The organism is Rosenbergiella gaditana (assembly GCF_018494065.1).
Classification (GTDB): domain Bacteria; phylum Pseudomonadota; class Gammaproteobacteria; order Enterobacterales; family Enterobacteriaceae; genus Rosenbergiella; species Rosenbergiella gaditana.
This window is the reverse complement of the sequence record NZ_JABBFR010000005.1, coordinates 1-57671: the sequence shown is the minus strand read 5'-3', so window position 1 is coordinate 57671 and position 57671 is coordinate 1. Positions and strand designations below refer to the sequence as shown.

Sequence of the window (57671 nt, the reverse complement as noted above, 5' to 3'; positions counted from 1 at the left end):
GTTTACCACCGGTACGCAAGACGACCGTGTCAGTCCTGCACATGCGCGGAAAATGGCGGCTCTTATGCAGCAGCAGGGCCATAATAACGTCTGGTTGTATGAAGAAACCGAAGCAGGTCATGGTAGCGCTCCAGAAAATAGCCAGGCCGCATTTTATGAGGCAATGATTAATGAGTTTCTATGGCAAATGTTAAATGAACGCTAACAATACAATTAGACTGAATCGCTACGGGTGTAACAGGCACCTTTGAGTCATTAAGATGACTTAGTAGAAAACTGCCGATAAAGGGTAAACGTTATCCCGAAGAGTTCAAAATTAAATCAGGTTACTGACCAGAGAGACATACTAAAAAAGTCGCGGCGTACTTCGCAAAACTGTCCAACTGAGGTACGCCTTTATCCGCGACTGCAGCCATTGCTGACGGAGCAGTTCAAACCGTTCTGCCTTAAGTCTGGCTGCGTCTAGGGTTAGGGCCTTGCGTTGATGAATAAAAATCGAAACAGGTTATCTCCGTGTCTTAATTTTATGATCCACTACAACATACCGTCAAAAATTACGTCATTTATTTGATAGTGGATTGATGAGGGAGGATGAGGACAGAAGAAGAAAGCCCCGACGAATCGAGGCTTGTAGGCAGATTGTGATGAGAACTGATGAGGCTAGATTAGCCCGAATATCATTCCCACTCGATGGTTGCAGGCGGTTTACCACTAATATCGTAAACGACACGGGAAATACCGTTAACTTCGTTGATGATACGGTTAGAAACGCGGCCTAAGAACTCGTAGGGCAGATGTGCCCAATGCGCGGTCATAAAGTCGATAGTTTCAACGGCACGAAGGGAAACAACCCAATCATATTTACGGCCGTCACCCATTACCCCTACCGAGCGTACCGGTAAGAATACGGTGAAGGCTTGGCTAACCTTGTCGTAAAGTTTTGCTTTATGCAGTTCTTCGATAAAGATGGCATCTGCGCAACGCAGTAGATCGCAATACTCTTTCTTTACTTCACCCAATACACGTACGCCAAGTCCAGGACCTGGGAATGGGTGACGATAAAGCATCTCGAACGGTAGGCCTAGCTCCAGACCAATTTTACGGACTTCATCTTTGAACAGCTCTTTAAGCGGCTCAACCAGCCCCATCTTCATCTCTTTCGGTAAGCCACCGACGTTGTGGTGTGACTTAATCACATGCGCTTTACCGGTCGCTGAAGCGGCAGACTCGATCACGTCTGGGTAGATAGTCCCTTGAGCCAACCACTTCACGTCTTCGAGTTTTAAGGCTTCTTCATCAAAGACTTCAACAAATACACGACCAATGGTTTTACGCTTAGCTTCAGGTTCATCGATCCCTGTTAGCGCATCGAGGAAGCGTTTTTCCGCTTCAACATGGATGATATTGAGACCGAAACGATCACCAAACATCTCCATCACTTGTTCCGCTTCGTTTAAACGTAGCAGACCATTGTCGACGAAGACGCAAGTTAAGCGATCACCAATGGCACGATGTAGCAGCAGCGCGGTAACAGAGGAGTCCACACCGCCGGAGAGGCCGAGAATGACTTTATCATTACCGACTTGCTCACGCAGGCGCTCAACTGCATCATCAATAATCTTAGCCGGTGTCCACAAAGCCTCACACTGGCAGATATCGCGTACGAAACGCTCCAGCAGTTGCTGGCCCTGACGAGTGTGGGTCACTTCTGGGTGGAACTGCACTCCGTAGAAACGCTTTTCCTCGTTCGCCATAATCGCAAACGGACAGGTTTCAGTGCTTGCAACGGTAGTAAAGTCAGCAGGAATTGCGGTGACTTTGTCGCCATGGCTCATCCAAACATCTAAAATAGGTGCGCCTTGCTCGGTTAAGCTGTCTTTGATATCACGGACTAATGCGCTGTCAGCAACGACTTCAACTTGCGCATAGCCGAATTCACGCTCGTTGGAACCTTGAACTTGGCCTCCCAGTTGCATCGCCATAGTTTGCATACCATAGCAAACACCTAAAACCGGTACTCCAGCATTGAACACGTATTCCGGTGCGCGTGGACTATCGTTTTCCGTCGTACTCTCCGGACCACCCGATAAAATAATACCGTTAGGGTTAAATTCGCGGATCTGTGCTTCGGTAACATCCCAAGCCCATAATTCACAGTACACGCCCAGCTCACGCACACGACGTGCGACCAGCTGCGTATACTGCGAACCAAAGTCGAGGATCAGAATACGGTGTTTATGAATATTTTCTGTCGTCATTAAAATTTTCCAGGCGATAGCGTTATGAAATGACGCGCCCTGCAATCGCCGGGCGCAAAATCAATCGGGATTATGACCCCATACGATAATTTGGTGCTTCTTTGGTGATAGTAACATCGTGGACGTGACTTTCCGAGATACCTGCACCACTGATGCGGACAAATTCTGCCTTGGTCCGTAAATCATCGATGGTCGCACAACCGGTTAGGCCCATACATGAACGTAAGCCACCCATCTGCTGATGAATAATCTCTTTTAAGTGACCTTTATACGCGACACGGCCTTCAATTCCTTCAGGCACTAATTTGTCGGCGGCGTTATCCGTTTGGAAGTAACGGTCGGAAGAGCCTTTTGACATCGCGCCTAAGGAGCCCATACCACGGTAAGATTTGTAAGAACGACCTTGATAGAGTTCGATCTCGCCTGGAGACTCATCGGTACCGGCTAACATTGAACCCACCATTACCGCTGCAGCACCGGCTGCGATAGCTTTAGCAATATCGCCAGAGAAACGGATTCCGCCATCGGCAACCACCGGAATGCCTGTACCTTCCAACGCAGCCACCGCATCGGATACCGCAGTGATTTGTGGAACACCCACACCCGTAACGATACGTGTCGTACAGATAGAGCCAGGGCCAATACCCACTTTCACCGCACTTACACCAGCGTCTGCTAGGGCTTTAGCTCCCGCAGCGGTCGCGACATTACCGCCAATAATTTCTAAATCAGGGTATTTCGCGCGAGTTTCACGGATACGTTGTAAAACGCCTTCTGAATGGCCGTGTGAGGAGTCGATCAGTAACACATCGACACCTGCTGCGACTAATGCATCAACACGCTCTTCGTTACCTGCGCCAGCACCGACTGCTGCGCCAACACGTAAACGACCTTGAGAGTCTTTACACGCATTAGGTTTACGTTCCGCTTTTTGGAAATCTTTAACGGTGATCATGCCAAGAAGATGGAAAGCATCGTCGACCACTAACGCTTTTTCGACACGATTTTCATGCATTTTTTGCAGAACGATTTCGCGCGCATCACCTTCTTTGACCGTCACTAAACGATCTTTCGGCGTCATAAAAGTGCTGACCGCTAGGCTAAGGTCGGTCACAAAACGGACATCACGACCAGTAATGATTCCCACCAGCTCATTTTGCGCATTGACCACCGGGTAACCGGCAAAACCATTAATTTCGGTTAACTCTTTTACTTCACGTAGCGTGGTGGTTGGCAATACGGTTTGCGGATCAGTGACAATACCACTTTCATATTTTTTAACCTTACGCACTTCTTCTGCTTGGCGCTCAATGGTCATATTTTTGTGAATAAAACCTAAACCGCCTTCTTGAGCCAGCGCAATTGCTAAACGGGCTTCGGTCACGGTATCCATCGCTGCAGATAGCATAGGGATATTCAGGCGAATATTCTTGGTTAATTGAGTCGTCAGTGAAGCCGTGTTAGGCAGAACGGTAGAGTGGGCAGGAACCAGTAAAACATCGTCGAACGTGAGGGCTTCTTTGGCAATTCGTAGCATGGCAATATCCCAACCTAAGGTGTGTGAGAACGGATAAAATATTGCCGATGCATTATACAGGCGCATTGTCCCTCGCTCCAGCTTTATTTATAGAAAAAACTTGATAGTTGTAAGTAGAAGGTTACTATCACTGTTTAACCCTCTGATTTAAAGTTTGATCTTGATCACATGTTACCGACCGAAAACAGCACTATTTATTCCGTCGCCCAGCTAAACGGTAGCGTGCGACAACTTTTGGAGAAGCAACTTGGCCGAGTCTGGTTAAGTGCCGAAGTGTCGAACTTTAGCCGTCCGGCATCCGGGCATTGGTACTTCACCTTAAAGGACGATGCGGCCCAAGTCCGCTGCGCAATGTTTCGCGGTAATAATCAACGCGTGCCCTTCCAACCCCAAAATGGGATGCAGATCCTAGTCCGCGCCTCTGTGACCCTTTATGATCCGCGAGGCGACTATCAACTGGTCGTCGAGGCGATGCATCCTGCTGGCGAGGGGTTATTGCAGCAACAATTTCAAGCCTTAAAGCAAAAACTGGACCATGAAGGCTTATTTGCGCAATCCCGCAAGCGTCCTCTTCCTGTTCCAGCAACACGCGTGGGAGTTATCACCTCTCCTTCCGGCGCTGCGCTGCATGATATTCTGCATGTCTTACGTCGACGTGACCCCGCTCTACCGGTGCTGATCTACCCTACTGCCGTTCAAGGACGAGAAGCCACTGCCGCCATCGTTAGGGCCATTACCTTAGCCAATCAACGTCAGGAGTGTGATGTGTTGATTGTGAGCCGTGGCGGAGGCTCACTGGAAGACTTATGGTGCTTCAACGAAGAGCATGTGGCCCGCGCGATTGCTGCGAGCCAATTACCGATTGTCAGTGCTGTCGGCCATGAAACGGATATCACCATTGCCGATTTTGTCGCTGACTTACGCGCGCCGACGCCTTCTGCGGCGGCAGAAATGGTAAGCCGAAATCAGCAGGAATTGTTACGACAACTACAGGATCAGCAGCAACGTTTAGAAATGGCCTTCGATTATTATCATACTGGCCAGCAGCGCCGTTTAACGGCACTGACCCATCGCCTTACCCAGCAACATCCGCAATTACGGCTGGTTCGCCAACAGTCCCAATTGCAACAGCAACAACGCCGCATGCAAGATGCTTTACAACGTCAATTACAAAGCACGCAACAGCGTTGTGATACCCTGACCCGTCGTCTGAATCGCCAATTACCTTCAGCAAAAATCGCTCAGCATCAGCAACATATCGCTCAACAGCGTTACCGATTACAAATTGCCTTCCAACAGCAAGTTGAACAACGTAAGCAGCGCTTTGGTAATCTCGCTGTTCAGCTTGAAGCGGTGAGTCCGCTGGGGACACTTGCTCGAGGCTATAGTGTCACCACTGGCGCACAGGGAGACGTGGTGCGTAAGACAAAAGATTTACGTGTGGGGGACAAACTCCGCACGCGTTTAGAAGATGGTTGGGCAGAAAGTGAAGTACTTAACGTTGAAAAAGTTATAAAACGTAGCCGCAAAAGGTCTTCTCCGCAGCAATAAAAAAGGGCCACGCTATGTGGCCCTTATTATCAACGCTTATTCTTCTTCATATGCGCCATTAAACGTTTACGTTTACGCTGTTGCGTTGGCGTCAGCAGGTTACGTTTACCCGCAAACGGGTTTTCACCCTCTTTGAATTGGATACGGATTGGGGTTCCCATTACATTCAACGTACGACGATAATAGTTCATCAAGTAACGCTTATAGGAATCGGGTAAATCTTTCACTTGGTTGCCGTGGATAACCACAATCGGTGGGTTATAACCCCCGGCATGGGCAAATTTCAGTTTAACGCGACGTCCACGGACCAAAGGTGGTTGGTGATCGTCTTGCGCCATATGCATGATGCGCGTCAACATCGCTGTATTCACCCGCTTCGTCGAGCTGTCGTAAGCTTCAGTAATGGATTCAAACAGATTGCCTACGCCACTGCCATGTAACGCCGAAATAAAGTGTACACGGGCGAAATCGATAAAGCCTAAACGGTAATCGAGTGCTTCTTTGATTTCGTCTCTGACTTCCTGAGATAACCCATCCCATTTATTGACAACGATAACTAAAGAACGGCCGCTGTTGAGGATAAAGCCTAACAATGACAAGTCTTGGTCAGAGATCCCTTCGCGCGCATCAATCACCAACAGCACAACGTTAGCATCTTCAATCGCTTGCAGGGTTTTAATAACGGAAAATTTCTCTACTGCGTCATGCACTTTACCGCGTTTACGCACGCCAGCGGTATCGATCAGTATATAGTCGCGCTCATCACGCTCCATTGGGATATACACGCTGTCGCGGGTGGTACCGGGCATGTCGTAAACCACGACACGATCTTCCCCTAAGATGCGGTTGGTTAACGTTGATTTCCCAACGTTTGGACGTCCAACAATGGCTAATTTGATCGGTAAGGTGGTGGGATCAAACTCTTCTTCTTCTTCGAGTTGCTCCAGCTCTTCCGCTTCCAAATCGGCCCAATACGCGGCGTTCTCTTCTTCTTCAGTAAGAGGCGCTTGTTCTTCTTTCTTATCCATCCACGGGAATAGCGCGGCTTCTAGTAGCGACGTTACTCCACGACCGTGGGAGGCCGCAATAGCATGGATCTCGCCCATGCCTAAAGACCAGAAATCACTGATCGCCGCATCGGCATCAAGGCCATCAGTTTTGTTGGCGACTAAAAATGTCGCTTTTTCGCGTGAACGTAAATGCTGTGCAATTTGCTCATCTGCGGGCATAACCCCCGCACGGGCATCAACCATGAATAGCACGACGTCTGCTTCTTCAATCGCTAATAACGATTGTGCCGCCATCCGAGTTTCCACACCTTCCTCGGTGCCATCAATACCACCGGTATCGATACAGATAAATTCACGACCTTCAACTTCAGCCCGCCCATACTTGCGATCGCGCGTCAGACCGGGAAAGTCCGCAACCAGCGCATCACGTGTGCGAGTTAACCGATTGAATAATGTTGACTTTCCAACATTCGGGCGCCCAACCAGCGCGACCACAGGTACCATAATAAAGCCTCATGACAAAATAAATCTGCTAACCCAACTTTTATTCGTAAGCACGCTTAATCTAATAAAAGTGGCTTACCATAAAAAAATAAACGGCTCCTGCAGAACAGGAGCCGTGCAATATAACACACCTAAGCGAAATTGCTGAGGATGTTTAACGCGAGATGGAGTAAACCTCGCCACCTTTCGCTTGGATCAGTAATTTATTACCGGCCACAACAGGATCTGTCTGGAAGCCTGAGCTATCGACTTTTTGTTGTGAGACGAAACGTCCGTCCGCGGTATTGACCCAGTGTAAGTAGCCTTCGCTATCTCCCACAACCAAATAGCCATCAAATAATACTGGCGACGTTAAGTTGCGGTGTAGCAACTCACTTTGACGCCAAATCGCGACACCGCCGTCAGTATTTAGAGCAATCACACGGTCGTCTTGGTCAACGACGTAGATATTACTGCCTTCAACGATAATATTTTTTACGCCACCGACGTCACGTTTCCAAATCACTTGTCCGGAACGTAAGTCCATCGCCGTCAAGCTACCGTTATAAGCTAAAGCGTACACCACGTTATTAGCAACGATTGGTGTAGTATCCACGTCACTTAAGCGATCAATTTCCGTCGCACCGCTCGGTTGAGAGATACGTTGCTGCCAGATGATCTGACCTTGGTTAAGGATTACGGCACTCACACGGCCGTTATCTCCGCCAACGATCGCTCCGCCATAGGCTACAGCAGGTGCAGACTCGCCGCGCAGTGAAAGTGATGGAATATCCAGGTTTACTGACCACTTGATGGCGCCAGATTGCTGATCAAGCGCCTGTAAGAAACCGTTGCTTTGGTGGATAAGCACTAAACCATCGCTCACCACGGGACGAGACATCGCTTCACCGGTGACTTGGGTCTTCCATAACGTCTTACCGTCTGCGGTATTGAGTGCATAGACAGCACCACGCTCGCTACCGATGTACAAGGTAGATCCGTCGACCGTAATGCCGCCAGAAAGTAATGCTGAAAGATTACTGGAGAAAAAGCCTTGCTTTTCAGATAGATCAATCTGCCATTTCTCTTTACCGCTCTCCGCATTTAATGCTTTAACGGTACCATGGCGATCAGCAGCATAGACGGTTCCGTCTTGCCATGCTGGATGAAGGTTAGAGTAGATGTTACCCACGCCATCACCGACCGAAGTACTCCAAGCGGTAGAGGGGGTAAATTGATTTTGTACTTTAGGTAGAGGGGCCATTTTCACGACGTCCTCTTCACCACTGAACAGCGAACAACCACTTAACAGGGTGGCCGAAATTAATGCCGGCAGCAGGTATTTACGTAATTCCATGCGCTCTCTCACTGGCTTAGCTAAAATTATTCAATTTAGTTTGCATCATCTGCTTCACCGCAGGCGATACCTCTGATTTTATCCCTTGACGCCAGGCAGCGGCTGCGCCCTGCTTATCGCCTTTATTGAGTAGGATGTCGCCACGAATGTCCGCGGCAATACCGGTCCACTTATCCCCTTTCACAGCCTCTAAGGTTTTCAATGCTGCGTCAGGGTTTTTTAGCTCAGACTGAACCCGAGCAAGACGTAAACGGATCACCGCTTGAAGGCTTTGGTCTGAAGAGTCTTGCAGTCCCTGCTCTAAGATTTTCGCAGCATTCTGCAGGTCACTCTTATCAACATAGGTTTTGGCTAGCGTTAATGACGCTAGAGCGCCGTAACTGCTTTTATCATGGTCGACGAAGCTGGCGAGCGCCTGAATTGACGCTGGATTATCGGCCTTCAATGCTGAGACAAGCTGCTGATAGCGGTCCGATGAAGCCAGGGCATCATTTTGTTGATGATTTACCCAAAAACGCCAACCTACTAATGCGGCAATCCCAATGACTGCACCCACTGCAAGGGCCTTACCATTATTTGCAAAAAACTGTTTAATGACTTCAGTCTGATCACGTTGATTGTCGTTGCTGTAAACTTCCACCAATCCTACTCCTGTATCACTCTCTACCTGCTACGCGCTTACTCAGCGAGAAGCGCCGCCTGTAATTCGGCCAGTACATCCTGAGAACTGACTAATTTCTGTTCGCCACGGGCCAAGTTTTTAACAACCACTTGTCCGTTACGGACTTCATCTTCACCCAGCACTAATGCCACTTTCGCGCCATTTTTATCCGCTCGAGCAAATTGCTTTTTGAAGTTACCACCACCGAAGTTAGTCATTATTTTCAAGCTAGGCGCTCTATCACGGAGCGTTTCTGCAAGTTGCATCGCTGCAGATTGCACACCCTGTCCCGATGATATGACGTAGACATCGACTTTGTTAACTGGTTCAAAGTCTGGCACGACAGATTGTACTAACAGGACTAAACGTTCAAGCCCCATGGCAAAGCCTACGGCTGGCGTGGCACGCCCACCTAGCTGTTCAACTAATCCATCATAGCGTCCGCCCGCACAAACGGTACCTTGAGCCCCAAGACTACTGGTCACCCATTCAAAGACTGTACGGTTGTAGTAGTCTAAGCCACGCACTAAACGTTGATTGATACGGTAAGCAATGCCTGCGTCATCTAAGAATTGACAGACGCCCGCGAAGTGTTCACGAGATTCATCGTCTAAATAGTCATGCAATTGAGGCGCGTCATTAAGCAGTGTTTGGACGTCTGGGTTTTTACTGTCTAACACGCGTAATGGGTTGCTGTACATGCGACGCAAACAGTCTTCATCTAACGCGTCTTTATGTTGTTCTAAGAAGGCAACTAACGCTTCACGGTAAGCAGCACGTGCTTCGAGGGAACCGATTGAGTTAAGCTCTAACTCTACATGCTCGGCAATACCTAATACTTTCCACCAGCGCGCGGTCATCATGATCAATTCAGCATCGATATCCGGACCCGTTAATCCAAAAACTTCAGCCCCAAGCTGGAAGAATTGACGGTAACGGCCTTTCTGCGGGCGCTCGTAACGGAACATCGGTCCCATATACCACAGACGTTGCTCTTGATTATAGAGCAAGCCATGTTCGATTCCCGCACGTACACAACCTGCGGTCCCTTCAGGACGTAAAGTTAAGCTTTCTCCATTACGGTCATCAAAGGTGTACATCTCTTTTTCAACCACATCGGTCACTTCACCAATGGCGCGTTTGAACAATGGCGTCTGTTCAACGATCGGCAGACGAATTTCACTAAAGCCGTAGCCTGCTAAGACTTGTTTCAGACTCTGTTCAATGCGTTGCCATACTGCCGTGTCAGCTGGTAGGTAATCGTTCATACCACGTATCGCTTGAATATTTTTCGCCACGTTACAATCTCTTTATTTCAGATGCTAAAAAACAGGGCATTGCTGCCCAGTTAGACTATTAATTATCAAGGTGCTGGATCGCGATCCGTGCATTTTCGTCGAGTATCGAGGCTTTTGCACGGATACGGGCTTCTAATTGGTCAATCATATCGTTGTTATCTAAACGAACACGTTGACGCACACCATCTTCGTAGAAACCACTTTTTTTATTTCCGCCGGTAACGCCGAGCGTCGAGACTGTTGCCTCGCCGGGGCCGTTGACCACGCAACCAATGATAGAAACATCCATTGGTGTAATGATATCTTCCAAACGCTGCTCCAACGCATTGACTGTGCCAATTACATCGAATTCTTGACGTGAACAGGTTGGGCAGGCAATAAAGTTAATCCCACGTGAGCGAACACGCAGTGACTTTAAGATATCAAAACCAACTTTAATCTCTTCAATAGGATCGGCAGCTAACGAGACGCGTAAAGTATCTCCGATCCCTTCAGAAAGAAGAAGTCCTAAACCGATCGCAGATTTGACTGCTCCTGCTCGCGCGCCGCCCGCTTCGGTAATACCTAAGTGCAGCGGTTGTTTAATTTGTTGGGCGAGTAGACGATAAGATTCTACCGCCAGAAACACATCAGAGGCTTTGACACTGACTTTGAATTGATCGAAGTTGAGGCGATCCAAGTGTTCAACATGGCGCAGAGCGGATTCAACGAGAGCTTGAGGAGTCGGCTCACCGTATTTTTCCTGCAGATCTTTTTCTAACGATCCCGCATTAACCCCGATCCGAATCGGAATATTATGGTCTCGCGCGCAATCTACCACTTGGCGGATACGCTCGTTATTTCCGATATTTCCTGGATTAATCCGTAAGCAATCTACGCCATATTCGGCAACTTTTAAGGCAATACGGTAATCGAAGTGGATATCAGCCACCAGTGGCACATTAACTTGTTGCTTAATGAGCTTAAAGGCTTCTGCTGCATCCATGGTCGGAACTGAAATACGCACGATATCTGCACCGACGCGCTCTAATGCTCTGATCTGATTGACCGTGGCTTCAACATCGGTAGTACGAGTATTGGTCATTGATTGTACAGCGATGGGAGCCCCATCGCCAATTGGCACCTTACCGACATAGATACGTGTAGATTTACGACGGTTAATGGGAGCCTCGTTATGCATAGCTTTTCTCCACTTGCCTCAACGCTGACGCTTACGCGCCAACATTCAGACGTGCTACCTGATTACGATGAACAAAACGGCTTAAATCAACTGGCTGTCCACGGAACTGGACCGAGACGGAAGCAGGAGCGCCGATTTTTAAATGATAAGGAAGCTTACCAGTGAGATTTAAGGAACCGCCACTGTGTTGTAAGCCACTGAAAAGCTTTTTACCGCTTGCATCACTCACTTCTAACCAACAATCACCCGTAAATTGCAGCGTTAATGCCTCTGCGCTGGCGGGAGTTTGAGTTGACTGTGCGTTATCAGCCGCTTGCGAAGCTGGTTGAGCAGGAAGTGAAGTGGAAACCGCCGGAGCAGTGGTTGCTGACCGGGTTTGGGCTGGCGACGTTGCGGTTGATGAAGCTGCCGGCGTCGCTGCATTATTATCGGTAGCAGGCGCGGTTGACGCTGACGGTGTTGTCTCTGGCTGGGCAGCAGGCTCCGGTTGCGTATCGTTCGCTACTGGCTGAGACTCGCTTTGTGTTGCTTGCTGCGACGAAGGGTCGGTAGATAACGGGATGGACTGGCTAGTTCCCGCTCCTTCGTTATCTTGCGTCGACACACTATTTGTCAGTTCACTTTGCGCGGCTTTATGATTTTGCCACCACCACGCGACAGTAAGTCCCACCACCACAAAAATAATTAACCAAGTGAACGTCGTTAGTAGCCCATCACGTTTTTTTCTACTGCGACGGCTATTAAGCGAGTAATTCTGCATTGGCGTGATTTTCGCGGGGCGAATCGGCGCGTGTTGCGTGGCTTCGGGCAGTAGCTCTGCTTCTGGGATTTGCACTAAGCGTGCATAGGAGCGGATGTATCCGCGTAAAAAGGTCGCAGCAAGTTCGACAGGTGCTTTATCATCTTCGATATCTCGCACAGTAGAGAGCTTCAGGCAGAGTCTATCGGCAACATTTTGTTGCGTCATACCTTTGGCTTCACGGGCATTACGTAAACGCTCGCCCGTAGATTTTTTGATAGTGTCTTGATTGGCTTCAGTATTCATTCGCAATATAACGTCAGTACTGTATCGAGGATAAAAAGTTCGCGCTAACGGTAATCGAGCTTTGACGCTGGCGTCCGAATACGGCGTTGCGCGGCGATAAATTCATGGTTCAAATTATTCTGTTCAGTTGGCTCAGTATAATAATAGTGCGTTTAACGAATAGCGTCGCAAAACTACGGTGGCCTATTCTAGCGCTACCCACATAACCTTTCCCCAACAGCGTTCATTCTTATGACCGTATTTCAGGCTTCATACAGCCGATAACGCGATTAATCAGGTAAACAGGGGTACCGAGAGCGGTTTTCCGGTCCACTGTTTTCATTACCTATTGTTTTTTCATCACGTTTAACAATACGTCGAGCTTCATCATACTGCCCTAAAGTACAAAGAAAAGCACCGTAATTATTACTTAGCCGGGTATTTTCTGGAGCCATCTGAAAAGCACGTTGATAATAGGAGAGTGCGGTTGAGGTATCACCTTGCTGAGCAGCTATCTGCGCTAAGCCCCACCACCCTTGACCATTTTTCGGTTGCAACTCGGTGACTTTTCGAAAATTACGTGCTGCGTGGTTCAGTTGATTAAGTTGGAGATACTGTTCCCCAAGGTAAAGGCGCAACGCTACGCTGTGTTCAACCCCTGGATGAGGGTGACATCCTACGAGAAGGATGGTAAACACCAGCACTTTCCATTTATCCATTCGCTTCCCCTTATCACCCTTGACCAAAGTTTAAGGATGACAGAATAGAAGAAGCGAAGCCTTACCCTTTCGCTGATGACTAGAGGGCTTTCACAGAAATTTGTTCACCTGCCATTTTTTTACGTAAGGTACGCTTAGTCCGATCGATAACATCACCGGCTAACTGGCCACACGCCGCATCGATATCGTCGCCACGCGTCTTACGCACAATGGTGGTAAAGCCATAATCCATCAACACTTTTGAAAAACGGTCGATACGGCTGTTTGAACTCCGTCCATAGGGCGCTCCTGGGAAGGGGTTCCATGGGATTAAGTTAATTTTACATGGCGTATCTTTCAGTAATTCCGCTAATTCATGGGCATCATCGGTGCTGTCATTGACGTGGTCTAGCATCACGTACTCAATGGTTACCCGACCTTGGTTGGCATTGGACTTACCAATGTAACGTTTCACCGCGGCCAAGAAAGCTTCAATGTTATACTTCTTATTGATCGGCACGATTTCGTCACGCACTTTATCATTGGAAGCATGCAGTGAGATGGCTAAAGCCACATCAATCATATCACCCAGCTTATCTAAGGCAGGGACCACGCCGGATGTCGATAGCGTGACGCGACGCTTTGATAAACCAAACCCGAAATCGTCGAGCATGATTTCCATCGCCGGTACGACGTGAGTCAGGTTAAGTAAGGGTTCACCCATCCCCATCATTACCACGTTAGTGATTGGACGCTGCCCTGTCACTTTCGCTGCACCGATTATTTTCGCCGCACGCCATACCTGACCGATAATTTCTGAGACTTTTAAGTTGCGGTTAAATCCCTGTTGCGCAGTCGAGCAGAACTTACATTCCAAGGCGCAGCCAACTTGCGAAGAGACACACAGAGTGGCACGGTCTTTCTCTGGAATATAAACCGTCTCAACCAATTGGTCGCCGACTCGTATCGCCCACTTGATGGTGCCATCGGAAGAACGCATCTCTTCGGCAACTTCGGGTGCGCGGATCTCCGCCATATCACTGAGCTTTTGACGAAATTTTTTGTTGATGTCTGTCATTTGCTCAAAATCGTCACAGCAGTAGTGGTAAATCCACTTCATAATCTGATCTGCGCGGAAGGGTTTTTCGCCTAAGGAGGCGACAAATTTACGCATTTCTGTGCGATTCAGGTCGAGTAAATTGACCTTGGTAGCGTTAACAGGCGAAGATGCTGGCGCGAAAATTTCTGGGGTAGTGATAGAGTCTGACATAATAATCTCTGGCCTCGTTGTTACACGTTATGGCTCGTAACAGGAATTGAAAATTTAAAAAAACGCACCCCCTCACAGTGCAAGGGGGTGCGTATTGTACATCATCTGCTAACAGATGCGAATGTACTGTGTGCGGCTAGTTAAAAAATTAACGAGTACGTGCACACACTTCTTCAGCAGAGAAAAAGTAAGCAATTTCACGTGCAGCAGACTCAACAGAATCAGAACCGTGAGTTGCATTTTCGGTGAAGCTATCAGCGTAATCAGCACGCAGAGTTCCTGCTAATGCGTTATCTGGGTTAGTTGCACCCATCAGATCACGATGACGTTGGATAGCGTTTTCGCCTTCTAGTACAGAAACAACTACTGGACCAGAAGTCATGAACTCAACCAGACCATCAAAGAATGGACGGCCTTTATGCTCAGCGTAGAAGCCTTCTGCTTGCTCTTTAGTCAGTTGCAGCATTTTAGCGCCCACGATTTTGAAGCCAGCGCTTTCAAAACGGTTGTAGATTGCACCAATTACATTTTTAGCAACGGCGTTTGGCTTAATGATAGAAAAAGTACGTTCGATTGTCATAGTGACCTCAGTCTGAGCTTGCAAAATACCCTATCGCCGTTCTGTCACGTTGGACTCACGACGATAGTGAGAAACGGCGCCGATTATAGGTGGCAAACGCGTCGTTGCCTAGGTTAATCCATTATTTTTTATCATTTTGCACCGATTTTCTTCTTCCTTCGCGGCTTATCACAGTATTCAGCGTTTAACGTTAAGCAGACTAAAAAGCTCCGTGACAAATTGAGCGGGCTTTGTCACTCTATTCATCTTGACGTTTTTAGGAGTGGAGAGACTATGAGTCATACTGTTTTTGTCACGCCGCAATGGCTGGCTGACCACCTCGACGATAGCGGGGTTCAGATAGTAGATGCCCGCTTGCTACCGCCGGGCCAAGAACGGATTCGTGACGTTCGGAGCGAATACCGTGCCGGCCATCTCCCTGAGGCAGTATTCTTTAATATCGAACATCTCTCTGATCACCAAAGTCCCTATCCCCATATGTTGCCTCGCGCGGATCACTTTGCGGTGGCGATGCGGGAGCTAGGGGTCGATCATGAAAAACACCTTATCGTTTATGATGAAGGAAACCTCTTTTCTGCGCCCCGGGCATGGTGGATGTTACGCCACTTCGGTGTCGAGAATGTGTCGATATTGGCTGGCGGCTTACAAGCTTGGCAACAGGCAAACTTACCTCTAGCGACCGGCGAAGTCTCCCTGTCCACGACGCAATTTGAGGCCCAAGTGACTGAAGATGCCGTGGTTCCTCTTACTAAAATGTTAGTACTGAGTCATGAGGGCGGCACTCAAATTATTGATGCGCGTTCTGCCCCTCGCTTTAACGCCGAAGCCGATGAACCGCGCCCAAGGCTACGTCGTGGGCATATCCCTAACAGTCTTAATCTTCCCTGGGATCAATTGGTAAGTAATGGACGTCTCAAAAATAATGAGAGCCTACAAGCCCTATTTGAAGAGGCGGGGGTCGATATCACTCAACCTGCCGTCGTGACCTGTGGTTCAGGTGTTACCGCCGTGGTATTGCTGCTGGCCCTGTACCAACTCGGGCAGCCACATGTGAGTCTTTACGATGGTTCATGGGGAGAGTGGGGAAGTCGCGATGATTTACCCGTTAGACCCTAGCGAGGCAAAAACCGGGCAAGCCCGGTTTTATTATAAGATCCGTTGACTGCCTTTAAAATCACGCAGAAAACTGCCCCAACGGCGTTCGTAGAATGGCGTAATATGCGCAGTAAAAAAGTGACTCACACCCGAAGGCTGGGCAGTGACTTCACACAGGTCGATCAACGCATCATCCGGTAACGTGTCTACTGCGACCTGACCCGCTTGCTGGATAATCGCATCAATCCCTTCATCCGCTTCAATCCCTAGCAGTAAATTGGTCGGTAGCCCTTCCCCTTCACGGATTTCAGCGAGAAAAGCACGACGCACCGGCTTAAGCCCGGCAAAGAGTGTAGTAAGCGAGCTGACGAGCTGCGCAGGCGGTTCATCGATCGCCGAGACCAGCAATGTTTCTCCGCCTTCAATGACGCGCTGTTCAGAAAGCGCATCGCCGCGATTGTCTAGTAAGGCCGCAATCTCGCTGGCGGAAAATTCTTTACCTGTGCTCCGTTTAGGATTGAGGAATAGATTCTCTCCCCGTGTCAGCTCAAATAAGGTTTTTACAGGAAGTTTAACCCAAGGTTCCCCAGACTCGCAGACCTCATTAAGGACCTGTTCTGAGGTAAAAAAAGGAATGACGCTCTGGCCATCCGCTTTCTCCCAATGCGTCAATTCGACGCCCGACTCGGCAGTCAAGTGTTGTTCAACGCTGCGGCCTAAAACCCAGACATCAGCGTCCAGTAATACCTGAAAAAAAGCAGGCCGAAACGCTGGCTCTGTCGCCGCCTGCTCCAACAGTTTTTCCAATTCAACTGGCATAATGTGCTCTCGCAATCAGCAGGCTACGCGCCTGCCCCGCAGATTATTTTAATAATAGGTTTGCTAAGGTACGCACACCAATCCCAGTCGCCCCCGCTGACCACTGATCAACCGCTGACTTACGGTAGGTCGCTGAACAGTCGATATGTAGCCATCCTTTTTTATACTCAGCCACAAACCAAGATAAAAAGGCTGCTGCACTGCTCGCTCCAGCGGTATGCGCTGGACTTGCAATATTATTCAGATCAGCAAAGTTTGAAGGTAGGTGCTGACGGTGGAACTCCGCGAGTGGCAAACGCCAGAAGCTCTCGCCTTCTATGTCTGCGCTGTGAAGGAGAGATTGCGCGGCAATATCGTCAAAACTGAATAAAGCATGATAATCATTACCCAATGCCATTTTAGCCGCGCCAGTCAACGTTGCCGCATCAATTAATAATTCAGGCTGTTGTGCGCTGGCATCGATCAATCCGTCCGCTAACACTAAACGGCCTTCCGCATCAGTGTTCATCACCTCAACCGATTTACCATTACGATAATGGATGATATCGCCAAGACGCATCGCATTACCGTTCACCATATTATCCGCACAACACAGAATAAGCTTCACACGCTTATTCAAGCCGCGAGCAATCGCGAGTGCTAACGCACCAGTCAAGGTTGCCGCGCCGCCCATATCTGATTTCATCGAGTCCATCGGCGTGCTCGGTTTAAGGCTATAACCACCGGTATCAAACGTAATCCCTTTCCCCACTAAGCAGGCAAAAACCGGTGCAGCATCATCACCACTTGGATTGTAATCCAGGGTTAATAGCGCCGGTGAGCGGCTTGAGGCACGCCCTACAGTATGCAATCCTAGGTAGCCCTGTTCACGTAACTCGTCACCCTTAAGAATACGATAAGTCACGGCATCCGGCGCAATCCCATTAAGTAGATCGACCACTGAGCGCGCTAAGTCTTGAGGGCCAAGATCTTCAGCTGGTTTATTGATGGTATCTCGTACCCAATCAATAATGGTTAAGCGATGATCAAGCTCGGTGCGATCTGCTTCAGAGAGCGTTGGCCAAGTAACGTCGCGTTGCCCTTTTGGTGAGCGAAATCCTTGCCAGAAAGCCCAACAGGCTTCAAGATCCCACCCCTCGCCAGCCAGCACGACTTGGCGAATCGATTGTTGATCAAGCTTACGTGCCGCGCGCTGAATGGCGCTATTTTTCTCTGCATCACCGAGATGAATCTTCATTCCTTCAGCATGGGGGCTCATTAAGGCCTTCGCACCCCAGCACTCTGCTGCGGGTTGCTGACTTAAGTGTAAATGCATGGCTGTGGTCATCACTGACTCCTAAAATTATTCGTATTCGTCAATCCAGACTAACAAAATGGCTTCTAAGATCTTTTCGTTTGATGCGTTAGGGTTATCATCAAAGCCCTCTAATTCACAGATCCAGGCATGCAGATCAGTAAATCGTACCGTTTTGGGATCCATCTGCGGATAGAGATCGTATAAGGCTTCACCGATCTCGCGACTATCTGTCCATTTTATCGACATACTTATTTTCTCCATAGCAATCGGGCCAGAGGATAAGTCTGGCCCGATAAGGAATAAATTAGTGTTCCCGTGCGTGGTTCACGGTATAGCGTGGGAATTCGACGGTGAGGTCTTCGTCGGTCACCCGTGCTTGGCAACTTAACCGGCTTTCTGGCTCTAGTCCCCATGCTTTATCCAGCATGTCGTCTTCAAGCTCGGTACTCTCTACTAAGGAGTCAAAACCTTCACGTACCACGCAGTGGCAAGTGGTACAGGCACAGGATTTTTCGCAGGCATGCTCGACATCAATCCCATTCCGTAAAGCGACATCAAGGATAGTTTCTCCAGGGGTCGCATCATAAACACCGCCATCCGGTAATAAATCGGCGTGGGGTAAAATCACTACTTTTGGCATAATTAAACCTCATCCACAGAATGTCCGGTCAACGCTCGACGAATAGACTTATCCATCCGTTGCGCGGCGAAATTCTGGGTTACTTGATCGAGTTGTTTTATTGCTTCAGCAATAGGTTGCGCTTCAGAGCCTGCGATAGCCTCGCGTAAGACCTTTTGCGCTAACGAAATTGCTTGCTGTTCTTCTTCACTGAGCAGTGCGGCATCTTCTGCTAACGCACCGTCTAAACTTTCTAGCACGCGTAAGCCATCGACTTTTTGTTCAGCCAGTTTACGGGCTGAAATATCATCCCGAGCATGCGTCATCGAGTCGGTAAGCATACTCGCAATCTCATTTTCGGTCAGCCCATAGGAGGGCTTCACTTGAATGGATGCTTCCACGCCCGTGGATTTTTCCATCGCACTGACGCTGAGTAATCCATCGGCATCAACTTGGAAAGTCACACGGATATGTGCGCCACCCGCAGGCATCGCCGGGATACCTCGTAAAGCAAAGCGTGCTAACGAGCGGCAATCTTCCACCAATTCGCGTTCGCCTTGTAGCACGTGGATACTCATTGCCGTTTGACCATCTTTAAAGGTGGTGAACTCTTGCGCACGCGCAACGGGGATAGTGGTATTGCGCGGAATAACTTTTTCGGCTAAGCCGCCCATAGTTTCTAGACCAAGCGAAAGCGGGATAACATCCAGCAGCAGCATTTCGCTATCCGGTTTGTTTCCGACAAGAATATCCGCTTGGACCGCCGCACCGAGCGCGACCACTTTATCGGGATCGATTGAGGTTAATGGCTCACGAGAAAAGAACTCGCCCACACGTTCACGCACTGCCGGAACGCGGGTTGATCCACCGACCATTACCACTTGCGCGATCTCATCTTCTTCGATACCCGCATCTTTCACCGTACGCCGGCATGCGATTAAGGTACGCTTGATTAACGGCGCAATCAGCTGCTCGAACTGCTCGCGGGTTAATTCACCTGTCCAGTCACCGACCGTGATCTGCGTTTCAGACGCACTGCTTAAGTCAATTTTAGCCTGTGTCGCGACATCTAACACTTCGCGCAGTAAATGACGGTCAGAGAGATCCGTGATACCGGCTTGTTGTTGAATCCATTGCGCCACCAGCTGATCGAAGTCATCTCCCCCCAGCGCAGAGTCGCCGCCGGTTGCGAGCACTTCAAATACACCACGGCTTAAGCGCAGAATAGAGATATCAAAGGTGCCACCGCCTAAGTCATACACGGCGATAACGCCTTCTTGACCAGAATCCAAGCCGTATGCCACGGCAGCGGCAGTCGGTTCATTCAACAGACGTAATACCTTCAGACCGGCTAAGCGAGCCGCATCTTTAGTACCTTGACGTTGTGCATCGTCAAAGTATGCCGGAACGGTGATCACAACGCCTTCCAGCTCGCCGCCCAAGGTCTCTTCCGCTCGCTTAGCAAGTGTCGATAGGATCTCTGAAGAAACGGAAATAGGGTTAACCTGCCCGACCGGCGTGGACATCAGCGGTAAACCGTTTTCGCTAGCATGGAAATGGTAAGGCAGTTGCGGATAACGCTGTTGGACATCCGCCAGCGAGCGGCCGAGCAGACGTTTAACAGAACTGAAGGTGTGAGCCGGATCAGTCACCGCTTGTTCACGGGCCGGCCAACCAACGATAGTCTCATCCGAGGTATAACGCACGACGGACGGCAGCAGATCACGCCCTTGTGCATCGACCAAGGTCGTCGTTTGCCCACTACGTACCGTGGCAACTAATGAGTGAGTGGTCCCCAAGTCGATACCAGCGGCTAAACGACGCTGGTGCGGAACTGAGCTCAGGCCAGGTTCGCTGATTTGAAGTAACGCCATCGTTTGTCCTTAAAAATCGAGCCATTTCTCTTCCAGTGCCTCGGCATGCTCGGCAAGTCTGGAGAAGAAACGGAGTTTACGCACTGTATCGGCGGCTTGCTGCCACAGTTGCTCGGCAAGTTGCTGCGCGACAAGGCTCATTAACGTTTTATGCTGCTGTTTGATATCGCTCAAATAACGCGTTAATGCCTCACCATCCTGTTGCTGTTCGATTTCTTCCAGCGTTTCTCTTAGCGTCAGTTGCGCCATCAGAAACTCGGTATCGTGCAGAGTATGTTGTTCGTTATTGATGTCATAACCATGCAATGAGAGGATATATTCAGCACGAGGTAACGGCTTGCGTAAAGCTTGATAACCTTGGTTAATATTTGCCGCATAGGTGAGTGCCTGCAAGCGTTCCGCTTCAGGCTGGGTGGCAAAATTATCAGGGTGATAACGACGTTGCAAAGCTTGATACCGCTCGGCTAATGATGAAGTATCGAGCGTGAAGCTTTCTGGCAGGTCAAACAGCGTAAAAAAGTTCATAAGCTATCAGTTCGCGTAAGACAAACTCATCGCCCCAGCGAGCTGGGGCGATGAGTTAAATCAGTGTATGACATCAAAGTTATACGTTAAAGCTTTCGCCACAACCGCATTCATCTTTGACATTGGGATTGTTAAATTTAAAGCCTTCGTTTAGGCCTTCTTTGACGAAATCGAGTTCCGTACCATCCAGGTAAACTAAGCTTTTTCCATCAACAATCACTTTAACGCCTTTATCTTCGAAAACAAGATCGTCAGGCTGTAATTCATCGACAAACTCTAGAACGTAAGCCATGCCTGAGCACCCTGAGGTGCGTACCGCCAGGCGAAGGCCAACGCCCTGCCCGCGGTTTGTTAAGAAGGCGCTCACACGAGCTGCCGCTGAATCACTCAGGGAAATTGACATGATAACTCCCTAACTTACTTAGCGGTTTTCTTGCTCTTGTAGTCATCGATAGCCGCTTTGATAGCATCTTCAGCCAGAATCGAACAGTGGATCTTCACTGGCGGAAGTTCAAGTTCTTCAGCAATTTGCATATTAGAGATGCTTTGCGCTTCGTCTAACGATTTGCCTTTTACCCACTCGGTGATCAGCGAGCTTGAGGCAATTGCTGAACCACAACCATAAGTTTTAAAACGCGCATCTTCGATAATACCGCTTTCGCTAACTTTGATTTGCAGTTTCATCACGTCACCACAAGCGGGTGCGCCAACCATACCGCTACCGACGCTTGGATCGGCGTTATCAAATGAACCCACGTTACGTGGATTTTCGTAGTGATCGATTACTTTTTCGCTGTAAGCCATGATATTTTCTCCTGAAATCTAAAAATTAGTGGTGCGCCCATTCGATGCTATTTAAATCTACGCCGGCTTTGAACATCTCCCACAATGGAGATAAGTCACGGAGGCGACCGATAGATTTGTGGCATAAATCGATAGCGTAATCGACTTCTTCTTCGGTAGTAAAGCGCCCTAAAGAGAAACGAATCGAGCTATGAGCCAGTTCATCGTTCATCCCTAATGCACGTAGCACGTAGGAAGGTTCTAAGCTTGCAGAGGTACAGGCAGAACCAGATGATACGGCTAAATCTTTCAGCGCCATAATTAGTGATTCGCCTTCAACGTAGTTAAAGCTGACATTAAGAATGTTTGGGGCACCATTTTCTAGATCACCATTAAGATATACTTCTTCCATATCTTTCAGGCCATCCCACAGGCGGCTACGCAGTTTGCTGAGGCGAGCCATTTCGGTGCTCATCTCTTCTTTCGCAATACGGTACGCTTCGCCCATGCCCACGATTTGGTGAACAGGCAAGGTTCCTGAACGCATGCCACGCTCGTGACCACCACCATGGATTTGGGCTTCTAGACGAATACGCGGTTTACGACGCACGTATAAGCCACCAATCCCTTTAGGACCATAGATTTTGTGGGCTGAAAAAGACATTAAATCAACTTTAAGCGTCGAGAGATCAATCGGCAATTTACCCACGCTTTGGGTAGCATCAACGTGGAAGATAATACCTTTCGCACGGCAAATCTCACCCAGGCCTGCGATATCTTGTACCACACCAATTTCGTTGTTTACGTGCATCACAGAAGCCAGCACCGTGTCATCGCGTAGCGCGGCGGTGAACTGCTCTAATGTGATAAGACCATTAGCTTGCGGAGAGAGGTAAGTAATTTCAAACCCTTCGCGCTCCAGCTGACGGCAGGTATCCAGTACCGCTTTATGCTCAGTTTTCACCGTAATAACGTGCTTACCTTTCTTCTGGTAAAAGGTTGCGGCACCTTTGATCGCTAAGTTGTCAGATTCGGTTGCGCCAGAGGTGAAGACAATTTCACGCGGATCTGCACCAATCAGTTCAGCAACTTGGTTACGAGCGATATCCACCGCCTCTTCCGCCTGCCAACCGAAACGGTGTGAACGTGATGCGGGGTTACCAAAATTGCCATCTTGGGTCATACATTGCATCATTTTTTCAGCAACGCGAGCATCAACAGGTGTCGTCGCTGAGTAGTCGAGATAAATTGGTAATTTCATTGCTCTTAAGCTCCGTACATCACTTCATTGCATGTTATATTTTATAAAAGTTTACGGTCGATAAAGGCTAAAAGGTCACGAGCCTACTGCGCGTAACTTTACATCGATTTTCTCGGCTAAGCGGCCAGATTGCTGAAATCGACGATTATCGACAGTTGCTTGACGACCCGCAACATCCAAAATTTCTTGGTTGTTAACCAATTCCGCCAGCGAAATATTATTTAAGAAGTCACTAATTCTGTCGCTCAAGTCGCGCCACAGAGCGTGCGTTAAACAACGATCCCCCCCTTGACACCCTTCTTTACCTTGGCATTTAGTTGCGTCAACCGACTCATCAACGGCCATAATGACGGCGCCCACCGAGATATTAGCGGCTTGTAGACCGAGAAGATAACCACCACCCGGTCCACGTACACTGGACACCAGCTCATGTTTTCTAAGACGCGAAAACAACTGCTCTAAGTACGACAGCGAAATACCTTGGCGCTCTGAAATATCCGCCAGCGGTACCGGTCCTTCATGTGAGTGCAACGCAACGTCTAACATAGCGGTGACTGCGTAACGCCCTTTGGATGTCAGTCTCATTGTGATACGACCTCGGTTTTCACAGTTGTCAGAATGTTAAATAATTGATGCTGACAGTCTGACATTCCCGAGTGATTTGGTCAACTATTTACCTGACTAAATTACTCAGGTATTTAACCGAGTGTGCGTATCAATGAGCCTTAGCCTTTATACTTTTCACCCTTCTGAAAAGATGAGAGCATGCCACGTAGAATATTCAATTCATCGCGTTCAGGTCGAGCACGAGTAAAGAGACGACGAAGTTTACTCATCACTTGGCTTGGATTGCCTTGACGAATAAAACCACTTTCCAACATCATGCCTTCCATATGTTGATAGAAACGCTCTAAATCATCCACTAATGGGTAAGGCGACTCTTCACTTTGCGTTGATGCAGGAGATTGCTCAGTCGCCAGCCACGCCATGCGCACTTCATACGCGATAATTTGCACGGCCATCGCTAAGTTTAACGAGCTGTAATCTGGATTAGCCGGAATGGCAACATGGTAATGGCATTTTTGTAGCTCATCGTTGGTTAAGCCGACACGTTCACGGCCAAAGACCAAGGCGACTGGCGCTTGCTGCCCTTCTTCTACACTTTTTATCCCGCACTCACGTGCATCCAACATTGGCCAAGGCAGTGAACGAGAACGCGCGCTGGTTCCGACCACTAGACTACAGCCTGAAATCGCTTCATCAAGGGTGTCGACAATCGTCGCCGCCCCGATTAAATCACTGGCGCCAGCAGCGAGAGAGATCGCTTGCGAATCAGGTTTTAGCAATGGGTTAACAAGATAGAGGTTAGAAAGTCCCATGGTTTTCATGGCACGGGCGACTGAGCCCATATTCCCGGTGTGTGACGTTTCGACCAAGACAATTCGTATATTCTGTAACATAAGCAGGATTCATGTCGCCAATAGAAATGATAAAAGGATATTAACATAATCTGAGACTTTTATTTAACCTTCTGCTATACTCCCCGCGATTTTTCGTTCTTTAACATCCAGTGGGAATAACCGATGCATCCGATGCTGAACATCGCCGTGCGCGCAGCGCGCAAGGCCGGCAATCTTATCGCCAAAAATTATGAAACGCCTGACGCAGTAGAAACAAATCAAAAAGGTACCAACGATTTTGTCACCAACGTTGACCGTGACGCCGAGCGTTTAATTATCGAAGTCATCCGTAAATCTTATCCACAACACAGTATTGTGACGGAAGAGAGCGGAGATTTAGGTGGTGAAGATAAGGATATACAATGGGTTATCGATCCCCTGGATGGAACCAGTAACTTTATTAAACGTTTCCCTCACTTCTCTGTCTCTATCGCCGTTCGTATTAAAGGTCGTACTGAAGTTGCGGTCGTCTATGATCCAATGCGTAACGAACTCTTTACCGCGGTACGTGGTCAAGGCGCTCAGCTCAATGGTTACCGTTTACGTGGAAGTACTGCGCGCGATTTAGAAGGGACTATTATCGCAACAGGTTTCCCTTTCAAAGCCAAGCAGCACTCAGCCAGTTATCTAAACGTTGTTACTGCACTGTTTACCAAATGCGCAGATTTCCGTCGTACCGGTTCAGCGGCATTGGACTTAGCCTATGTCGCAGCAGGTCGTACCGATGGCTACTTTGAAATTGGCTTAAAGCCTTGGGATTTTGCGGCAGGTGAACTGTTAGTGCGCGAAGCAGGCAGCTTGGTGACAGATTTCACTGGTGGTCATGGTTATCTACAATCAGGTAATATTGTTGCCGGTAACTCTCGTGTTGTCCGTGACATGTTGTCGGTAATGCGCGACCAACTTAGCGATGCGTTAAAACGCTAAGTTTTCTTGATAAAGAAAAGCCGCGATAGGTCACTATCGCGGCTTTTTTATTACATTAATACTTTATGAATAAACCGGGAAACGCGCACAAAGTGCCAGCACTTGGCCCTTCACACGCTCAATGGTTGCCGCATCGTTGATGTTATCTAATACATCGGCAATCCATCCTGCTAACTCGCGGACTTCGGCTTCTTTAAAGCCACGACGCGTTACCGCAGGCGTTCCAATACGGATACCAGAGGTAACGAAAGGACTTTTCGGATCGTTCGGTACACTGTTTTTGTTCACAGTAATATTCGCGCTGCCCAGTGCGGCATCGGCTTCTTTACCGGTTAGATTCTTCTCAACCAGGTCCAATAAGAATAGATGGTTGTGTGTACCGCCAGAGACGATGTTATAGCCGCGCTCAAGCAGTACTTCTACCATCGCTTTAGCATTCTTCGCCACTTGCTGTTGGTAAGTTTTGAATTCTGGCTCCATCGCTTCTTTGAAGGCCACAGCTTTACCCGCGATAACATGCATCAGTGGGCCGCCTTGGCCACCTGGGAATACAGCAGAGTTCAATTTCTTATACAGATCTTCGTCACCACCTTGAGCAAGGATCAGGCCACCGCGGGGACCAGCTAAGGTTTTGTGGGTCGTTGTGGTGACCACGTGAGCATGGGGTAATGGATTAGGATAGACATCCGCCGCAACTAACCCTGCAACGTGTGCCATATCGACGAATAACCATGCGCCGATGCTGTCAGCGATTTCACGCATTTTTGCCCAATCACAGACGCCCGAATAGGCAGAGAATCCGCCAATAATCATCTTAGGCTTGTGTTGCTGAGCGAGCGCCGCCAGTTCGTCATAATCAATCTTACCGCTTTCATCGATGCCGTAAGGAATGACGTTATAGAGTTTACCCGACAGGTTAACCGGGGAACCGTGAGTGAGGTGGCCACCGTGTGCTAGGTTCATCCCAAGAATAGTATCTCCTGGGTTAAGCAGAGCGGTAAACACGCCGAAGTTAGCTTGAGAGCCTGAGTGAGGCTGGACATTCGCGTAATCTGCACCAAAAAGCGCTTTTGCACGGTCAATTGCAAGTTGTTCAACGATATCAACGTATTCACAACCACCATAATAACGTTTGCCCGGATAACCTTCGGCATACTTATTGGTCAGTTGTGATCCTTGCGCTTCCATTACACGTGGACTGGTGTAGTTTTCTGAAGCAATCAGTTCAATATGCTCTTCCTGACGCACTTTCTCTTGCTCCATCGCCTGCCATAATGCCGCATCGTAATCGGCTATGTTCATTTCTCGCTTTAACATTCCCATCTCCACTCAGCTTGCTTTTAACATCAAAATTCCCCCACAACGGGTAATGTCGGTTAGTGTAAACTCTTTTCAAGCTGGGTGGTAGAGAGAAGCCTCTCTTTTTACGCAATCGTTTGGCTTTTCAAGCTGGTCGATTAAATTGCAGCCAACGGTATGCTGCGCGATAAGATGGCAGAGATGATTTCAAGGAAGTAACGACTAAAAGCGGGTGCAAGAAAAGTCACGTATCGACCTCAGCAGGTTAGGTTAGGTTAGGTTAGCCAAGGTTAAGGATGGCACAGGCAAAGCAGCACGAGCAAAGCTAACTTGTACTCAAGCGTACTGCTTAGCCAGAAGGAAGCATTAGATCGCGTCTTCGTCTTCTTCACCGGTACGAATGCGTACCACTCGCGCTACATCCACCACAAAGATTTTACCGTCACCGATTTTACCGGTCTGTGCCGTCTTCATGATGGTCTCTAAGCAGGTATCCACCATATCATCGGCAATCACGATTTCTATTTTCACTTTAGGCAGAAAGTCGACCATATATTCCGCGCCACGATAAAGTTCTGTATGCCCTTTCTGGCGTCCGAAACCTTTGACTTCTGTGACGGTCATTCCGGTGATCCCAACTTCTGCGAGAGATTCACGGACATCATCCAATTTGAAGGGTTTAATGATCGCTTCTATTTTCTTCATGACAAAACCTTATTATCCGTTGCGTCGCCAAACAAGGGCTGCTCACAGGGTTAGTGCGTTATGCGGGTAAGAGATGGGTATTATTGCTGAATTGCGCAGGGAAGTCACTGGACAAGAAAATTAAGGTGCCCCACATATGTGATGTCCAGATAAGATAACGTGTTATCAACTCTAGGACAGAAGGCACCTTAAAAGCATCATTTTTATTTATGAATCATAATATCATCATAACAGTAAATGAATTCAGCGAATCATATCAACAAAGCGTTGCAGGGCGAATAGCCAGACAACGCTTTCAGATTTTTCCAGAATAACACCTACCCTAATTGTTTACGTGCATTTCTGAATAAACGCATCCAAGGGCTGTCTTCACCCCAATTTTCCGGATGCCATGAGTTACTGACTGTGCGGAAAACACGTTCTGGATGAGGCATCATGATGGTGACACGTCCAGAGGTATTGGTCACAGCCGTAATACCGTTCGGCGAGCCATTCGGGTTAGCCGGATACTGCTGGGTCACTTCGCCATGGTTATTAACAAAACGTAAGGCGGTCAGCTTGCTGCTTTCCAGTTGTTGCAGGTGCGCGCTGTTACGTACCTCAACAAAGCCCTCGCCGTGAGAAACAGCGATTGGCATCCGTGAACCGACCATACCCTCTAAGACCAGTGAAGGGCTTTCGACCACTTCGACTAGGCTAAAACGCGCTTCGAAGCGTTCTGATTGGTTACGTACAAAGCGTGGCCACAATTCACTTCCTGGAATAATTTCACGTAAATTAGACACCATTTGACAGCCATTACACACGCCAAGTGCCAATGTTTGGTCACGATTGAAGAATTCCGCGAAGGTATCACGCACTCTTGGATTAAACAGGATGGACTTCGCCCAGCCCTCACCCGCCCCAAGAACATCACCATAGGAAAAGCCGCCACACGCCGCGAGCATATGGAATCCGTCGAGAGTTGTGCGCCCTGCCAGTAAGTCGCTCATATGGACGTCGCGAGTATCGAACCCTGCACGATGGAACGCGGCAGCCATCTCAACGTGTGAATTGACCCCTTGCTCCCGTAACACAGCAAGGACTGGTCGTGCACCCGTGGCAATCATTGGCGCCGCGACATCGTCGCTCGGATCGAAACTGAGTGAAACGTTGAGCCCTGGGTCACGCTCATCCAGTTTCGCTTGATGTTCTTCATCCGCACAAGCAGGGTTATCACGCAGACGTTGCATTTGCCAGGTCGTTTCCGCCCACCATTCGCGCAGTTGCGAGCGTTGTTCTGAATAGACCGTTTGCCCCGCTGCAACCAGTGTAAAGTGATTGCCTGGGCTCGCTTTTCCGATAACCTTCAGATCTTCGTCCAAACCATAGTGTGCGAAGACCGTTTGGACGGTCTGGAGATCGTCACGAGCAATTTGTAATACCGCACCCAGTTCTTCATTGAATAAAGCGGCAATAGACTCAGAACCAAGAGCACTGATATCCGCATCAATGGCACAGTGACCGGCAAATGCCATTTCCGCCAGCGTAACTAACAACCCACCGTCAGAGCGATCGTGATAAGCCAGCAGTTTGCGATCACTCACTAGCTGTTGAATGGCGTTAAAGAAACCACGAAGTTTTTCTGTATCACGCACATCTGCAGACTGTTGACCCAACTTACGATAGACTTGTGCGAGCGCTGTTGCACCGAGGGCTTGTTGTCCCTGACCTAAATCGACCAATAGCAGTAGATTGTCTCGATCAGATTTTAATTCCGGTGTTACCGTCAAACGTACATCTTCCACCCGAGCAAAAGCGGTGATCGCTAAAGACATCGGTGAGATGACCTCACGGTCTTCGCCCTGCTCCTGCCAGCGTGTTTTCATCGACATAGAGTCTTTACCCACTGGGATGGTTAGCCCCAGTGCAGGACACAGCTCTTCACCGACCGCTTTCACGGCATCGTATAATCCTGCATCTTCACCAGGATGCCCCGCTGCTGCCATCCAGTTTGCAGAGAGTTTAATTTGCTTAAGATCGCCGATAGCGGTCGCGGCTAAGTTGGTTAAGGCTTCCCCCACGGCTAAGCGAGCGGATGCAGCATAGTCGAGCAACGCAACCGGCGCACGCTCGCCCATCGCAAATGCTTCACCCGTATAGCTGTCCAAGCTTGTCGTGGTCACGGCACAGTTAGCAACAGGAATTTGCCAAGGTCCGACCATCTGGTCACGCGCAACCATACCCGTGACAGTGCGATCACCAATCGTAATTAAGAAAGTTTTTTCAGCCACAGCTGGGAGGTGCAGCACACGTTTAACAGCTTCAGCAAGATCGATACCCTGCGCAGTAAAGTCATCCCCTTTTGCTTGTTGACGACGCACATCACGGGTCATTTTCGGGGTTTTGCCCAATAATACATCCAGTGGCATATCGATCGGCTGGTTGGCAAAATGTGGATCATCTAAGGTTAGATGCTGTTGTTCTGTCGCTTCACCAATGACCGCATAAGGCGCACGTTCACGCTGACAAATTGCATCAAATTCCGCTAATTTATCGGCATCGATCGCCAATACATAACGCTCTTGAGATTCATTACACCAAATCTCCAACGGCGTCATACCCGGCTCGTCATTCAAAATTTTACGTAGGTCAAAGCGCCCACCGCGTCCACCATCAGAAACGAGTTCAGGCATGGCGTTGGAGAGACCGCCCGCGCCGACGTCATGGATGAAGAGAATCGGATTTTCCTGCCCACGTTGCCAGCATCGGTCAATCACTTCTTGGCAGCGGCGTTCCATTTCCGGGTTATCGCGTTGCACTGAGGCAAAATCTAAGTCCGCGTCAGACTGACCAGAATCCATTGACGAAGCCGCCCCACCGCCAAGACCGATGTTCATGGAGGGGCCACCGAGTACGATCAGTTTCGCGCCAACGGTGATTTCACCTTTTTGAACATGATCGTCACGAATATTGCCGATCCCGCCTGCCAACATAATGGGTTTATGATAACCGCGGATCTCTTCACCATTGTGACTACTCACCTTCTCTTCATAAGTCCGGAAGTAGCCATTGAGCGCAGGACGCCCAAATTCGTTATTAAATGCCGCGCCGCCTAATGGGCCATCCAACATAATATCCAGCGCGGTCACAATACGATCCGGCTTACCAAAATCCTCTTCCCAAGGCTGTTCGAAGCCAGGAATACGGAGGTTCGATACAGAGAACCCCGTAAGGCCGGCTTTCGGTTTTGCTCCGCGACCGGTTGCGCCTTCGTCGCGGATTTCACCGCCAGAACCTGTCGCCGCACCTGGCCAAGGTGAAATAGCGGTCGGGTGGTTGTGGGTCTCAACCTTCATTAAGATATGAATAGGTTGTTGATGAAAACCGTATTGACCCGTTTCGGCTTCTGCATAGAAACGCCCCGCTACGGATCCTTCCATCACTGCAGCGTTGTCTTTATAGGCTGATAATACATGTTCAGGGGTCGTTTCGAAGGTATTTTTAATCATTTTAAACAGCGATTTCGGCTGCTCTACGCCATCAATGACCCAATCCGCGTTAAAAATTTTATGACGGCAGTGCTCAGAGTTAGCTTGAGCAAACATATATAACTCAACGTCGTTAGGATTTCTTCCCAGCTGCGTAAAGGCGTTGAGTAGGTAATCAATTTCATCTTCTGCAAGCGCTAGACCAAGACGGATATTAGCCTCAGAGAGGGCTTGGCGGCCGCCTTGCTGAATATCAATCGAGGTAAGGGGGTGCGGGGTGTGCTGAGTAAAGAGTTGCTCTGCGTCAGAAAGAACGGTATAGACCGTTTCCATCATTCGATCGTGTAATAAGCCCGCGACCTGCTCAAACTGTTTTTTATCCAGCTCAGGGGCATCAATATAGAAGGCTAACCCGCGTTCTAAACGCTTCACCATGGGTAATTCGCAGTTATGTGCGATATCGGTAGCTTTCGATGACCATGGAGAGATGGTGCCAGGACGTGGGGTGACTAAGAGTAATTGCCCCTGCGGCGTATGCTCGGCCAATGAGGGACCATAGCGTAATAATTTTTCTAATCGCGTTGTTTGCGTATCGGTTAACGGTTGTGTCACATCAGCAAAGTGCACGTATTCAGCATACAGTGAACGGATAGGCAACTGAAGTTCTTGAAAGGTGGTGACTAGCTTGTTAATTCGAAAGGCAGAAAGGGCAGGCGAACCACGCAAAATTTCCATCATTAATCATCTCTCGTCGTCGGTATGTCTGGCTGACATACACTGGCGCTACAGTGGGAAAACGGCGCTAGTATAATGAATCTCGTCACATTACGAAACCGTTTGCGCGGAATTTATCACAATAGTCGCCCTCCTATTTCATGAACATTTATTGCTTAAAAAGTTGCTCTCTGGCGCTAAATTGCTCAGAATGCACTCCGTCTTGCGCTAAGAAATCATAAGATTCACTCCCTACCATCAGGGGAATCGCGAGCAGAACCGAGAGATAACTATTTGAAATGTATAAAATTTAATTATTTCTTTATCGGTCTTGTCACCTTACTATTAGCATCAGCTTTATGGCCAGCATTACCTTGGCACACTGGGAAACAAGATTCTCTGGCGCAGATCCAATCGCGCGGAGTGTTGCGTATCAGCACCCTTAATTCGGTGCTGACCTACCAACAGGTTAAAGATCAATCACGGGGGATGGACTACGAGCTAGCTAAGCGCTTTGCAGATTACTTAGGCGTTAAGTTAGTAGTCACTGTTCGTCCTAATATTAAGAGTTTGTTTAACGACTTATCTGAGCAGCATTCAGACCTTTTAGCCGCTGGCTTAAACTGGGATGAACAACGCGCGCAAAAGTACGTCGCTGGACCGGCTTATTACAGCACCTCGCAACAATTGGTTTATCGCGTCGATAAACCACGGCCGAAGAGCTTAAATGACTTGCAGGGGACCTTGAGTATTCTTGATGGGTCAACGTTTGCGAGTACGCTTGAGACTGAGAAGACTCATCGATACCCTCATCTGCAGTGGGTAACCGAAAAGCATCTTGGTCCACAGCAAATTTTAAGAGAGGTAGTAGAAGGTAAAATTGATTACACCATCGCTGACTCAGCGACGGTTGAAATGATGCAACGGATTTACCCCAAACTTGCTGTCGCCTTTACGGTCACTCAAGAGCAACCGGTGAATTGGTATATTGCAGGCAATAAGAGTGACAGTCTGCATGCTGCAATGTTGGATTTTTTCAGTCAACTCAATGAGCAAGGCACATTAGCTCGTTTAGAAGAAAAATATTTAGGGCATTCAGGACATTTCGACTACGTCGATACCCGGAGTTTCTTGCAAGCCGTAGATACTCGATTACCAACCCTTAAGCCGGTTTTCAAAAAATATGCACAGAACTTTGATTGGCAGTTATTGGCTGCGATGGCTTGGCAAGAGTCTCATTGGGATCCCCATGCGACCTCTCCCACCGGGGTGAGGGGGATAATGATGCTGACCAAGACCACGGCCAGTAGCTTAGATGTGAACAATCGCCTCGATACCGAAGAGAGTATCCGAGGGGGTAGCGAATATCTACAGCAACTTATTCAACGGCTGCCGTCGGACATCCCGAAAGATGAACGGGTGTGGTTTGCGCTAGCCGCTTACAATATCGGCTTAGCGCATCTCATGGATGCACGGCAATTGACGGTCAATCAAGGGGCGGATCCGAATAGCTGGAGCGATGTAAAAGTGCGTTTACCGTTATTGAGTAAAAAACGCTACTACTCGCAAACCACATACGGCTATGCACGTGGGCAAGAAGCTTACAATTATGTCGAAAAAGTACGTAAATATAATTTGAGTTTAGTCGGCTATCTGCAAGAGATGGAACAACTGCCTCTTGACTCGCCTCACTCACCAAGTGGTATTGCTATCACTCCGGTGGAGCCACAATTAGTGATGAACTAACTCTCTTGAGCCCGTGCCGCAAGGCGCGCGGCTTTTTTTTCGGCCCGACGTTGCCTGAAAAAATCGCTGAGCAACGTGCCACACTCTTCTGCCAACACTCCCCCACTAATGATCGGCTGATGATTCATCCCAGGATGGCGTAATATGTCGATCAACGATCCCGCAGCGCCTGTTTTCGCATCACTTGCTCCATAGACGATACGACCAATACGTCCATGAATCATGGCCCCTGCGCACATCACACAAGGTTCAAGGGTGACATAGAGCGTCGTATCCAACAGACGATAGTTCTCTAACACTCGTCCACCTTGACGGATTGCCATAATTTCCGCATGTGCGGTCGGGTCGTGGTCGTTGATAGGCAGATTCCACCCTTCACCGATAACCTGATCGTGATGGACCAATACCGCACCGACGGGGACTTCACCCAATGTGTAAGCGCGTTGAGCGAGCTGTAGCGCATGGCGCATCCATTTTTCGTCATCATTAGGGGGAATAGTATTGTCCACAGTCGCGATCCTCAAAGCAGTAAGTAACGAGGTATTATACGCATTGCTTACTATTTTGGGGGGAGATTATTGATGCAGTGTGGCGTCTAACCTAAGGTTAGGGGCTAGTGTATGAAGACTGGTTAGGAAAGAGTACTTGAACAGATCAACGATCACATATCTGAAAGCGCATAATTGATAGACGATGGGCAAAACTAAAGCTTAAGCGATTTGAACGGGCTTTGGCCTTGGTTCGATATTGCGATGACAGTGTCACGATTTCACAACCATACGATAGAACCCGAGCACTGCGTATGAAGCAGATGAAAGAGATGGGAGTGCTGTCCTTTATTAAAAATAATGCTTTCAGCAAAGGATCTTGATGCCAAATTATTTGATGTCGAGTGTACGGGGCTCGATTGCAACACCCACTTCCCACCAGTGGGTATCGCTGTTCCTGTCAGCACTATACTGTCTCAACGGCTATACGACGGATTGGCTGATTCCTCGAACAAATCACCTCAATAATAGTGCTAATTTTTTAATACATCCTCGAGGGCAGGCTTTAGCTCGTTATAGCGAAACTTATAGCCCGCATCGATAAGCCGTTGAGGAATAGCCTGTTGACCCCCTAACACTAATATTGCTGATTCGCCCATCAGCCATTGCACCATAGTAGCGGGTACACGCATAAAAGAGGGGCGATGTAACACCTTAGCCAGTAGAGTACTGAATTGTTCATTGCGAGCCGGATTCGGCGCGACCATATTGAAAGGGCCGTTTAAGGTATTCTGGTGAAGTAAAAATTGTATGGCATTCAGCATGTCATCGATATGTATCCACGGCATATATTGCTGACCATCGCCAAAGGGTCCACCGAGACAGGCGCGAAACGGCATTACCATCTTCGACAACGCCCCGCCCTGTCGTGAAAGGACCACGCCAGTACGCAACAGACATACACGGGTTTTCTCACTTTTCGCCTCGAGTGCCAGCGCTTCCCAGCGCGAACAGAGCTGCCAGGTAAACTCTTTCTTCGCTAGGCGGTCTTCGGTAACCAGCGCCTGCCCCTGGTCACCATAATACCCCACCGCAGACCCCGAGATGAATACCGACGGTGGGTTAGCACTGGCCTTAATTAGCGCAGCAAGCTGTGCAGTCAACTGCCAGCGGCTGTCACAGAGTTTCTGTTTCTGATCTTTAGTCCAACGCTTGTCGGCAATGGGCTCCCCAGCCAGATTGATGACAGCGTCAAAACCGTCTAGCGACGTCTTGTCCGCAAGCGTGTTCCACAGCTGCACCTGAGGACCGAGAAGTTTGGCCGCACGCTCCGGCGTGCGCGTCAAGGCAGTGATTTGATGAAACTGACTCAGCAACGTCTCGGTCAAACGCTGCCCAATTAGCCCACTGGCACCGGTGATCAAAATCTTCATAGTCTGCCTCCAATTAGCTTGCTGATATGACTCTACACTTTGCTAATCAGCATAGACTATGTCAGCGAGGTAACACGAGAGCCGGCATATTTTTCGCGAATTATTATATGCAGAACAAACCGCTGGGGTTGACGTTGCACCTCCAATCGTTCAGTAGCCAGCGCCTACCTGTTGCATTCTCGCGAGAGGCTGAGTGATTTTTGATAAGCTTGGAAGTTAAAAGCGCCATCATCGATCGATTTTTGCATATCGATCAGCTCGCTTTCGTCGATATCAAAGACTTCGCCGCTCCCTTGGCTCTCTGGGCACATTCCGCTGGAATCGTTGAACGAAAAAGCGGAAGAATATCCTGCACTCGGCAATCCAACTCGGGAAAAAGTAAGTCGAAGTAGAGGCGAGACATCGGTTGCCGTACCGACGGTAGAACGACTGTCTGTTCCCAATTGGCTTTTGGTCAACCATAATGGCGGTGGAGAGTCCAGATATATGACGCACATGAGGAGTCCCTGACTACGGCAGCCGATTACTAAGATAAGAAGGGAACGTGAAAGCGATGGGGCAGGAGGAATTTGCTGAATTCCTGGAAGACTGCGCTAGCGACATCGTTACCCCAACCGGTGCGGAATTGCTGGAGATCGCGACTAAATTCCAGGTGATCCGCAAAGCGGTGTTTGGTTCAGCAATCCGCCTGGCCACCGGGGAGTTTCAGTTCAACTACAGCGATGAAAACGACAAAGGCACCATTGAGGTACCGGAAGTTATCACGCTGGGGCTGGCACCGTTCCATAACCGTGAATCGTATGAGGTGCAGGCCAGTCTGCGTTACCGCCTGCGCGAAGGTAAGCTGGCATTTACCTTCAAGCTCATCAACCCGGAGCGCGTGATCGAAGATGCCTTTAACTCTGTCGTTGAGAGCGTTAAAGCCGGTGTGACCGAAGCAACCGTCTACGATGCGCAAGCCTAAACGACAATACTCCACCCGGCGAAATGCCGGGTGCCTTTTACGACTTACTGTAGGTATTTGTTATTTTTCCGTTAACATCGATATTAAATTCAAATCGATAGTTTCTTCCATTTATTGTGTAAACCAATCCGTAGTCGGCATTATTTACTAATTCTATCTTTATGCAGGTATTGGGATATTTTTTAGCTATATCATCCTCCATAATTAATGGTGGATGGTAATTATTTACAGAATAACTTAGCATATAATAATCTAAAACATCTCCGGATTCTGACGCAATACAAATAGAATTTTTAAGCACAACTGCATCACCCTTATCACGGAAAACCAACCTATCACCAACGCAACCCGATAGAAAAAAAAGCATAAACGATAAATATACATATTTCATCACAGAGGAAATCCCCCAGGACCTTCTCATATTTTATAATCAAAGATCTTTTAGGCTCCGTTTTATCGTAATTTACATAATTGACTATTTGTTTAAAACCGCTAAAACCGAACCTGGTAAGTAACCAATAATCCGCTACAATAGTCGCCTGTTGCTCCATGGGATAACTAGATAACATTTTTCTATCAAGATCGTATTGGTAATTTACCGCCCAAGAAACTAAACCACGCATTTTGACATTCATACCGCGCTGATATTGCCAAACATGCATCATTTTATGCATAAACAAATGCTGTGAATCTACTAGATTCTTTGAATAATCATCACGATAAACGTTAGTTTCGAACCATATCTCGCCGTTCGGGGTCATCGCAGTGTTATTTTCCTGCATACCAAATGGCAAGTAGCTACCGTGATGAATCCATACCCGATTGTACTGGATGCTGTTACGGTATAGCTCAGTTGCCAGACGAATTTCGCTCGAAGTTAATAATCGCAAACCACCTCTTTTAAGCATAGGGACTCCTTCCCACATAACGTCTATTCATTTCAAGTTAACCCTTTAACATAAGGCAACTTTATGTCCAAGATATTATGGTTTGATCTCGAGACTTTCAGTGAAGTGCCCATAAAAAACCGAACCCATGCTTACGCCGAAGATGTTGAAATAATGCTGTTTTCCTGGGCTATCGATACTGCGCCAGTACAGGTATGGGACGTTACCGCGAATACAAAAATCCCTCTTGAACTCCGACTTGCGCTCAAAAATCCTGATGTGCTGATTTACGCCCATAATAGCCATTTTGACCGCACGGTATTAAATCACGCCATGCCGGGTGTCGCTGTCGGTGGTGTGGAGCGCTGGCACACGGTCTGCCGGGTTCTCTGGGCGATCTGTGCGACATTCTCAGTGTGTCGCAGGATAAGGCCGGTAAGCAACTGATCCAACTTTTCTGTAAGCCTCGCCCTAAAACGCCGCGCTACTGCCAATCACATCCTGTCGAGTGGCAGCGATTCGCATGTGTGAGCTTGTGTACGGCGGCTTTCCCCCTCCCAGTGTCCTAAAGCGCTCAAAAAATCGTCATTATTGGGCTTTTAGGGGTTCTGTGTTACATTGCGTGGCATTGAAATTCCTTATCCCGTGTCTCATTGTAAGCCAGGCTCGCACATGAGGGTTTTTAGGGTGGTGATTTTCGGTCTGTGTTGCGGTTTTGTGTTACGCAAATGAGTGTATCAGTGTTTTTTATACTGTAAAAATCCACAGGTAGTTAATCATGTTAATGAATAAGAACACTAAATAATTATTTGATTATAAAAGATAAAAAAGGCAAGTGATTGAAGTGGCTTTATTAATTTCTGAACGTTGCATTAATTGTGATATGTGCGAACCGGAGTGCCCCAATCAGGCGATCGCGCTCGGCACCAAGATTTATGAAATTGATCCGGCTCGCTGTACCGAATGCGTCGGACACTATGAAGCACCGACCTGTCAAAATGTCTGCCCTATCACGCATACCATTATTCAAGATCCTGCGTGGCAGGAGACACCCGAGCAATTATGGGAAAAGTTCGTACAACTTTACCCCACCCCTTTCACGGCGGCCGATTAATTTTCGAAAATCACCGTTGCACAGGCATAGCGACGCTCATCGGCGAGCGTCACATGATGATGCTGGATCCCCAACTGTTCAGCAAGCGCCTGAGCTTGTCCGAGTAATCTCAAACAAGGCTTGCCGAGCGGGTTATTAAACACTTCGAATTGATTGAACGCCAATCCATTACGGATGCCGGTACCAAAGGCTTTAGCTGCCGCTTCTTTCACTGCGAAACGCTTCGCTAAAAAACGAACGGGTTGATGATGCTGTTGATACTGCAGCCATTCATGGTCAGTTAAGACACGTTTTGCTAACCGGTCACCTGAACGTTCTATCACCTGTTCGATGCGCGCTATTTCAACAATATCCGTCCCCAGGCCCACGATAGCCATTAACGTCGTGCATCCTGTAAACACTGTTTCATTTCGCGTACCGCATCGCCAAGACCGCTAAATAGCGCACGGCCAATGATGGCGTGACCAATATTCAATTCATAAATTTCAGGTAACGCCGCAATGGCCTGAACGTTGTGATAGGTCAGACCATGGCCAGCATTCACTTTCAACCCTTCTGATGCCGCATAACTGACCGCCGTACGGATACGCTCCAGCTCTTTTACTATTTCCTCAGGATCTTGCGCTTGCGCGTAAGCACCGGTATGGATCTCAATAAAAGGCGCTTTTGCCGCAACTGCTGCATCAATCTGTTGAAAGTCGGGGTCGATAAATAGGGAGACAAAGATCCCCGCGTGCTGTAACCGCGCCACGGCTTCGTTCATTTTAGCTTGTTGTCCCGCAACATCTAAGCCCCCTTCTGTCGTCACTTCCTCGCGTTTTTCTGGCACAAGGCAACAAAAATGCGGACGTGTCTGGCAAGCAATAGTAATCATCTCTTCAGTGACAGCCATCTCTAGGTTCATACGGGTCTGGATAGTCTGTCGCAGTAACATAATATCCCGATCGGTAATATGGCGGCGGTCTTCGCGTAAATGCACGGTAATTCCATCAGCACCCGCTTGTTCTGCAACGAAAGCGGCCTGCACCGGGTCGGGGTACTGAGTGCCTCGTGCGTTGCGTACCGTGGCAATATGGTCAATATTTACGCCTAAATAAACTTCCGCCATGCTACACCTCTTAGATAATCGCGAAAAATAAGGGACTGTGTTGTTCACTCTTCCGGTTTACTAACGGGTAACTGGAATTGTCGAAAGAGTGCTTGGCTTTTTAATGGGCGTCCGCCTAAATAAGGCTTAAGCGCCATACGGGTAAATCGCTTCGCCGCTCGCAGTGTATCAATTTCTGGAAATTCTCGCTGATTAAATGCCCGTAATTGCCGCCCCGTAAAAGTCAGGGCGGTGGGCATAACACTCGCAATAAAGCCGCGTTCTTGACGGTAGTTGTAGGTCATCTCATCACTGACTTCCTCACCGCTCCCGGCGCAATGTAAAAAATCAACGCCATAGCCCAAATGGGCGAGTAACGAAAACTCGAAACGTCGAAGTACGGGTTCAGCAGATGTATCAAGGGCGGCAAGCGATTGTAGGCAATGAAGGTAATCAAAAAAGAGAGCTGAGTAACCAATTTCTTGCCCGAGAACTCTCATCAATAGTTCATTGACGTAAAGTCCGCAGTAGAGGTAGGTTCCGCTAAGCGGTAGCCCCATTGAGACAGGTTCGGCGCTGCGTAAGGTTTTAACCTCACCTTTGCCACCCCAACGCATTAGGAGTGGCGTGAAGGGCTGTAACGCACCTTTAAGGTTGGAACGGCGTGAACGAGCCCCTTTCGCCAGTACGGTCACTCGTCCATCGCTTTCACTAAAGATGTCGAGCAGCAGGCTCGTTTCGCTGTAAGGGCGAGCATGCAAAACAAAAACGCGCTGCCAGCCTTCCATCTATCAAAGATCGTCAGTATAGCCTAGGCTACGCAATGCACGTTCGTCATCTGCCCAGCCAGACTTCACTTTCACCCACAGTTCTAAGTGAACACGGGATTCGAACATCTCTTCCATATCGCGACGTGCTTCAATACCAATGGTTTTGATCTTGGCCCCTTTGTTACCAATTACCATCTTCTTCTGGCCTTCACGCTCAACCAGAATCAGACCATTTATATCATAGCCGCCTCGTTCATTCGTAACAAAACGCTCAATTTCAACGGTAACCGAATAGGGCAGTTCAGCCCCTAAGAAGCGCATCAATTTTTCGCGAATGATTTCTGACGCCATAAAGCGTTGTGAACGATCAGTCACATAATCTTCCGGGAAGTGATGGTCAGCTTCAGGTAAGGTGTTGTGAACGATACGCGCGATAGCATCAACGCTCTGCCCTGTTTCCGCACACAGGGGTACCACATCAGCAAAATTCATCTTTTGGCTGATCTGTTGGATGTGCGGTAACAAGATCGTTTTATCTTGAATATTATCGATTTTGTTGATGGCTAAGATCACCGGTACCTTGACCGATTTTAATTTATTCAACACCATCTCATCGTCTTCTGTCCAACGAGTGCCTTCTACCACAAAGACAATCAGCTCAACATCACCAATGGAGCTGCTCGCCGCACGGTTCATCAAACGGTTGATGGCTCGCTTCTCTTCGATATGCAGACCCGGAGTATCCACATAAATGGCTTGATAAGCACCCTGAGTATCAATACCCATGATGCGATGGCGTGTCGTTTGCGGTTTACGTGAAGTAATCGAGACTTTTTGCCCCAACAACTGGTTCAATAGCGTCGATTTGCCAACGTTCGGACGGCCGACAATTGCGATAAAACCGCAATGAGTTACTTGTTCGCTCATTCAATTCCTAACTTAGTCAGTGCTTGCTCTGCAGCAGCCTGTTCTGCTTTGCGGCGGCTAGAACCAATGCCAACCACCGCTTCATTCATACCACTCACTTGACAGTGAATCGTAAATTCTTGGTCATGGGCTTCTCCCCTTACCTGCACCACTAAATATGCAGGTAACGGCAAATGACGCCCTTGAAGGTACTCTTGTAATCGCGTTTTCGGATCTTTTTGCTTATCACCTGGACTGATTGCTTCAAGCCGCGATTGATACCAATTGAGGATTAATTTTTCTACCTGCTGAATATCGCTATCCAGAAAAATTCCGCCTATTAGCGCTTCAACGGTATCCGCTAAAATGGATTCACGACGAAACCCACCACTCTTAAGTTCACCTGGTCCTAAGCGCAAGCACTCACCCAGTTCAAACTCACGTGCCATCTCTGCTAGGGTATTTCCCCTGACCAAGGTTGCACGCATACGGCTCATGTCCCCTTCATCCACACGAGGGAATTGACAGTAAAGCGCATTAGCAATGACATAACTTAAGATCGAATCACCAAGAAATTCTAATCTTTCGTTATGTTTACTACTGGCACTGCGATGCGTCAATGCTTGTTGCAGAAGTTCCGGATGAGTAAAAGTGTAGCCTAATTTGCGCTGCAGCTTATTTATAAGAATGGGGTTCATGCTGTTCCAGTTATTCTTTGCGTCTGTTAATTGCACATGAAACAGGGCTGTATCAACTCACGGTTTCATGTGCAGTAGTGAAAATGATTATGTGTTGAGTTCGTCCCTGAACTCGGTCCCGATTAATGGATACCACCAATCCGACTTAATCTTACGCCTGTTGGCCATTGACCTTCTTGTTTATCAAAACTCATCCAGATGGCGACCGCTTTTCCAACCAGATTTTTTTCTGGAACAAATCCCCAATAACGGCTATCGGCGCTGTTATCGCGATTGTCACCCATCATGAAATATTCTCCAGCCGGTACCACCCACGTTGATTGAGGTTGGCCGTCTTGCTGGTAGTAAGCGTCGACTTGGCTCTGAGCTTGATTGACCAGTAAAATATTATGCGTCACATTTCCAAGTGTCTCTTGACGCTCACCCAGCTGTAATCCACCTGGTAACATACCTGCTTTAGAGATTTGATAAAAGCCATTACCCACTTCATTTCCATCAAAACCGCTAAAGGTTTGTAGAAAGTCACTTTTTTCCATTGAAGAGTAAGTAATGGCGACAGGATTTTCGCAATGCCCCTCACCACAACCAGGAGTGACGGTCACCGTTTTGCTATCAGGATCAAAAACGATTTTGTCCCCCGGCAAACCCACCACACGCTTAATATAATCCACGGAAGGATCTTTCGGATATTTAAAGACGACCACATCACCACGCTTAGGATGCCCAGTGGGAATAAGCGTAGTTTGTGTGATGGGATCTTTTAATCCGTAGGCAAACTTTTCCACCAAGATAAAATCGCCAATCAGTAAAGTTGGCATCATCGATCCAGAAGGGATTTGGAAAGGTTCATAGATAAATGAACGCACGATAAACACCACAGCCAGTACTGGAAATACCGATACTGACGTCTCTACCCAGCTTGGCTGACGGGCTACGGTATCCAGAGTGGCTTTATCTAACGTGGTGTTCGCGTGATCTTGCGCCTGTTGACGCTTAGCACGGCGTGCTGGTGCCCATTTAAACTTGTCTAGACACCAGACAATACCGGTGATTAACGTCGCAACTGCCAAAATCAATGCAAACATATTTGCCATGAACAATCCTTATTAATTAATCTTTACCAACATGCAGAATAGCTAAGAACGCCTCTTGCGGTAACTCTACGTTGCCGACTTGTTTCATACGCTTCTTACCATCTTTTTGTTTCTGTAATAATTTCTTCTTACGGCTCACATCACCACCATAACACTTCGCCAATACGTTTTTACGTAATTGTTTCACTGTTGAACGAGCAATGATGTGGTTACCTATGGCGGCTTGAATCGCAATATCAAATTGTTGCCGCGGGATGAGCTCTTGCATCTTTTCAACCAATTGACGGCCACGAGGTTGTGAGTTATCGCGGTGGGTGATCAGCGCCAACGCATCAACACGTTCAGAGTTAATCATCACATCAACACGCACCATGTCAGAGGTTTGGAAACGCTTGAAATTATAATCAAGCGATGCATAACCACGGGATGTCGATTTAATCCGGTCAAAGAAGTCTAAGACGACTTCGGCCATCGGAATATCGTAGGTCAACGCGACTTGATTACCGTGGTAAACCATGTTGGTTTGTACGCCACGTTTCTCAACACACAGAGTGATCACATTACCGAGGAATTCTTGCGGCAACAGCATATGACATTCTGCAATCGGCTCGCGTAGCTCTTCGATGTTATTCAATGCTGGCAGTTTGGCTGGGCTGTCAACATACAGCGTTTCACCACTGGTGGTGATCACTTCATACACAACCGTTGGCGCGGTAGTGATCAGATCCAAGTCGTATTCACGTTCTAAACGCTCTTGGATGATCTCCATGTGTAATAGCCCAAGGAAGCCACAGCGGAATCCGAAACCTAAGGCTGTTGAGCTCTCTGGCTCGTAGAACAACGAGGCGTCATTCAGACTCAGTTTGCCCAGCGCATCACGGAAGTTTTCGTAATCGTCAGAGCTTACAGGGAATAATCCAGCATAGACTTGTGGTTTAACTTTTTTGAACCCTGGTAGCGGCTTATCAGCCGAGTACTTCGCCGCAGTCAGAGTATCCCCGACTGGCGCACCTAGGATGTCTTTGATGGCACACACTAACCAGCCAACTTCCCCACTGCGTAATTCATCACGGTCAACGCGTTTTGGGGTAAAAATACCGAGACGGTCAGCGTTATAAACTTGACCGGTGCTCATCACTTTGATCTTATCACCCTTACGCAGGACACCATTTTTAACACGGACTAAGGAGACTACACCCAAGTAATTATCAAACCATGAGTCGATAATCAGCGCCTGAAGAGGCGCATCAATATCCCCTTCTGGTGGCGGAATGTCACGCACGAGACGCTCTAACACCTCAGGAACGCCTAATCCCGTCTTGGCCGAACATCTTACAGCATCCGTCGCATCAATCCCGACAATATCTTCGATCTCTTGCGAGACGCGATCAGGATCCGCCGCAGGGAGGTCAATTTTATTTAAGACAGGTACAACCTCTAAGTCCATTTCCATCGCGGTATAGCAGTTGGCCAAGGTTTGCGCTTCTACGCCCTGACCTGCATCGACCACCAGCAGCGCACCTTCACAAGCGGCAAGAGAACGTGATACTTCATAGGAGAAGTCAACGTGCCCCGGCGTATCAATGAAGTTAAGTTGATAAATTTCACCATTCTGTGCGTGATAATCAAGTGTCACGCTTTGCGCTTTGATCGTGATTCCACGCTCACGTTCAAGGTCCATAGAGTCCAGAACTTGGGCCGCCATTTCACGGTCACTCAAGCCGCCACAGGTTTGGATTAGGCGATCAGATAATGTGGATTTTCCATGGTCAATATGCGCAATGATGGAGAAATTTCTTATATTCTTCATTTCCGGGGATTTTTTCATAGTTTCCTGCAAAATTTATTCAGGTGGACACATAAATGGACCCATGATGCATGTACCCACTTTTTTACTGCGGAGCATATTACACGACAGTGACAGAGACGTCAGCATATCAACAGCCTTGGACCGTTTTTTTTTAAGACAATTTATTGAAAGAATTGCTAAGGCGGTATATTGAGTAAACCGCTGAATGACTAAATACGGCCTACTCGATAGCCTAAAACAGATTATAGCGATGAATGAGAGGGATGAACCGAGTCAACGCGTAATTGGTCTGGACCTAAGGCAACCGTTAATATTACCGGTTGGAACGAGAGCTTTTCACCCATTGTCTTCGATAAAAGCTTAGCAATAAAAAAGCCCCCTACTCCACCAATTAAGGCCCCACCCGCACTGGCTAGATCGGTATTGAACCAATAATGTAATAGACCCGCACCGATAAATAGCCCTACTAATGGAGTAATATATACCATCAGCGCGGAGCTCAGTAGACTGCTTTCTTTAATGCCCAATTCAATACGTTGACCAGGCTGCAAAGGTTTATCGCTATTCACTTGCATGACATGCGCGTTTTTAGGACCCAGTTTATTCAGCATCTGGCTACCGCATCCTTTACGCGCAGAACAACTATTACAAGTTGTTTTCGCCTCAGTATGCAGGGTCGCTACACCTCGGTCCCATGACACGACCGTCGCCCATTCTCTCATCATTGTTAAGTACCCGTATTGACAGTATCTGCAATGCGCTTCGCCGTATCACGAGGAAGCTCACCGACGACGCTAATTTCCCTATTATTACGTATTTCAACGTAAAGCGTGCGACGTCCAGTGCTATAAAATTGCGGAGGGGATGAACCGTTCACTGCAGAGACATTTACCGTGAAGGTAAAGAGACCATCGGAATAAAGGCGTGATTCGATTTTTTTCGCTAAGGCCGGCACTTGGCGTTGGCTTTGTGATAATACCTGAACGCCAGCGGGTAACCAGCCGGGCGTCCAGCTTAATTTTGTGTGCAAATTTTTCGGCAATGAGGTCATTTCAGGAGGCAGCTTGGCATCCACCAGCGGCGCCATTACCTGCTGTAGCTGGTCATCGACAGCGAAATCAACCACTTGGAATTGCTCAATCGTTTCCCCTTCTTGCGACAGCAGATCGGCACGTAAAGGGAGTGAGCTCGCGCTATCTAACCAGACCGCGTAACTGAAACGAGAACCGTCTTTCGAAACGATACGTACAACATCGCATAACCGGTCAGCCACCCGAGAACGTCCGACACTAATAAAATCGTAGTAATCTTTTAGCCGATCAAAATTCGCAAATAAAATCGATGGGAGTCCATCGATAATATGGTCGCCCGGAAGCGTAAAGGGATCAACGCCTGAACTGGCATCGAAATAACTGATCGCACGATTACGTTGGAGCACTTCTCGACGCGGGCCGTCCATCTGCAGCAGTTGTGCAAACACTTGATTGTTGACTAGCGCATGGCGATAGCGCAACGACTCAATACCTTGTTCGCTAATGGTAATATAGGAAAGCTGGTAATTAAGCGTATTGGTTGCTTTATCCATCTGCTTTAGCATCACAAAGGGTTGGATCGGCTTTGTTTCCGTCGAGGCAGCGCTGTTATCGGCAAAACTCGAGAGAGGATAAAGTAAACTGCCGCATAATGCGGCAGAGAGAAGAAGTTTTTCTTTCATTATTGATGGACAGTGCCCGAATACTGTTGCTTATCAAGAACGGAGGACGTCGGCGGTAGGCTGTCACCATCATTTAGACGTCGTTGTAACTCGTAATCTTGAAGCATTGCGTTAATGCGCGCGCGCTGTTCTTGAACCTGTCCCGCAGAGGACGAGCCTTCAAACATGTCGCCAGGAACGCCTAAACTGACTGGAGATGCTTTACCCATCATCGGTAAGGTATTAAATGCTGGGGTATCTTGGCTGTCAGAAGACGCTGCATCACCTGGGTGGTTATAATGCTGCACCCCGACAATCACGGCCATTGACACGCAGGCTGCGACACCCACTTGTGCCAGCTGTGCACCCCAACTACCCGTTTTAGAAAAGAAGCCCATTTTGCGCCAACGTGATGGCTCAGGTTGCTCTTCAACAATAAGCGGTGTGACAGTGCTACCAAGAACCGGCTCTTTCGCTATCGCTTCGGCCACCTTGGCAGCGATATCGAAATGAACGACCTGACCAAGATCACTACGGAGTGTGTCGCGAACCAGATGGTAACGTTCCCAGCTAGCTTGCAACTCAGCGTCTTTAGAAAGTTCAGTGAGTAAAGACTGATCTAAGGCTTCACCATCCATTAAAGCGGAAAGTTGCTCTTTCTGCATACCTTAATACCCTTTAGGTAGTCACTCTGCTATACGATCAGCGTTGCAGAAGTGGTTGAACTTTATTATCAATCGCTTCTCGTGCACGGAAGATACGTGAACGAACAGTGCCGACTGGGCACTCCATGATTTCAGCGATTTCCTCATAACTCAACCCATCTAATTCACGAAGCGTGATCGCCATCCGTAAATCTTCAGGAAGAGTTTCAATTGTCCTAAAAACTATCTGCTTCAGTTCGTCTGACAACATTAAGTTCTCAGGGTTCGAAATTTCTTTTAAAGCGCTCGCTGCTTCAAAATTTTCGGCATCACTGGCATCGACATCGCTTGATGGCGGACGACGGCCTTGAGCCACTAAATAATTTTTAGCCGTGTTGACCGCAATACGATAAAGCCAAGTATAGAAGGCGCTCTCTCCACGGAAAGATTCAATAGCACGATAAGCCTTAATAAATGATTCTTGCACAACATCTGGCACGTCCCCTGGCGGAACATAGCGTGTCACTAAACTGGCAACTTTATGTTGGTAACGTAGCACCAGTAAGTTAAACGATTTTTGGTCCCCTTTCTGGACCCGCTCTACCAGAACTTGATCCGTTAACTGCTCGCTCATCTGAGGCTCTGTCCTCATAAAATATTCAATGTATAACCACCCAGTGCCATAACGTTACTGCCATTGGCGAGCCCAAGGTTGGAACTGAATAATGATCAAAAGTTCACTGAAATTTAGGTAAATTGCTATACAAAGTGGTTAGCAATGAATTAGCCCTAATAACAATCGAGTTATCTGCAGGCCAATTTACCTGATTAACCATGAAGTTTCATGTTTTTATCAGTATAGATGATCGACTAAAGCGCTAAGTAAAATTCTTTAGTTAAGCATTGAAATTCAGTACTGTATTGTCCTTGATCATCGCGGATCATAAGCCGCTGTGCTTCACCTTTTACCGGGCAGCGACGCCAAGTCAACAAGCGGCGTTTCGCAGGCCTTCCTTCCCGCTCACTTACATCACATCGTTGACTCAATATCCATCCTGCACTGCGCGCATACTCGGCAAATTGTTCGGCTTCTTGTGTCGGTAAAATAACCGAGAAAAAACCGTCTTCGGTAAGAAGATTGGCGACCTGCTGCAGAAGCGATGGATGGTCTAGCGTACGGCTATCCCGGGCTCGTTCGCGCTGTGCATCTCGATAGGACTTTCCGTGTTGAAAATAAGGGGGATTACAGATAATCAGCCCATAGCGTTGTGCGGACGAGGTGTCCCAGGTTAATAAATCCTGTTGCCAGACGTTGAAGTGCGCTTTCCAAGGCGAATTTTCGCAATTTTCTTGCGCTTGCTGCACAGCAGAGCGGTCTATATCAATGGCATCAATCTCGAAGGGGCCATCCTCGGCATGTAAACGCTGTGCCAACATTAAGGCTAATAAACCACTGCCGGTACCGATATCTAATACGCGCCGTGTGACCGGAAGCGGTGCCCATGCACCTAACAACACCCCATCCGTACTGACTTTCATACCACAACGATCATGGCCAACGAAAAATTGTTTAAAGGTAAAGCCCCCACGACGAGGTAGCGATGGTATGCTGGCTATCATATCGGTCTCCAAAACGTCTCTAATCGCTCAGTCGGTCAACATTTTTGCGCGAACTTTATCAGTAATCATGCCCTTTTACCTGTATAACGCAGAATTAATCGGCAGGAAAAGGTGAACAATTGCGGTGAAATGTCTATAATCGGCGCCCCAACCAGAGGTAGAACATGACTGTAACCACATTTTCCGAATTAGAACTTGATGAAAGCCTGCTAGAAGCCCTACAGGATAAAAATTACCAGCGCCCGACGGCTATCCAAGCAGCTGCGATCCCACCCGCCCTCGAAGGCCGTGACATCCTTGGTTCAGCCCCTACCGGCACTGGAAAAACTGCGGCTTACTTATTGCCTGCCTTGCAACACTTGCTGGATTTCCCGCGTAAAAAGTCGGGACCTCCGCGTATCCTAATCCTCACGCCCACCCGTGAATTAGCGATGCAGGTCGCTGACCAAGCCAGAGAGTTGGCTAAACACACCCATTTAGATATCTCCACTATCACGGGTGGTGTGGCGTATATGAACCACGCTGAAGTGTTCAGTACCAACCAAGATGTAGTCGTTGCGACGACTGGCCGTCTTTTACAATACATCAAAGAAGAAAACTTTGATTGCCGTGCGGTCGAGACGCTGATCCTCGATGAAGCCGACCGTATGCTGGATATGGGGTTTGCTAACGATATCGAAACAATCGCCGCAGAGACCCGCTGGCGTAAGCAAACGATGCTGTTCTCTGCAACCCTGGAAGGCGACGATATTGAAGACTTCGCACAGCGTATTCTCAATGAACCCGTGACATTGGATGCCGATCCGAGTCGCCGCGAACGTAAAAAAATTCTGCAATGGTACTATCGCGCTGATGACTTAGAGCATAAACGCAAATTATTGATTCACCTTCTTCAACAAGAAGATGTCACACGGTCCGTCGTCTTTATTAGAAAGAGAGACCGCGTGCATGAAGTGGCAGCATGGTTACGTGAAGCCGGTATCCGCTGTACCTATCTTGAAGGTGAGATGGTGCAGATTAAACGTAATGAAGCCATTAAGCGCCTTGCTGAAGGCACAGTGAATGTGTTGGTGGCTACCGATATTGCAGCCCGTGGGATAGACATTGATGATGTCAGTCATGTGTTTAATTTTGACATGCCGAGAACCGCAGACGTGTACCTACACCGTATTGGTCGGACCGGTCGTGCAGGACGCAAAGGTACCGCTCTATCTCTGGTTGAAGCCCATGATAACGCGCTGCTATTAAAAATTAGCCGCTATATCAATGAACCATTGAAAGCACGGACCATCGATGAGCTTCGCCCTACCACGCGCGCACCTTCAGAGAAAGGGCCGAAGAAAGCATCAAAAAAAGAGATGGAACGCCGTAAACAAAAACGCGATGCGTTAAAAGATGACAATAAACCGCGGGTGAAAAACCGTCATCGCGATGCGAAAAATGTCGGTAAACGCCGTAAGCCCGTAGAGAAAGTAGCCGTTCAGGACGTGAAAGAAACGTCAGAACGTAGCGAATAGAAAGCAGAGGCGCATCGCGCCTCTTTTTTTATATCCGATGACAGGAGTCAGTGATGAAAACTACCCTGACTTGGCACGACGTGCTAGGCGATGAAAAACAAAAATCCTATTTCACAGACACCTTGCAGCAGGTGCAACAAGAGCGAAGCGAAGGGACCGTTATTTATCCTTCTGCCGCTGAAGTCTTTAGCGCATTTAAGCTAACTCATTTTGCCGATATTCGTGTGGTAATTTTGGGGCAAGATCCTTACCATGGTCCGAACCAAGCGCACGGTTTAGCGTTTTCTGTGCAACCGGGCATTGCTCCACCGCCCTCTCTCGTCAATATCTATAAAGAGTTGGTCACTGATATCCCGGGATTCGTCCGCCCTAATCATGGATATCTTGCGCAATGGGCCTCGCAGGGGGTGTTACTGCTTAATACCGTATTAACGGTCAGGGCGGGCCAAGCACACTCTCATGCAGGACTCGGCTGGGAGACCTTCACTTCTCATGTGATCAGTATGATCAACCAGCATCATGATGGCGTGGTATTTTTACTGTGGGGCGCACATGCGCAGAAAAAAGGGCAAATTATTGATACGGCGCGTCATCATGTCTTAAAAGCCCCGCATCCTTCACCACTTTCCGCACATCGTGGTTTTCTTGGTTGTCAGCACTTCTCACAAACTAACGCGATTCTTGCCTCGCAAGGTTTGGCAGAGATCGACTGGTCAGTGGAATAAGCGAAAAAAAAGCTGCCACTGGCAGCTTTTTTGTAGGTCGAGGGGATTAAGCCTTAGAGACTGCGACCATCGCCGGACGTAATAAACGACCATTTAAGGTATAACCCCGTTGCATCACCATGATCACATGATTAGGTGCAACATCTGCCGACTCAATCATCGACATCGCTTGGTGTACATCAGGGTTGAAAGGTACATGGATGTCTCCCACCACTTCCACGCCAAACTTGCGTACCGCATCTAACAGCGATTTAAGGGTTAGCTCAATACCTTCTACCATGGATGCCAACTCTGGGTTTTCTTTATTCGAAACTTCCAGTGCACGCTCCAAGCTATCGATAACGGGTAAAAGTTCGTTCGCAAATTTTTCCAACGCAAATTTGTGCGCTTTTTCAATATCGATTTCAGTGCGTCGACGAATATTTTCGATTTCAGCCTGAGCACGAACTTGCGCATCACGCACACCACCTTGGGACTCAGCGAGTGCTTTTTCTAACTCGGCAATACGCTCATCACGAGGATCAATGCTTTCTGATGCATCCTGTTGATTTTGCTGCTCGGGTTGCTCGGTATTCAGCACTTCAGGATCTTGTTGATTCGGGGTATTCTGTTCTTTACTACTCATGAAAATCTCCGCATTTCATAATCATCTCGGCAATAAGGCTATTATGGGGATGAAATTTTGGGATTCAAGGGACTCTCATCGATTGTCGAGAGTTTTGCGCAAAGAGGAAGCATTACCTAATGAATAAGTTGTTTAATTGTATCGGAATTGTCGGTCATCCGCGAAATCTGAGCGCGCTGTCTACTCATGAACAATTATGTTGTTGGCTTAGTGAACAAGGGTACGACGTTATCGTCGAGGAACAAATTGCTCGAGAAATGCAATTACCCAATGTGCGTACCGCCACTCTCGCCCAAATTGGCCAAAGCGCAGATCTTGCGGTAGTCATTGGCGGTGATGGCAATATGCTCGGCGCAGCACGCGTCCTAGCCCGTTATGATATTAAAGTGATCGGGATTAACCGGGGCAACTTAGGTTTTCTGACTGATCTTAATCCTGATAATGCCATTGAAGAACTCGGCAAAGTGCTGGCGGGGGAATATATTGCTGATTCTCGCGCCCTACTTGAAGCCTCAGTGTGCGGTAACTCGCCACATCCTCGCGTCGCCACGGCCCTAAATGAGATCGTCCTGCACCCCGGCAAGGTCGCACATATGATTGAGTTTGAAGTCTATATTGATAATCAATTTGCCTTTTCTCAGCGCTCAGATGGCCTAATTATCTCTAGCACTACCGGTTCGACCGCGTATTCGCTCTCCGCGGGGGGGCCTATTTTAATGCCCTCGTTAGAAGCTATTGCTATTGTTCCTATGTTCCCTCACACCCTTTCCGCACGACCTTTGGTAATCGATAGCCGCAGTACTATCAGCTTACGCTTTGCCAGTTTACGCAATGAGCTTGAGGTAAGTTGTGACAGCCAACTTGCCCTGCCTATTCAAGAAGGCGAAGAAGTGATTATTCGTCGTAGTCCCGACGAACTATTCCTACTTCACCCGAAAGACTATAACTACTTTACAACCCTTACCGGTAAACTCGGCTGGTCGGAAAAATTATTCTGAAAATCACTGTTGAGATCTTTACTCAGTAAAAAAGAGGTTTATACTGTATAAAAAAACAGTTATGTTTTTCTATACAGGTGATTATATGCTGGCACAACTTACTATCAGTAATTTTGCTATTGTTCGCGAACTGGATATCGATTTCCAACAGGGTATGACGGCTATCACCGGCGAAACCGGTGCAGGTAAGTCTATAGCCATCGATGCCTTAGGATTATGTTTAGGTAACCGAGCCGACGCCGAAACCGTGCGGCCCGGTGCACAGCGTGCAGATATTTGTGCCAGATTCCAGCTTAAAAAATCCCCATCTGCCCAACAGTGGCTGATTAATAATCACCTCGATGATCAAGGCGAATGCTTGCTTCGTCGGGTCATCAGTGCCGATGGGCGTTCGCGGGGCTTCATTAATGGCACTGCCGTACCGCTCTCACAACTGCGTGAACTTGGGCAATTACTTATCCAAATCCATGGCCAACATGCGCATCAGTTGCTACTTAAAGCAGATCATCAACGGGCGTTATTAGATGCTTATAGTCACCATCCTGCGCTGATTGAAACAATGCGCAATGCTTATGAAAATTGGCACAAAAGCTGTCGCCAACTTGCCGCCTTGACTCAGCAAAAAAATGATCGTGCTGCGCGGCGTGAATTGCTTGATTACCAATTGCAGGAACTCAATAAATTTGCACCGATAGAAGATGAGTATCAGCAAATCGATGAAGAGTATAAACAGCTCGCGAGCAGTGGACAGCGTATTACTTTAAGCCAACAAATCGTGCATTTGGTCTCTGAGAGTGAAGACGCATCATTGCAGTCTCTGGTTAATCAATCCCAACAGCTGTTACAGGAGCTGGTGTCATTAGATGACCGCTTAGCCCCCGTACACAGCATGATGGACAATGCGGCCATTTTACTGAGCGAAATGAGCGATGAACTGCGTCACTATCATGAAGCGATCGATTTAGACCCGAATCGCTTACAAGGCTTAGAACAGCGGCTATCTCGTTACGTATCGCTATCGCGTAAGCACCATGTGACCCCCGAAGCACTGCATAGTACGCACCAACAATTACTGGATGAATACACGCAATTAGAGAACGTTGAGTCCGATATTGAACAACTCACCTCAGAAGTGTCGCACTATCATCAACGTGCGCTAGATATCGCAAATCAACTTTCTGCGGAGCGGCAGCATTTTGCCAGCGAGTTAGCAGGGTTGATTACAGAATCTATCCAGCAACTGGCGATGCCTCATGGACAGTTTAATATTGTGGTTACACACACACCGGAAAAACTCACATCAGAAGGTGCTGACAGTATTGAATTTCAGGTATCGGCAAACCCTGGACAGTCGCTGCAACCTTTGGGTAAAGTCGTCTCGGGGGGGGAGCTCTCCCGTATTGCCTTAGCCGTTCAAGTCATTACGGCTAAGAAAATGGAAACACCGGCGATGATTTTCGATGAAGTGGATGTCGGCATCAGTGGTCCAACAGCCGCCATTGTCGGTAAAATGTTGCGTAAATTGGGCGAGTCTACGCAAGTGCTCTGCGTCACTCATCTGCCGCAAGTCGCAGGATGTGGTCATGCCCATTTCTACATTTGTAAACTCACCGATGGGGCGGTGACCGAAACCCGTATGGTGAATTTAGACAAAGCAGCGCGTTTGAAAGAATTAGCTCGCCTTTTAGGGGGCAGCGAAGTCACACGCAACACGTTAGCCAATGCCAAAGAACTTTTAGCCGCTTAATCGGGCACTTTTTCTCTCTATAACAGTCATATCTTGCGCCAGAGGTTTTCATCTGGCGTAAGGTCTATTATTATCGACCTCTAGCTTCCCTGCGATCAGGGTGAACTTATTGTGATGGCAAGTTATGCCTGTCGGCAACTGGTCAAGAAAAAGGAAACGATTCATGCGCAGTAAAATACTGACTGCTGCGACCGCGGCGCTATTGTTAACCACCGCCGGTTGCTCAACGTTGGAACGTGTAGTTTATCGCCCGGATATCGACCAAGGGAATTACTTGGTCGCGACCGATGTCAGTAAAATTCATACTGGTATGACACAGCAGCAGGTTGCTTACACGCTAGGTACGCCGATGATGAGCGATCCTTTTGGGAGCAATGTGTGGTATTACGTCTTCCGTCAAGAGCCGGGTCACGAGAAAGTCACTCAACAAACCCTCACCTTGACCTTTAACAGCAACGGTATACTGACCAATATCGATAATAAACCTGCGCTGAGCAAAACCAAATAAATGAATTCGCTACTCGACTAATGCTCGGGTAGCGATATTTCTATTTTTTATTCGCGGCTGACCGCTCTGCTCGCTGCCTACGCATCTCTTTTGGATCAGCTAATAATGGACGATAAATTTCAACTCTATCCCCCTCCTCAACCTGATCGGAAAGCTTAACGGGTCGGCTATACACGCCAACTTTATTTTCCGTTAATTGTATATCTTTACGGAGTTCTAAGAGGCCTGAGGCAATAATCGCTTGTTCAACGGTGCTCCCCTCAGCCACTGTCACGGGTCGAAGATATTGCTTTTCAGGCAAAGCGTAAACGACTTCGACGCGAATATCAGCCACGGTACACCTCATGAGCACGCTCACTGAATGCCTTAACCATATTGTTGGCTAATTCTTTAAAAATACGACCAAAAGCCATTTCCACCAACATATTGGAAAATTCGAAATCAAGATTCAATTCGACTTTACAGGCATCATCACCGAGTGGTGTAAAAGTCCACCCACCACCGAGTTTGCGAAATGGGCCATCCACTAGCTGCATGGCAATACGATGGTTTTCTGTCAATGTATTACGCGTCGTAAAGGTTTTACTGATGCCTGCTTTTGAGACATCCACCGATGCGGTCATCTGCTGCTCGGATTGCTCCAAAATTTTGCTACCGGTGCAGCCAGGGAGAAATTGTGGATAGCTATCAACATCGTTGACGAGTTGATACATTTTACCCGCGCTGAAAGGCACCAACGCTGAGCGACTGATCTGGGCCATAAGAGTTCCTGGTCTGAAAAAAACACCTTGATCATAGCAGTTTCAGCAAATAAACAGAAATGTCTAATCGGAATCAGCGTGCTAGAATAGCACCAATACTTAACTTTCTTACATAGGAAGTCGGCGACGCTTTAAAAAAGTGGTGTAGAATAGGGATACTATGACAAAGAAAAAATCAAACAAACCTGGTTCCGCGACCATTGCAATGAATAAACGTGCACGCCACGAATATTTCATTGAAGAAGAGTTTGAAGCAGGCCTTTCATTACAGGGATGGGAAGTTAAATCCCTGCGTGCGGGCAAAGCGAATATCAGCGAAAGCTATATTTTATTACGTGACGGCGAAGCTTACCTTTTTGGTTCTACCTTTCAGCCATTAATGGTCGCCTCTTCTCATGTGGTCTGCGACCCAACGCGTAACCGCAAACTGCTACTTAAGCAGCGTGAACTCGACTCACTCTACGGCCGCGTTAACCGTGAAGGCTATACCATCGTTGCCCTGTCGCTATATTGGAAGAATGCATGGTGTAAGCTTAAAATTGGCGTCGCCAAAGGTAAAAAAGAACACGATAAGCGTGATGATATTAAAAATCGCGAGTGGCAGTTAGACAAAGCGCGTATTATGAAGAACGCAAATCGTTAAATTACTAGTGCAGCTGCATATTTATCTGCTACACTGTATAACAGTACTTGGGGCTGATTCTGGATTCGACAGGATTCGCGAAGCCCTAGGAGCATGCCGAGGGGCGGTTGGCCTCGTAAAAAGCCGCAAAAAAATAGTCGCAAACGACGAAAACTACGCACTAGCAGCTTAATAACCTGCTCAGAGCCCTCTCTCCCTAGCCTCCGCTCTTAGGACGGGGATCAAGAGAGGTCAAACCTAAAAGAGATCGTGTGGATGCCCTGCCTGGGGTTGAAGCATTAAACTTAATCAGGCTAGTTCGTTAGTGGCGTGTCCATCCGCAGCTAATTGGCGAATGTAAAGATTGGACTAAGCATGTAGTGCCGACGGTGTAGTAATTCTGGACGCGGGTTCAACTCCCGCCAGCTCCACCAATCATGGTTGGACAGTGACCGGACAACACTTGAGAAATCAAGCCTTTGGACACTGTGCCCGGACATCGACCAGACGATGACGGGACATGAAAGGATACGCAAAAGAGCCGCGGCTCCGAGCGTAAGAAAAAAGCCTTAGACTTCAGTCTGAGGCTTTTTTTATGTCTGTCGAACGCCTACCCCCACATCCTCAAATCCTCACCCAATATGACGGAGCAGTAGGTCCATATTGTATCTATAACAGATTGTTCACCTTGACTTTTTATCTCTAAAATCACCATAAAACTGGTCAGTGACCAGCTAAACTAAGTGCATGAAAAATAAGATGAGTTATTTTCGTTTTGGGGAACCTTTTCATACCTAACATAGTAACTTTTGACTTTCCTACATCATATCAATAATATCGGATTTAACGTAAATGATTCCGGACGATCAATGGAAACCCCAATTTATTCCGATAACCAGGTATTGGTAACTAAAAGCAGATTTGTTTCTCTTGGCACTACTTATGCCATGAGTGGTATAACTTCCACCCGCTTACTTAAGAAAAAACCCAGTTATGGCGCACCTCTATTCATTTTGTTTTTCGCAGTTGTGGGGCTATTTCATTTCTACTCGCCATTCGATGGCTTAAAATTCCTTGGTTCCGTTTTGGTCGGGATTGGCTGTGTTTTCTACCTAATAAAGTTAAGACCTGACTACACTATTGTGATCAAAACAGCATCTGGGGAGGTTGAGGCTTTAACTAGCAAAGATAAAGTTTTTGTAGAGTCTGTGTTAGGATCTGTAAATCAAGCAATCATCCAAAGAGGGTGATACCTGTCATGGGGTGTCAGGGGTCGGAGGTTCAAATCCTCTCGTGCCGACCAAAAATCCTAAAGAAAAGCAGCCAATTACGGCTAATGCTGATCGTTTAAGGATCAGTTGACCGATCCGGTGGCTCGTGTAAAAAAGGGTTCATGTTCAACATGGACCCTTTTTAAATGGAACTTTCACAAGCTCTCGGTATTATCAATCTCACTGCG

59 protein-coding genes, 1 other RNA gene and 2 pseudogenes (1 of these 62 running past the window's edge) are annotated in these 57671 nt (G+C 48.0%); 17 read left to right on the top strand and 45 right to left on the bottom strand.

All coding sequences use genetic code 11. The features are described 5' to 3' along the window. Nucleotides 1–205, top strand: partial view of a prolyl oligopeptidase family serine peptidase gene (locus HH682_RS05170; protein ID WP_214236543.1) — the end only. 1832 nt of this gene lie to the left of the window's left edge; the window shows 205 of its 2037 coding nt (coding positions 1833–2037); its start codon lies beyond the left edge, outside the window; it ends in the stop codon at nt 203–205. A gap of 105 nt (nt 206–310) precedes the next feature. Then, nucleotides 311–463: pseudogene (locus HH682_RS05165) on the top strand (IS3 family transposase); the annotation flags it as partial. Between the two features lie 214 nt (nt 464–677). On the opposite strand, the gene guaA reads toward HH682_RS05165, so the two are convergent. Both guaA and guaB read right to left on the bottom strand, forming a co-directional pair. Beyond that, nucleotides 678–2258: a glutamine-hydrolyzing GMP synthase gene (gene guaA, locus HH682_RS05160; RefSeq protein WP_214236542.1), complete on the bottom strand. Its 1581-nt coding sequence runs from the start codon at nt 2256–2258 to the stop codon at nt 678–680. Nucleotides 2259–2328: 70 nt separating this feature from the next. Further along, entirely contained in the window at nt 2329–3795 is a 1467-nt protein-coding gene (guaB, locus tag HH682_RS05155; RefSeq protein ID WP_214236652.1) for an IMP dehydrogenase, read from the bottom strand. Nucleotides 3796–3963: 168 nt separating this feature from the next. Between guaB and xseA the strand changes: the two genes are divergently transcribed. Then, nucleotides 3964–5346, top strand: coding sequence for an exodeoxyribonuclease VII large subunit (gene xseA, locus HH682_RS05150; protein ID WP_214236541.1), 1383 nt, complete (start codon nt 3964–3966; stop codon nt 5344–5346). Nucleotides 5347–5375: 29 nt separating this feature from the next. Here the strand turns inward: xseA and der are convergent, their stop codons facing one another. From der to ndk, 9 genes are all read right to left on the bottom strand, one after another. Then, the gene (der, locus tag HH682_RS05145) at nt 5376–6860 is read right to left on the bottom strand and encodes a ribosome biogenesis GTPase Der (RefSeq protein ID WP_214236540.1); all 1485 of its coding nucleotides are present in this window, start codon (nt 6858–6860) and stop codon (nt 5376–5378) included. A 154-nt stretch (nt 6861–7014) separates the two neighbouring features. Further along, complete coding sequence (gene bamB / locus HH682_RS05140) at nt 7015–8196, bottom strand: outer membrane protein assembly factor BamB (protein WP_214236539.1); 1182 nt, start codon at nt 8194–8196, stop codon at nt 7015–7017. 16 nt (nt 8197–8212) lie between these two features. After that, nucleotides 8213–8836: a YfgM family protein gene (locus HH682_RS05135; RefSeq protein WP_214236538.1), complete on the bottom strand. Its 624-nt coding sequence runs from the start codon at nt 8834–8836 to the stop codon at nt 8213–8215. Nucleotides 8837–8874: 38 nt separating this feature from the next. Then, nucleotides 8875–10155 (bottom strand): histidine--tRNA ligase, encoded by a 1281-nt coding sequence (gene hisS / locus HH682_RS05130; protein WP_214236537.1) that lies wholly within the window; start codon nt 10153–10155, stop codon nt 8875–8877. A 58-nt stretch (nt 10156–10213) separates the two neighbouring features. Beyond that, the gene (ispG, locus tag HH682_RS05125) at nt 10214–11335 is read right to left on the bottom strand and encodes a flavodoxin-dependent (E)-4-hydroxy-3-methylbut-2-enyl-diphosphate synthase (RefSeq protein WP_214236536.1); all 1122 of its coding nucleotides are present in this window, start codon (nt 11333–11335) and stop codon (nt 10214–10216) included. A gap of 31 nt (nt 11336–11366) precedes the next feature. Next, nucleotides 11367–12380: a cytoskeleton protein RodZ gene (rodZ, locus tag HH682_RS05120; protein ID WP_214236535.1), complete on the bottom strand. Its 1014-nt coding sequence runs from the start codon at nt 12378–12380 to the stop codon at nt 11367–11369. 269 nt (nt 12381–12649) lie between these two features. Further along, a complete protein-coding gene (locus HH682_RS05115) occupies nt 12650–13078 on the bottom strand; it encodes a tetratricopeptide repeat protein (RefSeq protein ID WP_214236534.1) in 429 nt (142 codons plus the stop codon). Between the two features lie 79 nt (nt 13079–13157). After that, on the bottom strand, nt 13158–14327 hold the full coding sequence (gene rlmN / locus HH682_RS05110; RefSeq protein ID WP_214236533.1) for a dual-specificity RNA methyltransferase RlmN: 1170 nt from the start codon (nt 14325–14327) through the stop codon (nt 13158–13160). Nucleotides 14328–14475: 148 nt separating this feature from the next. Beyond that, a complete protein-coding gene (ndk, locus tag HH682_RS05105; RefSeq protein WP_214236532.1) occupies nt 14476–14907 on the bottom strand; it encodes a nucleoside-diphosphate kinase in 432 nt (143 codons plus the stop codon). Nucleotides 14908–15180: 273 nt separating this feature from the next. On the opposite strand from ndk, the gene sseA reads away from it, so the two are divergent. Further along, a complete protein-coding gene (gene sseA / locus HH682_RS05100) occupies nt 15181–16023 on the top strand; it encodes a 3-mercaptopyruvate sulfurtransferase (protein ID WP_214236531.1) in 843 nt (280 codons plus the stop codon). Nucleotides 16024–16053: 30 nt separating this feature from the next. Here sseA and sseB read toward each other — a convergent pair whose 3' ends face one another. The 11 genes from sseB to trmJ form a co-directional block, all read right to left on the bottom strand. Continuing rightward, entirely contained in the window at nt 16054–16821 is a 768-nt protein-coding gene (gene sseB / locus HH682_RS05095) for an enhanced serine sensitivity protein SseB (RefSeq protein ID WP_214236530.1), read from the bottom strand. A gap of 43 nt (nt 16822–16864) precedes the next feature. Further along, nucleotides 16865–18148 (bottom strand): aminopeptidase PepB, encoded by a 1284-nt coding sequence (pepB, locus tag HH682_RS05090; protein ID WP_214236529.1) that lies wholly within the window; start codon nt 18146–18148, stop codon nt 16865–16867. Nucleotides 18149–18163: 15 nt separating this feature from the next. Further along, nucleotides 18164–18364: a Fe-S cluster assembly protein IscX gene (gene iscX, locus HH682_RS05085; RefSeq protein WP_214236528.1), complete on the bottom strand. Its 201-nt coding sequence runs from the start codon at nt 18362–18364 to the stop codon at nt 18164–18166. Between the two features lie 58 nt (nt 18365–18422). Further along, nucleotides 18423–18758, bottom strand: coding sequence for an ISC system 2Fe-2S type ferredoxin (gene fdx, locus HH682_RS05080; protein ID WP_214236527.1), 336 nt, complete (start codon nt 18756–18758; stop codon nt 18423–18425). A gap of 2 nt (nt 18759–18760) precedes the next feature. Continuing rightward, nucleotides 18761–20611, bottom strand: a complete 1851-nt coding sequence (gene hscA / locus HH682_RS05075) for a Fe-S protein assembly chaperone HscA (RefSeq protein WP_214236526.1) — start codon at nt 20609–20611, stop codon at nt 18761–18763. Nucleotides 20612–20620: 9 nt separating this feature from the next. Continuing rightward, nucleotides 20621–21136, bottom strand: coding sequence for a co-chaperone HscB (gene hscB, locus HH682_RS05070; RefSeq protein WP_214236525.1), 516 nt, complete (start codon nt 21134–21136; stop codon nt 20621–20623). Nucleotides 21137–21215: 79 nt separating this feature from the next. After that, on the bottom strand, nt 21216–21539 hold the full coding sequence (iscA, locus tag HH682_RS05065) for an iron-sulfur cluster assembly protein IscA (RefSeq protein WP_062812050.1): 324 nt from the start codon (nt 21537–21539) through the stop codon (nt 21216–21218). Nucleotides 21540–21553: 14 nt separating this feature from the next. Next, nucleotides 21554–21940 (bottom strand): Fe-S cluster assembly scaffold IscU, encoded by a 387-nt coding sequence (gene iscU, locus HH682_RS05060; RefSeq protein WP_214236524.1) that lies wholly within the window; start codon nt 21938–21940, stop codon nt 21554–21556. 25 nt (nt 21941–21965) lie between these two features. Beyond that, nucleotides 21966–23180, bottom strand: coding sequence for an IscS subfamily cysteine desulfurase (locus HH682_RS05055; protein ID WP_214236523.1), 1215 nt, complete (start codon nt 23178–23180; stop codon nt 21966–21968). A gap of 75 nt (nt 23181–23255) precedes the next feature. Further along, nucleotides 23256–23765, bottom strand: a complete 510-nt coding sequence (iscR, locus tag HH682_RS05050; RefSeq protein ID WP_214236522.1) for a Fe-S cluster assembly transcriptional regulator IscR — start codon at nt 23763–23765, stop codon at nt 23256–23258. A 140-nt stretch (nt 23766–23905) separates the two neighbouring features. Beyond that, nucleotides 23906–24640, bottom strand: a complete 735-nt coding sequence (gene trmJ / locus HH682_RS05045) for a tRNA (cytosine(32)/uridine(32)-2'-O)-methyltransferase TrmJ (protein WP_214236521.1) — start codon at nt 24638–24640, stop codon at nt 23906–23908. Between the two features lie 123 nt (nt 24641–24763). On the opposite strand from trmJ, the gene suhB reads away from it, so the two are divergent. Then, nucleotides 24764–25567, top strand: a complete 804-nt coding sequence (suhB, locus tag HH682_RS05040) for an inositol-1-monophosphatase (RefSeq protein ID WP_214236520.1) — start codon at nt 24764–24766, stop codon at nt 25565–25567. A 63-nt stretch (nt 25568–25630) separates the two neighbouring features. Here suhB and glyA read toward each other — a convergent pair whose 3' ends face one another. From glyA to purL, 3 genes are all read right to left on the bottom strand, one after another. Further along, a complete protein-coding gene (glyA, locus tag HH682_RS05035; RefSeq protein WP_214236519.1) occupies nt 25631–26884 on the bottom strand; it encodes a serine hydroxymethyltransferase in 1254 nt (417 codons plus the stop codon). Between the two features lie 348 nt (nt 26885–27232). Then, nucleotides 27233–27571, bottom strand: coding sequence for a nitrogen regulatory protein P-II (gene glnB / locus HH682_RS05030; RefSeq protein ID WP_048912462.1), 339 nt, complete (start codon nt 27569–27571; stop codon nt 27233–27235). Between the two features lie 317 nt (nt 27572–27888). Continuing rightward, nucleotides 27889–31779: a phosphoribosylformylglycinamidine synthase gene (purL, locus tag HH682_RS05025; protein ID WP_214236518.1), complete on the bottom strand. Its 3891-nt coding sequence runs from the start codon at nt 31777–31779 to the stop codon at nt 27889–27891. Nucleotides 31780–32049: 270 nt separating this feature from the next. Between purL and mltF the strand changes: the two genes are divergently transcribed. Next, nucleotides 32050–33501 (top strand): membrane-bound lytic murein transglycosylase MltF, encoded by a 1452-nt coding sequence (gene mltF, locus HH682_RS05020; protein WP_214236517.1) that lies wholly within the window; start codon nt 32050–32052, stop codon nt 33499–33501. Here the strand turns inward: mltF and tadA are convergent. The 3 genes from tadA to HH682_RS05005 form a co-directional block, all read right to left on the bottom strand. Then, nucleotides 33498–34010 carry a tRNA adenosine(34) deaminase TadA gene (tadA, locus tag HH682_RS05015; RefSeq protein ID WP_338049312.1) on the bottom strand — a complete coding sequence of 171 codons (513 nt, stop codon included), beginning with the start codon at nt 34008–34010 and terminating at the stop codon, nt 33498–33500. The genes mltF and tadA overlap by 4 nt on opposite strands. A gap of 512 nt (nt 34011–34522) precedes the next feature. After that, on the bottom strand, nt 34523–35422 hold the full coding sequence (locus tag HH682_RS05010) for a TIGR01777 family oxidoreductase (RefSeq protein ID WP_214236516.1): 900 nt from the start codon (nt 35420–35422) through the stop codon (nt 34523–34525). A gap of 164 nt (nt 35423–35586) precedes the next feature. Further along, the gene (locus HH682_RS05005; RefSeq protein ID WP_214236515.1) at nt 35587–35919 is read right to left on the bottom strand and encodes a hypothetical protein; all 333 of its coding nucleotides are present in this window, start codon (nt 35917–35919) and stop codon (nt 35587–35589) included. 56 nt (nt 35920–35975) lie between these two features. On the opposite strand from HH682_RS05005, the gene HH682_RS05000 reads away from it, so the two are divergent. Further along, complete coding sequence (locus tag HH682_RS05000; protein WP_250318570.1) at nt 35976–36386, top strand: DUF2303 family protein; 411 nt, start codon at nt 35976–35978, stop codon at nt 36384–36386. A 37-nt stretch (nt 36387–36423) separates the two neighbouring features. Here the strand turns inward: HH682_RS05000 and HH682_RS04995 are convergent, their stop codons facing one another. Both HH682_RS04995 and HH682_RS04990 read right to left on the bottom strand, forming a co-directional pair. Beyond that, nucleotides 36424–36717, bottom strand: coding sequence for a hypothetical protein (locus HH682_RS04995; protein WP_214236514.1), 294 nt, complete (start codon nt 36715–36717; stop codon nt 36424–36426). A 4-nt stretch (nt 36718–36721) separates the two neighbouring features. Next, the gene (locus HH682_RS04990; protein WP_214236513.1) at nt 36722–37294 is read right to left on the bottom strand and encodes a type IV secretion protein Rhs; all 573 of its coding nucleotides are present in this window, start codon (nt 37292–37294) and stop codon (nt 36722–36724) included. Between the two features lie 63 nt (nt 37295–37357). Between HH682_RS04990 and HH682_RS04985 the strand changes: the two are divergent. Continuing rightward, nucleotides 37358–37794 (top strand): annotated as a pseudogene (locus HH682_RS04985) (DNA polymerase I); the annotation flags it as partial. 323 nt (nt 37795–38117) lie between these two features. Next, entirely contained in the window at nt 38118–38387 is a 270-nt protein-coding gene (locus tag HH682_RS04980) for a YfhL family 4Fe-4S dicluster ferredoxin (RefSeq protein WP_214236511.1), read from the top strand. Here HH682_RS04980 and acpS read toward each other — a convergent pair. From acpS to HH682_RS04920, 12 genes are all read right to left on the bottom strand, one after another. Next, nucleotides 38384–38764 carry a holo-ACP synthase gene (acpS, locus tag HH682_RS04975; protein WP_214236510.1) on the bottom strand — a complete coding sequence of 127 codons (381 nt, stop codon included), beginning with the start codon at nt 38762–38764 and terminating at the stop codon, nt 38384–38386. The two genes, HH682_RS04980 and acpS, sit on opposite strands and share 4 nt — an antisense overlap. After that, nucleotides 38764–39495, bottom strand: coding sequence for a pyridoxine 5'-phosphate synthase (gene pdxJ / locus HH682_RS04970; RefSeq protein ID WP_214236509.1), 732 nt, complete (start codon nt 39493–39495; stop codon nt 38764–38766). Before pdxJ ends, acpS begins: the two co-directional genes overlap by 1 nt. 44 nt (nt 39496–39539) lie before the next feature. Next, the gene (recO, locus tag HH682_RS04965) at nt 39540–40262 is read right to left on the bottom strand and encodes a DNA repair protein RecO (protein ID WP_214236508.1); all 723 of its coding nucleotides are present in this window, start codon (nt 40260–40262) and stop codon (nt 39540–39542) included. 3 nt (nt 40263–40265) lie between these two features. After that, the gene (gene era, locus HH682_RS04960) at nt 40266–41171 is read right to left on the bottom strand and encodes a GTPase Era (RefSeq protein WP_214236507.1); all 906 of its coding nucleotides are present in this window, start codon (nt 41169–41171) and stop codon (nt 40266–40268) included. Next, nucleotides 41168–41848, bottom strand: coding sequence for a ribonuclease III (rnc, locus tag HH682_RS04955; RefSeq protein WP_214236506.1), 681 nt, complete (start codon nt 41846–41848; stop codon nt 41168–41170). The genes era and rnc overlap by 4 nt, the downstream gene beginning before the upstream one ends. A gap of 122 nt (nt 41849–41970) precedes the next feature. Further along, nucleotides 41971–42942: a signal peptidase I gene (lepB, locus tag HH682_RS04950; protein ID WP_214236505.1), complete on the bottom strand. Its 972-nt coding sequence runs from the start codon at nt 42940–42942 to the stop codon at nt 41971–41973. Nucleotides 42943–42958: 16 nt separating this feature from the next. After that, complete coding sequence (gene lepA / locus HH682_RS04945) at nt 42959–44752, bottom strand: translation elongation factor 4 (RefSeq protein ID WP_214236650.1); 1794 nt, start codon at nt 44750–44752, stop codon at nt 42959–42961. A 242-nt stretch (nt 44753–44994) separates the two neighbouring features. Then, nucleotides 44995–45477: a SoxR-reducing system protein RseC gene (gene rseC, locus HH682_RS04940; protein ID WP_214236504.1), complete on the bottom strand. Its 483-nt coding sequence runs from the start codon at nt 45475–45477 to the stop codon at nt 44995–44997. A 2-nt stretch (nt 45478–45479) separates the two neighbouring features. Further along, on the bottom strand, nt 45480–46466 hold the full coding sequence (rseB, locus tag HH682_RS04935; protein WP_214236503.1) for a sigma-E factor regulatory protein RseB: 987 nt from the start codon (nt 46464–46466) through the stop codon (nt 45480–45482). Further along, the gene (gene rseA / locus HH682_RS04930) at nt 46466–47110 is read right to left on the bottom strand and encodes an anti-sigma-E factor RseA (RefSeq protein ID WP_214236502.1); all 645 of its coding nucleotides are present in this window, start codon (nt 47108–47110) and stop codon (nt 46466–46468) included. The genes rseB and rseA overlap by 1 nt, the downstream gene beginning before the upstream one ends. A 37-nt stretch (nt 47111–47147) precedes the next feature. Next, the gene (gene rpoE / locus HH682_RS04925; RefSeq protein WP_092676369.1) at nt 47148–47723 is read right to left on the bottom strand and encodes an RNA polymerase sigma factor RpoE; all 576 of its coding nucleotides are present in this window, start codon (nt 47721–47723) and stop codon (nt 47148–47150) included. Between the two features lie 236 nt (nt 47724–47959). Next, nucleotides 47960–48706 carry a tRNA1(Val) (adenine(37)-N6)-methyltransferase gene (locus HH682_RS04920; RefSeq protein ID WP_420826182.1) on the bottom strand — a complete coding sequence of 249 codons (747 nt, stop codon included), beginning with the start codon at nt 48704–48706 and terminating at the stop codon, nt 47960–47962. A gap of 167 nt (nt 48707–48873) precedes the next feature. Here HH682_RS04920 and srmB point away from each other — a divergent pair, with 167 nt between their 5' ends. Next, on the top strand, nt 48874–50226 hold the full coding sequence (srmB, locus tag HH682_RS04915) for an ATP-dependent RNA helicase SrmB (protein ID WP_214236500.1): 1353 nt from the start codon (nt 48874–48876) through the stop codon (nt 50224–50226). Between the two features lie 53 nt (nt 50227–50279). Next, nucleotides 50280–50951: a uracil-DNA glycosylase gene (gene ung / locus HH682_RS04910; protein WP_214236499.1), complete on the top strand. Its 672-nt coding sequence runs from the start codon at nt 50280–50282 to the stop codon at nt 50949–50951. Between the two features lie 46 nt (nt 50952–50997). On the opposite strand, the gene grpE is transcribed toward ung, so the two are convergent. Further along, complete coding sequence (gene grpE / locus HH682_RS04905; protein ID WP_214236498.1) at nt 50998–51576, bottom strand: nucleotide exchange factor GrpE; 579 nt, start codon at nt 51574–51576, stop codon at nt 50998–51000. Between the two features lie 119 nt (nt 51577–51695). Between grpE and nadK the strand changes: the two genes are divergently transcribed. The 3 genes from nadK to bamE all read left to right on the top strand — a co-directional run bounded on the left by nadK (nt 51696) and on the right by bamE (nt 54829). Further along, the gene (gene nadK, locus HH682_RS04900) at nt 51696–52574 is read left to right on the top strand and encodes an NAD(+) kinase (RefSeq protein ID WP_214236497.1); all 879 of its coding nucleotides are present in this window, start codon (nt 51696–51698) and stop codon (nt 52572–52574) included. A gap of 85 nt (nt 52575–52659) precedes the next feature. Beyond that, nucleotides 52660–54321 (top strand): DNA repair protein RecN, encoded by a 1662-nt coding sequence (gene recN / locus HH682_RS04895; RefSeq protein WP_214236496.1) that lies wholly within the window; start codon nt 52660–52662, stop codon nt 54319–54321. A gap of 163 nt (nt 54322–54484) precedes the next feature. Continuing rightward, on the top strand, nt 54485–54829 hold the full coding sequence (gene bamE / locus HH682_RS04890) for an outer membrane protein assembly factor BamE (RefSeq protein ID WP_214236495.1): 345 nt from the start codon (nt 54485–54487) through the stop codon (nt 54827–54829). 40 nt (nt 54830–54869) lie between these two features. Here the strand turns inward: bamE and HH682_RS04885 are convergent, their stop codons facing one another. Both HH682_RS04885 and HH682_RS04880 read right to left on the bottom strand, forming a co-directional pair. Further along, nucleotides 54870–55175, bottom strand: coding sequence for an RnfH family protein (locus HH682_RS04885; RefSeq protein WP_214236494.1), 306 nt, complete (start codon nt 55173–55175; stop codon nt 54870–54872). Further along, nucleotides 55156–55590: a type II toxin-antitoxin system RatA family toxin gene (locus HH682_RS04880; protein ID WP_214236493.1), complete on the bottom strand. Its 435-nt coding sequence runs from the start codon at nt 55588–55590 to the stop codon at nt 55156–55158. The genes HH682_RS04885 and HH682_RS04880 overlap by 20 nt, the downstream gene beginning before the upstream one ends. Before the next feature lie 160 nt (nt 55591–55750). Between HH682_RS04880 and smpB the strand changes: the two genes are divergently transcribed. The 3 genes from smpB (at nt 55751) to HH682_RS04865 (ending at nt 57462) form a co-directional block, all read left to right on the top strand. After that, entirely contained in the window at nt 55751–56233 is a 483-nt protein-coding gene (smpB, locus tag HH682_RS04875) for an SsrA-binding protein SmpB (protein WP_071431228.1), read from the top strand. 49 nt (nt 56234–56282) lie between these two features. Further along, nucleotides 56283–56646: a transfer-messenger RNA gene (ssrA, locus tag HH682_RS04870) on the top strand. Nucleotides 56647–57081: 435 nt separating this feature from the next. Further along, nucleotides 57082–57462, top strand: a complete 381-nt coding sequence (locus tag HH682_RS04865) for a DUF6232 family protein (RefSeq protein WP_214236492.1) — start codon at nt 57082–57084, stop codon at nt 57460–57462. The last annotated feature ends 209 nt before the right edge of the window (nt 57463–57671 follow it).

Bases quoted from the DNA above. Each gene is read 5' to 3' on its own strand.
- era (WP_214236507.1), bottom strand. From the start codon at position 41,171: ATGAGCGAACAAGTAACTCATTGCGGTTTTATCGCAATTGTCGGCCGT.
- pepB (WP_214236529.1), bottom strand. From the start codon at position 18,148: ATGACCACAGCCATGCATTTACACTTAAGTCAGCAACCCGCAGCAGAG.
- iscX (WP_214236528.1), bottom strand. From the start codon at position 18,364: ATGTCGATAAAATGGACAGATAGTCGCGAGATCGGTGAAGCCTTATAC.
- recO (WP_214236508.1), bottom strand. From the start codon at position 40,262: ATGGAAGGCTGGCAGCGCGTTTTTGTTTTGCATGCTCGCCCTTACAGC.
- bamB (WP_214236539.1), bottom strand. From the start codon at position 8,196: ATGGAATTACGTAAATACCTGCTGCCGGCATTAATTTCGGCCACCCTG.
- pdxJ (WP_214236509.1), bottom strand. From the start codon at position 39,495: ATGGCGGAAGTTTATTTAGGCGTAAATATTGACCATATTGCCACGGTA.
- rpoE (WP_092676369.1), bottom strand. From the start codon at position 47,723: ATGAGCGAGCAGTTAACGGATCAAGTTCTGGTAGAGCGGGTCCAGAAA.
- grpE (WP_214236498.1), bottom strand. From the start codon at position 51,576: ATGAGTAGTAAAGAACAGAATACCCCGAATCAACAAGATCCTGAAGTG.
- trmJ (WP_214236521.1), bottom strand. From the start codon at position 24,640: ATGTTACAGAATATACGAATTGTCTTGGTCGAAACGTCACACACCGGG.
- HH682_RS05005 (WP_214236515.1), bottom strand. From the start codon at position 35,919: ATGTGCGTCATATATCTGGACTCTCCACCGCCATTATGGTTGACCAAA.
- sseB (WP_214236530.1), bottom strand. From the start codon at position 16,821: ATGCCAGTTGAATTGGAAAAACTGTTGGAGCAGGCGGCGACAGAGCCA.
- rnc (WP_214236506.1), bottom strand. From the start codon at position 41,848: ATGAACCCCATTCTTATAAATAAGCTGCAGCGCAAATTAGGCTACACT.
- acpS (WP_214236510.1), bottom strand. From the start codon at position 38,764: ATGGCTATCGTGGGCCTGGGGACGGATATTGTTGAAATAGCGCGCATC.
- glyA (WP_214236519.1), bottom strand. From the start codon at position 26,884: ATGTTAAAGCGAGAAATGAACATAGCCGATTACGATGCGGCATTATGG.
- hscB (WP_214236525.1), bottom strand. From the start codon at position 21,136: ATGAACTTTTTTACGCTGTTTGACCTGCCAGAAAGCTTCACGCTCGAT.
- HH682_RS05115 (WP_214236534.1), bottom strand. From the start codon at position 13,078: ATGGATAAATGGAAAGTGCTGGTGTTTACCATCCTTCTCGTAGGATGT.
- sseA (WP_214236531.1), top strand. From the start codon at position 15,181: ATGAGTCATACTGTTTTTGTCACGCCGCAATGGCTGGCTGACCACCTC.
- glnB (WP_048912462.1), bottom strand. From the start codon at position 27,571: ATGAAGAAAATAGAAGCGATCATTAAACCCTTCAAATTGGATGATGTC.
- hscA (WP_214236526.1), bottom strand. From the start codon at position 20,611: ATGGCGTTACTTCAAATCAGCGAACCTGGCCTGAGCTCAGTTCCGCAC.
- HH682_RS05055 (WP_214236523.1), bottom strand. From the start codon at position 23,180: ATGAAATTACCAATTTATCTCGACTACTCAGCGACGACACCTGTTGAT.
- smpB (WP_071431228.1), top strand. From the start codon at position 55,751: ATGACAAAGAAAAAATCAAACAAACCTGGTTCCGCGACCATTGCAATG.
- der (WP_214236540.1), bottom strand. From the start codon at position 6,860: ATGGTACCTGTGGTCGCGCTGGTTGGGCGCCCGAATGTTGGAAAGTCA.
- bamE (WP_214236495.1), top strand. From the start codon at position 54,485: ATGCGCAGTAAAATACTGACTGCTGCGACCGCGGCGCTATTGTTAACC.
- HH682_RS04990 (WP_214236513.1), bottom strand. From the start codon at position 37,294: ATGCTTAAAAGAGGTGGTTTGCGATTATTAACTTCGAGCGAAATTCGT.
- rlmN (WP_214236533.1), bottom strand. From the start codon at position 14,327: ATGTCAGACTCTATCACTACCCCAGAAATTTTCGCGCCAGCATCTTCG.
- guaA (WP_214236542.1), bottom strand. From the start codon at position 2,258: ATGACGACAGAAAATATTCATAAACACCGTATTCTGATCCTCGACTTT.
- HH682_RS04885 (WP_214236494.1), bottom strand. From the start codon at position 55,175: ATGAGGTGTACCGTGGCTGATATTCGCGTCGAAGTCGTTTACGCTTTG.
- iscA (WP_062812050.1), bottom strand. From the start codon at position 21,539: ATGTCAATTTCCCTGAGTGATTCAGCGGCAGCTCGTGTGAGCGCCTTC.
- xseA (WP_214236541.1), top strand. From the start codon at position 3,964: ATGTTACCGACCGAAAACAGCACTATTTATTCCGTCGCCCAGCTAAAC.
- rseC (WP_214236504.1), bottom strand. From the start codon at position 45,477: ATGATGAGAGAATGGGCGACGGTCGTGTCATGGGACCGAGGTGTAGCG.
- suhB (WP_214236520.1), top strand. From the start codon at position 24,764: ATGCATCCGATGCTGAACATCGCCGTGCGCGCAGCGCGCAAGGCCGGC.
- nadK (WP_214236497.1), top strand. From the start codon at position 51,696: ATGAATAAGTTGTTTAATTGTATCGGAATTGTCGGTCATCCGCGAAAT.
- lepA (WP_214236650.1), bottom strand. From the start codon at position 44,752: ATGAAGAATATAAGAAATTTCTCCATCATTGCGCATATTGACCATGGA.
- ispG (WP_214236536.1), bottom strand. From the start codon at position 11,335: ATGCATAACGAGGCTCCCATTAACCGTCGTAAATCTACACGTATCTAT.
- ung (WP_214236499.1), top strand. From the start codon at position 50,280: ATGAAAACTACCCTGACTTGGCACGACGTGCTAGGCGATGAAAAACAA.
- recN (WP_214236496.1), top strand. From the start codon at position 52,660: ATGCTGGCACAACTTACTATCAGTAATTTTGCTATTGTTCGCGAACTG.
- fdx (WP_214236527.1), bottom strand. From the start codon at position 18,758: ATGCCAAAAGTAGTGATTTTACCCCACGCCGATTTATTACCGGATGGC.
- srmB (WP_214236500.1), top strand. From the start codon at position 48,874: ATGACTGTAACCACATTTTCCGAATTAGAACTTGATGAAAGCCTGCTA.
- HH682_RS04865 (WP_214236492.1), top strand. From the start codon at position 57,082: ATGGAAACCCCAATTTATTCCGATAACCAGGTATTGGTAACTAAAAGC.
- rodZ (WP_214236535.1), bottom strand. From the start codon at position 12,380: ATGAATACTGAAGCCAATCAAGACACTATCAAAAAATCTACGGGCGAG.
- rseB (WP_214236503.1), bottom strand. From the start codon at position 46,466: ATGAAAGAAAAACTTCTTCTCTCTGCCGCATTATGCGGCAGTTTACTT.
- guaB (WP_214236652.1), bottom strand. From the start codon at position 3,795: ATGCTACGAATTGCCAAAGAAGCCCTCACGTTCGACGATGTTTTACTG.
- iscR (WP_214236522.1), bottom strand. From the start codon at position 23,765: ATGAGACTGACATCCAAAGGGCGTTACGCAGTCACCGCTATGTTAGAC.
- HH682_RS05000 (WP_250318570.1), top strand. From the start codon at position 35,976: ATGGGGCAGGAGGAATTTGCTGAATTCCTGGAAGACTGCGCTAGCGAC.
- rseA (WP_214236502.1), bottom strand. From the start codon at position 47,110: ATGCAGAAAGAGCAACTTTCCGCTTTAATGGATGGTGAAGCCTTAGAT.
- iscU (WP_214236524.1), bottom strand. From the start codon at position 21,940: ATGGCTTACAGCGAAAAAGTAATCGATCACTACGAAAATCCACGTAAC.
- HH682_RS04880 (WP_214236493.1), bottom strand. From the start codon at position 55,590: ATGGCCCAGATCAGTCGCTCAGCGTTGGTGCCTTTCAGCGCGGGTAAA.
- HH682_RS05010 (WP_214236516.1), bottom strand. From the start codon at position 35,422: ATGAAGATTTTGATCACCGGTGCCAGTGGGCTAATTGGGCAGCGTTTG.
- ndk (WP_214236532.1), bottom strand. From the start codon at position 14,907: ATGACAATCGAACGTACTTTTTCTATCATTAAGCCAAACGCCGTTGCT.
- purL (WP_214236518.1), bottom strand. From the start codon at position 31,779: ATGATGGAAATTTTGCGTGGTTCGCCTGCCCTTTCTGCCTTTCGAATT.
- lepB (WP_214236505.1), bottom strand. From the start codon at position 42,942: ATGGCAAATATGTTTGCATTGATTTTGGCAGTTGCGACGTTAATCACC.